The 57,265-nt window shown below is 63.8% G+C and carries 49 protein-coding genes and 4 pseudogenes (2 of these 53 cut by a window edge); 35 read left to right on the forward strand and 18 right to left on the reverse strand.

Annotated elements, in window-relative coordinates:
* From KG722_RS06890 to KG722_RS06925, 8 genes and pseudogenes are all read left to right on the forward strand, one after another.
* Positions 1-236, forward strand: the 3' portion of a protein-coding gene (locus KG722_RS06890; protein WP_213271583.1) for a UvrD-helicase domain-containing protein. It extends 2,110 nt beyond the left edge of the window; only the last 236 of its 2,346 coding nucleotides appear in the window; its start codon lies off the left edge, out of view; the stop codon is at positions 234-236.
* 297 nt (positions 237-533) lie between these two features.
* A pseudogene (locus KG722_RS06895) lies at positions 534-1,573 on the forward strand (rod shape-determining protein).
* A gap of 37 nt (positions 1,574-1,610) precedes the next feature.
* A complete protein-coding gene (mreC, locus tag KG722_RS06900; protein WP_213271004.1) occupies positions 1,611-2,933 on the forward strand; it encodes a rod shape-determining protein MreC in 1,323 nt (440 codons plus the stop codon).
* Positions 2,926-3,141, forward strand: a complete 216-nt coding sequence (locus tag KG722_RS06905) for a hypothetical protein (protein ID WP_213271006.1) — start codon at positions 2,926-2,928, stop codon at positions 3,139-3,141. The genes mreC and KG722_RS06905 overlap by 8 nt, the downstream gene beginning before the upstream one ends.
* On the forward strand, positions 3,138-5,081 hold the full coding sequence (mrdA, locus tag KG722_RS06910; RefSeq protein WP_213271008.1) for a penicillin-binding protein 2: 1,944 nt from the start codon (positions 3,138-3,140) through the stop codon (positions 5,079-5,081). The genes KG722_RS06905 and mrdA overlap by 4 nt, the downstream gene beginning before the upstream one ends.
* The gene (gene rodA / locus KG722_RS06915; RefSeq protein ID WP_300998284.1) at positions 5,078-6,313 is read left to right on the forward strand and encodes a rod shape-determining protein RodA; all 1,236 of its coding nucleotides are present in this window, start codon (positions 5,078-5,080) and stop codon (positions 6,311-6,313) included. The genes mrdA and rodA overlap by 4 nt, the downstream gene beginning before the upstream one ends.
* 83 nt (positions 6,314-6,396) lie before the next feature.
* A complete protein-coding gene (locus KG722_RS06920) occupies positions 6,397-7,818 on the forward strand; it encodes a sodium-dependent transporter (protein WP_213271010.1) in 1,422 nt (473 codons plus the stop codon).
* A gap of 284 nt (positions 7,819-8,102) precedes the next feature.
* Positions 8,103-9,308, forward strand: coding sequence for a hypothetical protein (locus tag KG722_RS06925; protein ID WP_213271012.1), 1,206 nt, complete (start codon positions 8,103-8,105; stop codon positions 9,306-9,308).
* Positions 9,309-9,556: 248 nt separating this feature from the next.
* Here the strand turns inward: KG722_RS06925 and pip are convergent, their stop codons facing one another.
* Positions 9,557-10,546: a prolyl aminopeptidase gene (pip, locus tag KG722_RS06930; RefSeq protein ID WP_213271014.1), complete on the reverse strand. Its 990-nt coding sequence runs from the start codon at positions 10,544-10,546 to the stop codon at positions 9,557-9,559.
* Between the two features lie 112 nt (positions 10,547-10,658).
* Between pip and KG722_RS06935 the strand changes: the two genes are divergently transcribed.
* Positions 10,659-11,273 (forward strand): hypothetical protein, encoded by a 615-nt coding sequence (locus tag KG722_RS06935; RefSeq protein ID WP_213271016.1) that lies wholly within the window; start codon positions 10,659-10,661, stop codon positions 11,271-11,273.
* Here the strand turns inward: KG722_RS06935 and KG722_RS06940 are convergent.
* Together KG722_RS06940 and KG722_RS06945 are read right to left on the reverse strand one after the other, a co-directional pair.
* Positions 11,243-11,638 (reverse strand): DUF423 domain-containing protein, encoded by a 396-nt coding sequence (locus KG722_RS06940; protein ID WP_213271018.1) that lies wholly within the window; start codon positions 11,636-11,638, stop codon positions 11,243-11,245. The genes KG722_RS06935 and KG722_RS06940 overlap by 31 nt on opposite strands.
* A 30-nt stretch (positions 11,639-11,668) precedes the next feature.
* Entirely contained in the window at positions 11,669-12,085 is a 417-nt protein-coding gene (locus KG722_RS06945; RefSeq protein WP_213271019.1) for a PaaI family thioesterase, read from the reverse strand.
* Positions 12,086-12,189: 104 nt separating this feature from the next.
* On the opposite strand from KG722_RS06945, the gene KG722_RS06950 reads away from it, so the two are divergent.
* On the forward strand, positions 12,190-13,302 hold the full coding sequence (locus KG722_RS06950) for a hypothetical protein (RefSeq protein ID WP_213271020.1): 1,113 nt from the start codon (positions 12,190-12,192) through the stop codon (positions 13,300-13,302).
* Here the strand turns inward: KG722_RS06950 and KG722_RS06955 are convergent.
* The gene (locus tag KG722_RS06955; protein ID WP_213271021.1) at positions 13,299-13,916 is read right to left on the reverse strand and encodes a GNAT family N-acetyltransferase; all 618 of its coding nucleotides are present in this window, start codon (positions 13,914-13,916) and stop codon (positions 13,299-13,301) included. The genes KG722_RS06950 and KG722_RS06955 overlap by 4 nt on opposite strands.
* Positions 13,917-14,037: 121 nt before the next feature.
* Here KG722_RS06955 and KG722_RS06960 point away from each other — a divergent pair, with 121 nt between their 5' ends.
* A complete protein-coding gene (locus KG722_RS06960) occupies positions 14,038-15,948 on the forward strand; it encodes an ABC-F family ATP-binding cassette domain-containing protein (RefSeq protein WP_213271022.1) in 1,911 nt (636 codons plus the stop codon).
* A 433-nt stretch (positions 15,949-16,381) separates the two neighbouring features.
* Here the strand turns inward: KG722_RS06960 and dgcA are convergent, their stop codons facing one another.
* Entirely contained in the window at positions 16,382-17,365 is a 984-nt protein-coding gene (dgcA, locus tag KG722_RS06965; protein WP_213271023.1) for an N-acetyl-D-Glu racemase DgcA, read from the reverse strand.
* Positions 17,366-17,454: 89 nt separating this feature from the next.
* Here dgcA and KG722_RS06970 point away from each other — a divergent pair, with 89 nt between their 5' ends.
* The 4 genes from KG722_RS06970 to KG722_RS06985 are packed head-to-tail and all read left to right on the forward strand — an operon-like array spanning position 17,455 to position 20,892.
* Complete coding sequence (locus tag KG722_RS06970) at positions 17,455-18,582, forward strand: ABC transporter permease (protein ID WP_213271024.1); 1,128 nt, start codon at positions 17,455-17,457, stop codon at positions 18,580-18,582.
* Positions 18,579-19,346 (forward strand): ATP-binding cassette domain-containing protein, encoded by a 768-nt coding sequence (locus tag KG722_RS06975; protein WP_213271026.1) that lies wholly within the window; start codon positions 18,579-18,581, stop codon positions 19,344-19,346. The genes KG722_RS06970 and KG722_RS06975 overlap by 4 nt, the downstream gene beginning before the upstream one ends.
* Before the next feature lie 14 nt (positions 19,347-19,360).
* Positions 19,361-20,314, forward strand: a complete 954-nt coding sequence (locus KG722_RS06980; protein WP_213271028.1) for an MlaD family protein — start codon at positions 19,361-19,363, stop codon at positions 20,312-20,314.
* A complete protein-coding gene (locus KG722_RS06985; protein WP_213271030.1) occupies positions 20,314-20,892 on the forward strand; it encodes an ABC-type transport auxiliary lipoprotein family protein in 579 nt (192 codons plus the stop codon). The genes KG722_RS06980 and KG722_RS06985 overlap by 1 nt, the downstream gene beginning before the upstream one ends.
* 68 nt (positions 20,893-20,960) lie before the next feature.
* Here the strand turns inward: KG722_RS06985 and KG722_RS06990 are convergent, their stop codons facing one another.
* The gene (locus tag KG722_RS06990) at positions 20,961-22,160 is read right to left on the reverse strand and encodes an acyl-CoA dehydrogenase family protein (RefSeq protein ID WP_213271032.1); all 1,200 of its coding nucleotides are present in this window, start codon (positions 22,158-22,160) and stop codon (positions 20,961-20,963) included.
* Between the two features lie 208 nt (positions 22,161-22,368).
* Between KG722_RS06990 and KG722_RS06995 the strand changes: the two genes are divergently transcribed.
* Complete coding sequence (locus tag KG722_RS06995) at positions 22,369-22,911, forward strand: type VI secretion system tube protein Hcp (RefSeq protein WP_213271034.1); 543 nt, start codon at positions 22,369-22,371, stop codon at positions 22,909-22,911.
* A gap of 61 nt (positions 22,912-22,972) precedes the next feature.
* On the opposite strand, the pseudogene KG722_RS15420 reads toward KG722_RS06995, so the two are convergent.
* Positions 22,973-24,089: pseudogene (locus KG722_RS15420) on the reverse strand (acyl-CoA dehydrogenase family protein).
* Positions 24,090-24,277: 188 nt separating this feature from the next.
* On the opposite strand from KG722_RS15420, the gene KG722_RS07005 reads away from it, so the two are divergent.
* A complete protein-coding gene (locus KG722_RS07005; protein WP_300998286.1) occupies positions 24,278-24,874 on the forward strand; it encodes a hypothetical protein in 597 nt (198 codons plus the stop codon).
* An 80-nt stretch (positions 24,875-24,954) separates the two neighbouring features.
* Entirely contained in the window at positions 24,955-26,907 is a 1,953-nt protein-coding gene (locus KG722_RS07010) for a hypothetical protein (RefSeq protein WP_213271038.1), read from the forward strand.
* On the opposite strand, the gene KG722_RS07015 is transcribed toward KG722_RS07010, so the two are convergent.
* Positions 26,908-27,159, reverse strand: a complete 252-nt coding sequence (locus tag KG722_RS07015; protein WP_213271585.1) for a VanZ family protein — start codon at positions 27,157-27,159, stop codon at positions 26,908-26,910.
* 219 nt (positions 27,160-27,378) lie between these two features.
* On the opposite strand from KG722_RS07015, the pseudogene pepN reads away from it, so the two are divergent.
* Positions 27,379-30,001 (forward strand): annotated as a pseudogene (gene pepN / locus KG722_RS07020) (aminopeptidase N).
* Between the two features lie 93 nt (positions 30,002-30,094).
* The gene (locus KG722_RS07025; protein WP_213271040.1) at positions 30,095-32,497 is read left to right on the forward strand and encodes an ATP-binding protein; all 2,403 of its coding nucleotides are present in this window, start codon (positions 30,095-30,097) and stop codon (positions 32,495-32,497) included.
* Between the two features lie 3 nt (positions 32,498-32,500).
* Here the strand turns inward: KG722_RS07025 and KG722_RS07030 are convergent, their stop codons facing one another.
* The 5 genes from KG722_RS07030 to KG722_RS07050 form a co-directional block, all read right to left on the reverse strand.
* On the reverse strand, positions 32,501-33,100 hold the full coding sequence (locus KG722_RS07030; protein ID WP_213271042.1) for a histidine phosphatase family protein: 600 nt from the start codon (positions 33,098-33,100) through the stop codon (positions 32,501-32,503).
* A 3-nt stretch (positions 33,101-33,103) separates the two neighbouring features.
* Complete coding sequence (locus KG722_RS07035) at positions 33,104-33,916, reverse strand: 3-deoxy-manno-octulosonate cytidylyltransferase (RefSeq protein ID WP_213271044.1); 813 nt, start codon at positions 33,914-33,916, stop codon at positions 33,104-33,106.
* Between the two features lie 19 nt (positions 33,917-33,935).
* Positions 33,936-34,382, reverse strand: coding sequence for a hypothetical protein (locus KG722_RS07040; RefSeq protein ID WP_213271046.1), 447 nt, complete (start codon positions 34,380-34,382; stop codon positions 33,936-33,938).
* A gap of 145 nt (positions 34,383-34,527) precedes the next feature.
* Complete coding sequence (locus tag KG722_RS07045; RefSeq protein WP_213271047.1) at positions 34,528-36,558, reverse strand: M56 family metallopeptidase; 2,031 nt, start codon at positions 36,556-36,558, stop codon at positions 34,528-34,530.
* Complete coding sequence (locus KG722_RS07050; RefSeq protein WP_213271048.1) at positions 36,555-36,920, reverse strand: BlaI/MecI/CopY family transcriptional regulator; 366 nt, start codon at positions 36,918-36,920, stop codon at positions 36,555-36,557. Before KG722_RS07050 ends, KG722_RS07045 begins: the two co-directional genes overlap by 4 nt.
* 357 nt (positions 36,921-37,277) lie before the next feature.
* On the opposite strand from KG722_RS07050, the gene KG722_RS07055 reads away from it, so the two are divergent.
* The gene (locus KG722_RS07055; RefSeq protein WP_300998287.1) at positions 37,278-38,255 is read left to right on the forward strand and encodes an alpha/beta hydrolase; all 978 of its coding nucleotides are present in this window, start codon (positions 37,278-37,280) and stop codon (positions 38,253-38,255) included.
* Positions 38,256-38,448: 193 nt separating this feature from the next.
* Here the strand turns inward: KG722_RS07055 and KG722_RS07060 are convergent, their stop codons facing one another.
* Positions 38,449-38,907 carry a MarR family winged helix-turn-helix transcriptional regulator gene (locus KG722_RS07060; RefSeq protein WP_213271049.1) on the reverse strand — a complete coding sequence of 153 codons (459 nt, stop codon included), beginning with the start codon at positions 38,905-38,907 and terminating at the stop codon, positions 38,449-38,451.
* Positions 38,908-39,002: 95 nt separating this feature from the next.
* Here KG722_RS07060 and hppD point away from each other — a divergent pair, with 95 nt between their 5' ends.
* The 5 genes and pseudogenes from hppD to KG722_RS07085 all read left to right on the forward strand — a co-directional run bounded on the left by hppD (position 39,003) and on the right by KG722_RS07085 (position 43,182).
* Positions 39,003-40,103, forward strand: coding sequence for a 4-hydroxyphenylpyruvate dioxygenase (hppD, locus tag KG722_RS07065; protein WP_213271050.1), 1,101 nt, complete (start codon positions 39,003-39,005; stop codon positions 40,101-40,103).
* A pseudogene (locus tag KG722_RS07070) lies at positions 40,103-40,655 on the forward strand (VOC family protein). The gene hppD and the pseudogene KG722_RS07070 overlap by 1 nt, the downstream one beginning before the upstream one ends.
* Positions 40,656-40,766: 111 nt before the next feature.
* Positions 40,767-41,777: a fumarylacetoacetate hydrolase family protein gene (locus KG722_RS07075; protein WP_213271051.1), complete on the forward strand. Its 1,011-nt coding sequence runs from the start codon at positions 40,767-40,769 to the stop codon at positions 41,775-41,777.
* A 71-nt stretch (positions 41,778-41,848) separates the two neighbouring features.
* Positions 41,849-42,556 (forward strand): CoA transferase subunit A, encoded by a 708-nt coding sequence (locus KG722_RS07080; RefSeq protein ID WP_213271052.1) that lies wholly within the window; start codon positions 41,849-41,851, stop codon positions 42,554-42,556.
* Complete coding sequence (locus tag KG722_RS07085) at positions 42,556-43,182, forward strand: CoA transferase subunit B (RefSeq protein WP_213271053.1); 627 nt, start codon at positions 42,556-42,558, stop codon at positions 43,180-43,182. The genes KG722_RS07080 and KG722_RS07085 overlap by 1 nt, the downstream gene beginning before the upstream one ends.
* A gap of 117 nt (positions 43,183-43,299) precedes the next feature.
* Here KG722_RS07085 and carA read toward each other — a convergent pair whose 3' ends face one another.
* Complete coding sequence (gene carA, locus KG722_RS07090; protein WP_366910175.1) at positions 43,300-44,478, reverse strand: glutamine-hydrolyzing carbamoyl-phosphate synthase small subunit; 1,179 nt, start codon at positions 44,476-44,478, stop codon at positions 43,300-43,302.
* A gap of 143 nt (positions 44,479-44,621) precedes the next feature.
* Between carA and KG722_RS07095 the strand changes: the two genes are divergently transcribed.
* From KG722_RS07095 to KG722_RS07120, 6 genes are all read left to right on the forward strand, one after another.
* Positions 44,622-45,116: a GatB/YqeY domain-containing protein gene (locus tag KG722_RS07095; RefSeq protein WP_300998289.1), complete on the forward strand. Its 495-nt coding sequence runs from the start codon at positions 44,622-44,624 to the stop codon at positions 45,114-45,116.
* Between the two features lie 121 nt (positions 45,117-45,237).
* Positions 45,238-46,005 carry a PRC-barrel domain-containing protein gene (locus KG722_RS07100; protein ID WP_213271055.1) on the forward strand — a complete coding sequence of 256 codons (768 nt, stop codon included), beginning with the start codon at positions 45,238-45,240 and terminating at the stop codon, positions 46,003-46,005.
* Between the two features lie 140 nt (positions 46,006-46,145).
* A complete protein-coding gene (gene dnaG / locus KG722_RS07105; RefSeq protein ID WP_300998290.1) occupies positions 46,146-47,696 on the forward strand; it encodes a DNA primase in 1,551 nt (516 codons plus the stop codon).
* 411 nt (positions 47,697-48,107) lie between these two features.
* Positions 48,108-50,108: an RNA polymerase sigma factor RpoD gene (gene rpoD, locus KG722_RS07110; RefSeq protein ID WP_213271056.1), complete on the forward strand. Its 2,001-nt coding sequence runs from the start codon at positions 48,108-48,110 to the stop codon at positions 50,106-50,108.
* A 403-nt stretch (positions 50,109-50,511) separates the two neighbouring features.
* Positions 50,512-51,411 (forward strand): class I SAM-dependent methyltransferase, encoded by a 900-nt coding sequence (locus tag KG722_RS07115; protein WP_213271057.1) that lies wholly within the window; start codon positions 50,512-50,514, stop codon positions 51,409-51,411.
* A gap of 421 nt (positions 51,412-51,832) precedes the next feature.
* A complete protein-coding gene (locus KG722_RS07120) occupies positions 51,833-52,621 on the forward strand; it encodes a transglutaminase family protein (RefSeq protein ID WP_213271058.1) in 789 nt (262 codons plus the stop codon).
* Here KG722_RS07120 and KG722_RS07125 read toward each other — a convergent pair.
* Genes KG722_RS07125 through KG722_RS07135 form a run of 3 tightly spaced genes read right to left on the reverse strand, consistent with a single transcriptional unit; the run spans position 52,618 to position 55,357 of the window.
* Positions 52,618-53,469 carry an alpha/beta hydrolase gene (locus KG722_RS07125; protein ID WP_300998291.1) on the reverse strand — a complete coding sequence of 284 codons (852 nt, stop codon included), beginning with the start codon at positions 53,467-53,469 and terminating at the stop codon, positions 52,618-52,620. The genes KG722_RS07120 and KG722_RS07125 overlap by 4 nt on opposite strands.
* 11 nt (positions 53,470-53,480) lie before the next feature.
* Positions 53,481-54,392, reverse strand: a complete 912-nt coding sequence (locus KG722_RS07130) for an ABC transporter permease subunit (protein ID WP_213271059.1) — start codon at positions 54,390-54,392, stop codon at positions 53,481-53,483.
* Positions 54,392-55,357: an ABC transporter permease subunit gene (locus KG722_RS07135; RefSeq protein ID WP_300998389.1), complete on the reverse strand. Its 966-nt coding sequence runs from the start codon at positions 55,355-55,357 to the stop codon at positions 54,392-54,394. Before KG722_RS07135 ends, KG722_RS07130 begins: the two co-directional genes overlap by 1 nt.
* Before the next feature lie 140 nt (positions 55,358-55,497).
* On the opposite strand from KG722_RS07135, the gene KG722_RS07140 reads away from it, so the two are divergent.
* The 3 genes from KG722_RS07140 to KG722_RS07150 form a co-directional block, all read left to right on the forward strand.
* Positions 55,498-55,908 carry a TIGR01244 family sulfur transferase gene (locus KG722_RS07140; RefSeq protein WP_213271061.1) on the forward strand — a complete coding sequence of 137 codons (411 nt, stop codon included), beginning with the start codon at positions 55,498-55,500 and terminating at the stop codon, positions 55,906-55,908.
* 114 nt (positions 55,909-56,022) lie between these two features.
* The gene (locus KG722_RS07145; protein ID WP_213271062.1) at positions 56,023-56,961 is read left to right on the forward strand and encodes a hypothetical protein; all 939 of its coding nucleotides are present in this window, start codon (positions 56,023-56,025) and stop codon (positions 56,959-56,961) included.
* Positions 56,962-56,995: 34 nt separating this feature from the next.
* A protein-coding gene (locus KG722_RS07150) for an MBL fold metallo-hydrolase (protein ID WP_213271063.1) crosses the window boundary here: on the forward strand, positions 56,996-57,265 show its 5' portion. The gene runs 630 nt beyond the window's last position; the window shows 270 of its 900 coding nt (coding positions 1-270); it begins with the start codon at positions 56,996-56,998; its stop codon lies beyond the right edge, outside the window.

Raw genomic sequence — 57,265 nt, forward strand, 5'->3', positions numbered from 1 at the left:
CCGGCTGGAAACGCCTCAAGGAAAACGCCGGCAAACCCACCGGCGCGCCCCCGCGTGACGCCGCCGGCCTAACCGCCACGGCGTCGGGCACGTCCGGCTTCACCACCGGCGCCCGCGTCTTCCATGACAAGTTCGGCTATGGCCGCGTGGCCTTCTCCGAGGGCAACAAGCTCACCGTCGACTTTGACAAGACCGGCCGCAAGAAAGTCATTGCGACCTTCGTCACAAAGGCCTGACAGGGTCCGCCCGCCGGGCGCTTACGGGCATCCTGAAGGTAAACAGGACGGCCTGTTTTGTTAACAAAATCCGTACGAAGCGTTCCGTGACTGACCTGCGAGCCTGTCGCAGGTCAGCTCCACCGCCTTTGGAATCAGCAGATTCGAGCTATTGGTACGAAACGTTCCGGTCATGTGATGAGCGGACCTTGCTTTAAAGCGGCGTTAACGGCACATGGTGTATGGGGCTGACATCAGGAATGCGCGCGTTGCCGGACGGAACGATCCGGACCGTTTCAGAAAGAGCTTGAGATTAGCATGATCGGTAGCCTCCTCGGCCTGTTGTCCACAGACATGGCCATCGACCTCGGGACCGCGAATACCCTTGTCTATGTCAAGGGTCAGGGCGTCCAGCTCGATGAACCCTCCGTTGTCGCTTACATGACGCAGGGCGGCCGCAAGATCGTCTATGCGGTCGGCGAGCAGGCAAAGAACATGCTCGGCAAGACGCCCGTGAACATGGAGGCCATCCGCCCCATGCGCGACGGCGTCATCGCGGACTTCGAAGTCGCCGAGGAAATGATCAAGCACTTCATCCGGAAGGTTCACAACCGCCGGGCGTTTGTTTCCCCCTCATCATCATCTGCGTGCCCAGCTCCGCCACCAGCGTCGAGCGCCGCGCCATCCACCAGTCTGCGCTCGCTGCCGGCGCGCGCCATGTCGAACTGATCGAAGAGCCCATGGCGGCAGCCATCGGCGCCGGTCTCCCGATTGATGACCCGGCCGGCTCGATGGTCGTCGATATCGGCGGGGGCACTTCGGAAGTGGCCGTCCTCTCCCTCGGCGGCATCGTCTATTCGCGCTCCGTGCGCGTGGGTGGCGACAAGATGGACCAGGCCATCGTCAACTATCTGCGCCGCGAGCAGAAAATCCTCATCGGCGAAATGTCGGCCGAGCGGATCAAGAAGGAAATCGGCACCGCCATGCCGCCGGAAAACGGCACCGGCATGGCCCTCACCGTGCGCGGCCGCGGCACGCTGGACGGCGTTCCGAAGGAAACCGAGATCACCGAAGCCATGATCGCCGAAGCGCTCAAGGAACCGGTCACTGACATCGTGGACGCTGTGAAGATCGCGCTTGAAGCCATGCCGCCGGAACTCGCCGCCGACATCGTGGATCGCGGCATCGTGCTGACCGGCGGGGGCGCGCTCCTGCGCAATCTCGACGCTGTCATCCGCAACCAGGCCCAGCTGCCGGTGATGATCGCCGATGATCCGCTCAAATGTGTGGTCAACGGGTGTGGCCATGTGCTCGAAAATTATTCAAAAATGAAAAGCGTCCTCTGCCCGGAAGTCTGAAGTTGCGGGCAGCGCGGACGGCGAGGGAGCCAGACACATGGCGCGCTTCGGACCTTCAGGTCAGAGAACTGCGGCCCGCGGGGCACGCCGGCTTGTGCTCGGCGTCTTCATGGCGGTCGCCTTTGCGCTGGTCGTGGCCCAGTCTGCACCGCAGATTTCCGAATTCTTCGTGCCCGCGCGCACCACGGTCAGCGACCGCCTGCGTGCGCCGAGCGAGATCAGCCTCTGGGCGCGCATCACCGGCCAGGCCGAGCGGGAAGGCCGGATCCGCGAACTTGAAAACGAAGTGCGTGACCTCGCCCGCTACAAGGCTGCCGCCATTTCCATGGCAGACCGGCTGGAAGCCTATGAGCGCATCCTCAACCTGATGGGCGAGCCCCCGGAGAAGGGGGTCACCGCCCGCGTCACCACCGAGGTCGACGGGCCCTTCTCGCAAACCCTCCTGGCCAATGCCGGTGAGCTGCAGGGCGTCGAGCCCGGCGCAGTGGCCGTCAATGAAGGCGGCCTGGTCGGCCGGGTCATCCATCTGGGCGAGCGTTCCTCGCGCATCCTGCTCATCAGCGATTATTCCAGCCGCCTGCCGGTTCTGGGCGAAGTCAGCGGCGTGCGCGCCATCATGTATGGCCAGGACCGGGAAGCCGCCCGCCTCGGAGACCTGCCCGAGGACGCCGGCTTTGTCGAAGGCGAGCGTATTCTCACCTCCGGTGATGGCGGGGCCTATCCGCGCGGCCTCGTGGTCGGCTCGGCCCGTCAGGACGGCGCCGGCTGGCGCGTGCGCCTCGCCATGCGCGATCATGGCGGAACCTATGTCCGGATGATCCAGCCGCCGGTCATCCCGGTTCCGCTCGCAGAGCCGCCGCCCTTGCCGGAAGGTCCTGCCGCAGAAGCCGGCGCTGCCGCGTCCGTGCCGGCACCCCCGTTGCTGCCACGCCCGCGCCGGGCGCCGCTGCCGCCGCCGCGGCCACCCCGCCACCGGCCGAGACCGCCACCGGCCAGCCGCAGGGGACCCAATAGGCATGGCCAGCGGAAAGCTCAGACGGCGGAAGAAGTCCCTGTGGAGCCAGACAGCGCCCAGTGCCCGCCTGGCATTCGGCGCTTTCTTCATTGTTCTCACCGGGGCCATCGGCATGCTGCCGCGCGAGATTTTCGGCATCGAGATCGCCTGGCCATTTGCCGCCCTCTGGGGCGCCATGGGCTGGGGCAGGGTGGGGCTCTCCATCCGCCCGATGATCCTGCTGCTCCTGTTCGGCCTGATGCAGGATATTGTTTCCAATGCGCCTTTGGGGTGTTTTGCGGTTATCAATCTGGCGGTGTACGGACTGAGCTCCGCCTTCACCCGCCAGACCGACGGCATGCGTGATGCCCTGGTGGCTGTCCTTGGCCCGGTCGTCATGCTGCTCGTCGCGCTGGTGCTCATCTGGGTCTTTGCCAGCATCACCAGCGACCATCTTGTGCGCTCGACACCGATCCTCGCCTCGATCATCACAACCGGGCTTGTCTATCTTGCAGGATACCGCATCTTTGATCTCGGGCGGCGGCCGGGAGAAGCACCAGGGCAGACGACATGAGCCGGAAAAACAGGAATGCCGACGAGATGTTCGACCGCCGCATGTTCATTGCGGCCGGGGTCGGCGGTGTTGTCTGGGCAACGCTGGCGGCGCGGTTCTTCCAGCTGCAGTTCCTCGACGCTGAGCGCTATCAGGGCCTCGCCGAAGCCAACCATGTGAAGCTGGTCATGGCCCCGCCCGAGCGCGGCCAGATCCTCGACCGGTTCGGCCGCCCGCTGGCGTCGCAGCGCCAGGCCGGCCGGATCTCCGTCATCCCCGAACAGATGAGCGATCCGGAGGCCGTCCTCAATCGCATATCCAGCCTGATCGACCTGCCCGATGCGCGCCGCATCCGCCTGATCGAGGAAATCCGGAATGCGCGCCGCCGAAACTCGGCCTTCCTGCCGGTCATCGTGGCGCAGGAGCTGACTTTCGAGGAATTTTCCCGCATGCAGGTGCATGCCGTGGAGATGGAAGGCGTTGATGTGCAGATGGCCTCGACGCGCTCCTATCCGCGAGGCCGGGACTTTGGCCATGTGCTCGGCTATGTCGCCCGCGCCAGCGGCGAAGATCTTGACCGCCTGACCACCGGTCTCGCACCCGAAGACGCGCGCACCTATCAGGAGATGTTCCGCCACCCCGACATGCGGACCGGCCGTCAGGGCATGGAGCGCTTTGCCGAAGACTGGCTGCGTGGGCGCCCGGGCCGCCGCCGCGTCGTCGCCAATGCGCATGGCCGCCCGCTCTGGGAGCTGGAGCAGGACCCCAAGCAGGCGGCTATTCCGGGTAAGGATCTTTACATCACCATCGACGCCGAGCTTCAGCGCGTCGCCATCGACCGGTTCGAGGGCGAAAGCGGCGCGGCGGTCGTCATCGACATCGAAAACGGCGATGTCCTCGCCATGGTCTCGACACCCGCCTTCGATCCCAATGGCTTCGTAAACGGCATTTCCGGCGCCGACTATGCACTGCTGCGCGATGATCCGCGCGCCCCGCTCTATCCGCGCGCCCATGGCGGGGTCTATCCGCCCGGCTCCACCTTCAAGATGGTCGTGGCGACCGCCGCCCTTGAGGCCGGTGTCATCAAGCCGGAAGAGCGTATCCGCTGCCCGGGCCATTACCGCTTCGGCAACCGCACCTGGCACTGCTGGAAACGCCCCGGACACGGCGCGATGAACATGCACGACGCCATCAAACAGTCCTGCGACGTATATTTCTACGAAATCGCCCGCCGGTCAGGGGTGGAGAAGATCGCCGAAGTCTCCCGCAAGTTCGGCTTCGGCCAATCCTGGGTGCTCGGCATGACCGGCGCGCGGGGCGGCCTCGTGCCCGATCCCGAATGGAAACAGAAAGCCCGCGGCGAGCCCTGGTTTGAAGGCGAAACCCTCAACTTCGGCATCGGCCAGGGGCAGCTCGGCACAACGCCGCTGCAGCTCGCCCTGATGACCGCGCGGATTGCCGCCACAGGCGCGCCCATCCGGCCCCGGATGATCGGTCTCGGCCCGGTGGACGAGGACGACGCCGTGCTGGACGCGCCCCTCGACCGCGAGATCATGGAACGGATGAAGGCCGGCATGTATGGGGTCACCTCCGAAGGCGGGGGCACAGCCTACCGCTCCGGCGACCTTGGCCTCGGCGGCCCGCGTCTTGCCGGCAAGACCGGCACTGCCCAGGTACGCCGCATCACGGCCGCAGAGCGCGCAACCGGCGTGGTGCGCGGCGGCGACGCGATCGCCCGCGAGCTGCGCGACCACGCCCTGTTTGTCGCCTATGCCCCGGCCGATAATCCCAAATACGCCATCTCGGTCATTGTCGAGCATGGCGAGGGCGGCTCGCGCACCGCTGCGCCGGTGGCCCGCGACATCCTCGCCGCCGCCATCAGGATGGAAAGCGGGCGCACGCCCGAATACGCCCGCCGCGCGTCAACGGCGCCAGAGCCCGAAGCCGGAGAGCCTGCATGAGCCGCGACGGTTTCACAGGCTTCACCCGCGGCGAAGCGCGCGTGCGCACGGCGACCTCCTCGCTGCAGTTTGCCGGCCTCGGCCCGCTCGGCCAGCTCGCGCGCCTGCCCTGGGGCGTCATCCTCGTGATCAGCGCCATGGCGCTGACAGGCGCGGCCATGCTGTTCTCCACCGCCTGGGACCCCGTCAACCAGATGCCCTCGCCACATGAGGCAGACCTCTGGCGCAACCACCTGATCCGCTTTGCCATCGCCTTCACCGTGATGATCGTGCTGGCACTGACCCCGCTGAAGGTCTGGGCCGCGCTCGCCTTTCCCGCCTATCTCGCAACCCTGGTCCTGCTTGTCCTGGTCGACCAGTTCGGTACGATGCGGGGAGGCGCCGAGCGCTGGCTGAGCGTGGGCGGCATGCTCGTCCAGCCCTCCGAGTTTGCCAAGCTCGCAGTTACCATGGCGCTCGCGCGCTATTACCAGACTGCCCTCAACTCGACCAATTACGTGCCCGGCTTCCAGGTCCATCTCGGCGCGCTTGCCATCATCCTGTTGCCCGCCGGGCTCGTCTTCAAACAGCCCGACCTTGGCACCACGCTCGCCCTCGTATCATCCGGTTGCCTGGTCATCTTCTTCGCCGGCCTGTCGATGCGCATCATCCTGCCGGTGATCGCCCTCGGCATCGCCGCCGTACCCGCCGCCTATCTCTTCGTGCTGGAGCCTTACCAGCGCGAGCGCGTCGACACCTTCATCGCCGGCCTCACCGGCACGGCCACCAACGGGCTGGGCGAGAGCTACCAGATCGAGCAGGCCAAGATCGCCATCGGCGCCGGCGGGCTCAGCGGCCGGGGATACCTGCAGGGCATTCAGTCCCAGCAGGACTATGTCCCCGAGCAGCATACCGACTTCGTCCTCACCGTGATCGCCGAAGAGTTCGGCTTCATCGGAGCCATTGCCCTCCTGTCGGCCTTTGCCTTCCTGCTTGTCTGGTCTTTCCTCGTGGCGATGCGCTGTCGCAGCTGGTTCGGGCGCCTGGCTTCCTGCGGGGCGGCCGCAACGGTTGCCTTCTTCGCCATTTTCAACATCAGCATGGTCATCGGCCTCCTGCCGGTGGTGGGCATGCCGCTGCCATTCATCTCCTATGGCGGCACCGCGCTGCTCACCGTGATGGCCTGTTTCGGCCTCATCCTGTCGGCCCATCTCCACCGCGACGAGAAACTGAATATCCGCGGCCTGTTCTGATCCACAGAACTGGCCATTTGCGTTGATTTCTGACCGCGTCCCGCTACGGTCCGGCCAAACATTGCCTCTGGGGAGCGGAATTCATGGCAGATATTGGCCGCAAGTCTGAAACATTCAGCTCGCGATTCGGGTTCATCATGGCCTCGGTCGGCTCGGCCGTCGGGCTGGGTAATTTCTGGCGGTTTCCCTACACCGCCGGCGAGAATGGCGGCGGCGCCTTCATCGTCATCTACATTCTCTGCGTCGTGCTGATTGCCCTGCCGCTCCTGATGGCGGAATACGCCATGGGCCGCAAATCCGGCATGTCGGCCATCGAAGGCGTCCAGTCGCTCGCCCGCGCCGAAAGCAAGAGCCAGAACTGGGGCATCGTCTCCTGGATCGGCTCGCTCACGGCCTTCTTCATCCTGACCTTCTACATGGTCATCTCCGCCTGGCTGATGGCCTATGTCATCCAGGCCATCGGCGGCAATCTCAGCGGCACGACCGCCGAAGAATCCGGCCAGAACTTCCTCAACACCATCGGGCAGGGGGAACACCCCCTGAACTCCAAATGGTATATGCTGATGCTGCTCGGCCTGTTCATCGTGGCCAATATTTTCGTTGTCGGCCGCGGCGTGAAAGGCGGTCTGGAACGGGCCGCCACCATTCTCATGCCGCTCTTCTTCGTCATGGTGATCGTGGTCGTCGGCTTCTCGATGGCCAATGGCGATGTCGCGCGCACGGTGTCCTTCATCTTTGAGCCGAAATGGGAAGATGTCGGCTTCAAGACCTTCCTCGCCGCCCTTGGCCAGGCCTTCTTCTCCATCGGCGTCGGCGTCGGCCTGATGATCACTTATGGCGCCTATCTCGACCGGGGCACCAATATTCCCAAATCCTCTGCCATCGTAGCAGGCTCTGACACGTTCGTGGCGCTCATCGCCGGCTTTGCGATCTTCCCGATCGTGTTTGCCGCCGGCCTGGATGAAGCCGCCGGCCCCAGCCTCTTCTTCGTCTCCATGCCGGTGGCGTTCGAGGCGATCCCGGGCGGGGCGATCTTCGCGGTCATCTTCTTCTCGCTGGCACTGTTTGCCGCCTTCACCTCGTCCATCTCGCTGATGGAAGTGGGCGTCTCCTGGCTTGAGGAACGTCAGGGCGTCACCCGCCTTGGCGCGGCTTCCGGCATCGGCTTTGTCCTCTTCATGGTCGGGGCGGCGTATGTCTTCTCGCTCGAATATCTCGACTTCATGGACTTCATGACCGAGGGCCTGCTGCTCCCGCTCGGCGGGTTTCTGGCGGCCATCTTCGCCGGCTGGATCCTCAGCCGCGAGATGCTCACCTCAGAGCTTGGCGAAGGCTTCATCATGAACGCCTGGCGGTTCCTGATCCGCTGGTTCGTGCCGCCCTTCATCGGGCTCGTCCTGGTCTTCGGCTTCCTGGACAAGATCCAGGACCAGTACCACGTCCAGCTGCCCGGCGCCCTCGAAGTCCTGCTCGGTCCCAACTACGACCTGGCAGGGCAGGAATAGGTCCGCTCAACCGGGCCTGTCCGCCTGCGCAGGACGGGCCCGGTGTTTAAGCAAGGGCGGGAGGCGGCTAATCGCCGGAACGCGACATTGTTGTCGCCGCTCACGCTGTTCTCAAATGAAAGCAATTGCGATCCTGGATGCATCGCCCCAGACTCCGATCACCGCGTCCTCTGCAACGCCGCGGAAAGCCAGCCGCGCGGGATAAAAAGCTGCCGAATCTGCCTACAACGGCCAGCGAGCGTGCTCTAGGCTGACCCCGCCAAAAGCCAACACGGAGATCGATCATGCGCGCTGCCCGGACCGGATCGGCTATACGTTTGGGCCTGAAACCCATGCTTGCGGCTGCTATCCTTTCATGCGCTGCGCCGACCGCTGCTGCGCAAGGCGCGGGCGCGACGTCCCCCGCCGGCAAGACCGCACCATGCCCGGCCAATTCCGAAGCCTATGCCGTGACGATCAAGACCCTGTTCCAGGACAAGGGCGCGATCAACCAGACCGCCATCGATGACGCCAACCTTCTTGAAGCCGTCTGCCCCGACGAGGTGGTCACGCTCTATGCGCTGGCGGATGCTTGGTACGAATTGCTCCGTCGCGAGGACCTGGGCCTTCGGGATCAAGGCTCGGTCGCAAACCGCGCCGTCGATCTGGTGATCAAGGCCGGAGACCTGCCACAGGTTCCCGTCAATTTCCAGGCTGTCTCCGAATTGCGCCAGCGGGTCGTCGACTCCGCTATCACGATGGCTGAAGCGGGCGGTCCGAAACCCGCCTATTTCGAGCCGGGCGGAAAATTTCCGTCATGCGACAACAGCTGGGGCAACGTCTCACAGAACCTCTGGTACAAGTACAAGCGGGAGTGGACAGGCAACATAGCGCCGATCCTGATCGAGAACATGTCGCGCTCGTGCGCCGGGACACCCTATCTTTATGTGCACGAATGGTTCGCCGAATTGCGCCGGGCGCAGGCCGAACACGAAACCGACGCGAACAAGATGCTGGCCATGATGGACGACGCGAAGGAAGCCTACAGCCAGCGCGCAGGTCCGTCACGCGATGGAAAATGGCTCAAGGACAAAGAACTGGCGGCCTTCGAGTCACAGTATGAGCTAATCCAGCTGCGGGCCTTTGCAACCCGGCCGCCATTGCCGCGCAAGGAGTGGTTCAAGCCGAAAAATCTTCAGAACGGAATGACGCGTTTGGCCATCGCTCTCGAACTCAATCGCATCTGGGGGCCGCATTACTCGCTGGCGAGCGATGTCGCGACCAAGGAGCAATTCGGAACGCAATTGCGGGCCTACAACACATTCGTCCGCGACACGTATGACGAGGCGGTCAAGGCATCGCCTGAAGCTCACCGCGTCCTCTATGAAACCCTCCGCGATCATGGTCGCGGTGGCCTGCGGACCCTCGAAGCGCAGACCTATAAAATGTCCATGGAAGCGCCGTGGAGCTGGACCGAACCCAAAGGCCCGGCGCCCGCCGTCGAAAACTAGCACCGATCCGCATGCTGCGAACGCTGCGGATCCTTGCCCCTTTACGACAGGTGCCTGACGGCCAAACCGCGTCATCTCGGGACACCACGACGAACGACAGATCCCTTTGCATCAACGGCCCGGCCGGGAAAACAGTCAGCTGCGCCCGCTAAGATCAGACGCGGGCAATCGGCTGTTTAGGGCGCGATAATTCAGGCTGGCTGAATGGCAGCAAAGGGCCAGAACCCGCCCTTCAGTCACTCCCGCCCCTAAAGCCGGACGCGCGCGCCCAGCCGGTCTGCAAAATCATCGGTCGCCTGAACAAGGCGGTCGATGATGCCAGGCTCCATCGAGGAATGGCCGGCGTCCGGCACGACATGCAGGCTGGCGGCAGGCCAGGCCTTCGTCAGCTCCCAGGCGGTGGAGAGCGGCGTCACCACATCATATCGTCCGTGGACGATCACACCGGGCACGCGGCTCAGCTTTGCCCCGGCCTGTTCCAGCAACCAGTTATCCTTCTCGAAGAAGCCGCCATTGTAGAAATAGTGGCATTCGATTCGCGCAAACGCGTCGACGAAATCATCCTCATTGAAGCGCGGCGGCGTCGTGATCGGCCCCTTGATCGAAAGCGTATGGCCCTCCCACTGCGCCCAGGCCCGTGCCGCTTCAATCCGTTCTTTCGGATTGTCGCCCGTCAGGCGTTTGTGAAACGCCGTGAGCAGATCACCGCGCTCCTCTTCCGGGATCGGGGCCACATAGGTGTCGTACGCATCGGGGAAGAGGCGACTGGCGCCGGACTGGTAGAACCAGTCGATCTCCGCCTTGCTGACAAGGAAGATGCCGCGCAGGACAAGGCCCAGCACGCGCGACGTGTGCGTCACCGCATAGGCAAGCGCAAGGGTTGAGCCCCAGGAGCCGCCAAAAACCAGCCAGTCGGAGACACCCGCATGTTTGCGAAGCGCCTCGATATCGGCCACCAGGTCCCAGGTCGTGTTCTCGCGCAGCTCCGAATGGGGCGTGGAGCGCCCGCAGCCTCGCTGGTCGAACAGGAAGATCCGGTAGCGGTCAGGATCGAAGAACCGCCGCATTTCCGGGCTGGACCCGCCGCCCGGCCCTCCATGCAAGGCAACCACGGGGATGCCCTTCGGATTTCCGGACTCTTCCCAGTAGATTTCGTGTATATCCGACACACGCAGGCGTCCGGAGGCATGTGGTTCATGCCTGTGATACAATATTCGGCGGGTCTGGCGTTTGTTCATGCGCTCTTCACTTATGGTCGGCCAAAATGCCTGACATGACTGGACTTCTGTTATCCACACCCATAGTGTTTGTGTCACTTGGGGAAGCTGGCTGCTGGCGGGTGGCAAATTGATGCGTAGCGTTCTTGTGTGTGTATCCCTAGGCGTTCTGGCGGGATGCGCAACTGTTTCAGTTGTTCCCGGCGAGACGACGGTTGAGACGGCGTTGACCAAGAGCCAGTCTGCCTTGCGCAAGACGTCTGACGCCTATTGCGACCATCTCGCCGCCAAGGGCTGGGCCGAGGCCGATAAGGGCCTTGCCGGCTTTGCAGACCTCTTGATCCGGGGGCGGAGCGCCAGCGAGCAGACCCTTCCCGCCTATGCCTCCGAGATCGGCGCTGCCTCGCGCGCGCCTGTCCTCGTGCTCGCCCGGATTTCATCTGACAGCGAATCGGCCCGCAAGGGTCTGGAAGACGTGACGCTGGAAGCGCGCGACGTCCTCGGCAACGCCAGGGGTGATGCGTCCAATCGCAATGATGTCATCGCCTTTGAGCGCGCCCTCGTCCGTGCTCAGATGGCCCACCGAAATTTCCAGGACGCGCTCGAAATCGTCTCGGCCCGCGCTGACATGGATGTCTCCCCGGTGGAAACCGAACTCGGTGATTTTGCTGCCTCGATCGACGAGGCCCGCCGCATCGCCGACGACCTTGCCGAGCGTTATACCGGCTCTTTCGGCGCCGCGTCCTGACCGCGCCGCGCTGAGGCGAACCCGCCCAGCCCGATCAGGCTCCATCCTGCCAGCAGGCTCAATCCGCCCAGCGGCGTGATCGCGCCAAACCAGCGCGGCGCGCCCAGCGCCATGGCATAGAGCGTGCCTGCAAAGATCACCGCGCCCGCCACGATCACCCAGCCGCCGATCAGGATCTTTCCGCCCCGGCCTGACAGCCCGGCTGCCAGCGCCACGCCCGCATGCGTCAGCCCGTAGAGCGTCGCTGTTTGCCACCAGCCTTCGCCTTCACCCGTCAGAACGCCCTCCAGCGCATGCGCGCCAAACGCGCCCAGTGCGACAGACAGAAAGCCCAGAAGGGCCGCAGCAGGAACAAGCCGGTTCATGAAAACCTCGGGGCGCAGAGCGGGCGGTGCTCAGCCCTTGCGGGGCAGGGCATAGGTCACGATAGCGTGGCTCGCGGGCTTGTCAGCGTGCTCAATGCGCACATCCACTTCGATGATCGCCAGCGCCTGGCCCATCTTCATGATCTTCCCCTCGGCAATCACCACCTTGCCGATGCAGGGCCTCAGGAAATTGATGTTGAGATTGCTGGTCACCGTCATCGGCTCGAGGCCGGTCAATGTCATGATCGCCATATAGGCGGCGGTGTCACACAGGCTCATCTGCGTCGGCCCGGAGATATAGCCGCCGGGGCGCAGATGCGTCTCGTCCGCCTCCAGCCGGATCACCGCCCGGCCCGGCTCCATTACCACAACCTGGTTCTGGTTGCCCCGCCCAGGGAAAGCCTTGCCCAGAAAGGCATTTGCCTCGTCGGCCGTAAATTTTGTCATCGCGCCCTCCCGTCGCGGCACCGCTTGATCGGCGCGCCGCGCCTTGCATACCTACTCTCAGAGACCCGCGCGCCAAGAGGTCACCCAGAGGAAGGATTACCCCCATGCTGACTGCCGGAGACGAATACCCCATCCACCAGACGCCGGAACCGGTCGCTTTCTCCGGCTCTGACCGCAATTTCTATGACCGCTATTTCTTCAACGGCTACAGCGCCGACGGCAAAACCTTCTTCGCCGCTGCCATGGGCGTCTACCCCCATCTCAACGTCATCGACGGCGCCGTCTCGGTCCTGCGCGACGGGAAACAGTCCTCGGTGTTCTTCTCCCGCCCGCTCAACATGGAGCGGATGGACACCTATGTCGGGGGCCTCTCGGTCACCGTGGTCGAACCGCTCAAACGCATCCGCCTGAAGCTGGAAGAAACCGAAGGCATCGCGCTGGATGTCGAGTTCACCGGCCGCGCGTTCCCCATTGAAGAGCCCCGCTTCACCCGCCGCATCGGCCCGCGCATGATGATGGACCTCACCCGCATGACGCAGAACGGCAGCTGGTCGGGCAAGCTGCGCATCGACGGCATGGAAATCGCCGTCAAGCCAGACGACTTCACCGGCACGCGTGATCGCTCCTGGGGCGTGCGCCCCATCGGCGCGCCCGATCCCCAGCCAATGTACCCGCCCGTGCCGCCGCAATTCTACTGGATCTGGGTGCCCACCAACTTCGAGAACCTCTCGATGTTCTACCATGTGAACCATGACGAACACGGAGAGCCCTGGAACACGCGCACCTCCCTCGTCATGGACGGCGCGCCCCAGGGCGCCGGCATGCATATGGGCGACGTGAACATGGACGTGCGCTATGCCAAAGGCACCCGCCGCATGGCCGCCGCGACCCTGACCGCAAAGGATCATGAAGGCCGTCCGCATACGGTAGAGTATGAGCCGATGGGCACCTTCCTGATGAAAGGCATCGGCTACAACCACGCCAAATACCGCCACGGGGTTTTCCATGGCGACCAGCTGATAACGGCGCGCGAAGACTATGACGTCGCCAAATCCCCCTGGAACGAGATCGAAAACCTGCATATCCAGGAAATCGTCCGCGCCACTCATAAAGGCCCCGATGGCAAAAGCTCGGTTGGTGTCGCCGCCTATGAACAGCTCTTCCTCGGCAAGCACGCCCCCAGCGGCTTCAAGGACATCCTCGACGGCGCGGCCTAGGCCGCCGCCGTCTTCCGGCGGGGCAGGGGATGGGCGGCCAGCGCCTCGCGCAGGTCCTCCATTGCTTCGCCCGCGCCGATTTCGCCGAGCCGCGCGGCCACCTCCCGCGCGTCAAAGGCGTAGGTCACCACATTCCCGTCGCGCCCGGCTGCCTTTGCGCCAATCGCCTTGAACAGCTTCCGCGCCGGCGCGTTCTCCGCCAGCGTTTCGGCGGAAAACCGCGTGATCCCGGCCGCCAGCGCGTCATGCACGACCGCCGCCATGAGCAGCCGCGCCAGCCCCTTGCCATGATGGCAGTCGAGCACCCCCATCGCCAGATCGGCCTCATCGCTGCGCCCCCGGCGCACGGCGCGCACCACCCCCATCAGCGGCGCCCCGGTCACATCAAGGTCCAGCGCGCCCCAGGCAATGTGGGTGTATCCGTCCACCGCCACGAGCTGGTCAATCACGGCGTCCGGCAGGGTCGGCGCCCCGGAAAAGAAGCGCAGATACCGCGAATGCTCTGAAAACCTTGAGATAATCTCCACCTCACGCGCCCGGTCCTGCGGCCCGATGGGGCGCAGGAACACCGTGTCTCCGGCGTTGAGCCGTGTGGAAAAGCCGCGTTCGCTCATGCGGGGAATTTGTGCACTGCAACATGACGAGAAAAGGGCCAGCGTGCAGCCTGCGTCATTATGAGCGGTCTTTTGCGCAAACCGGGCTGTTTTTTGGCGCTGGCCGGGTTAAAGCCCCGCCATGTTGGAAATCAAGAACCTCGATTACCGGGTCGAAGCGCGCCCGCTCTTTGATGCGGCCTCTGCGCGCGTGGCGGCCGGCTGGAAAGTCGGCCTCATCGGCCGCAATGGCACGGGCAAGTCCACGCTCCTGCGCCTCATCCGCGAGGAAATCGCTTCCCCCGGCAAGGACAGCCCCATCCGCCTGCAGAACGGCGCCCGCCTCGGCTGGGTCGCCCAGGAAGTCGCCCCCACGGACCAGACCATCCTCGATGTCGTGCTGGAGGCTGACGCAGAACGCCATGCCCTGATGCTGGAGTCCGAAACCGCGACCGACCCCGACCGGATTGGCGACATCCACGCCCGCCTTCTGGACATTGACGCCTGGACGGCTGAAGCCCGCGCTTCGGAAATCCTCATGGGCCTCGGCTTCCAGGTCGCAGACCTCGCCCGCGCCACGCGCGAGTTTTCCGGTGGCTGGCGCATGCGCGCCGCCATCGCCGGCGCCCTCTTTGCCCAGCCAGACCTGCTGCTGCTCGACGAGCCGACCAACTATCTTGACCTTGAAGGCGCCGCCTGGCTTGAGGGGTATCTCCGGCGCTATCCCAACACCGTCCTCATCGTCTCCCACGACCGCGAAATGCTCAACCGCTCGGTCACCCACACCATGGCTCTGGAACACCGCAAGCTGACGATCACGCCCGGCGGCTATGATGACTGGCTGAAACTTCGCGCGGCCAAGCTCGCCCAGCTCGAAAGCCAGAAATCCAAGCAGGACAAGGACCGCGCCCACCTCCAGTCTTTCGTGGACCGGTTCCGCGCCAAGGCCTCCAAGGCGCGCCAGGCCCAGTCCCGCATCAAGATGCTCGAGAAGATGCAGGAAATCTCGATTCCTCTGGAAGAGCGCACCTCACCCTTCAATTTCCCCGCGCCAGAGACTTTGCTCGCCCCGCCGCTCTTGGAAATCGAAGACGCCGCCATGGGTTATGGTCCGCAGGCGGTCATTCTCAAGGGCGTGAAACTGCGCATTGATCCGGACGACCGCATCGCCATCATCGGCACGAACGGGCAGGGCAAGACCACGCTGGTCAAATCCATCGCCGAGCGTCTCCCGCTGCTCGGCGGCAAGCGCCGCATGCCGAAGAAAGTCGAAATCGGCTATTTCTCGCAGGATCAGCTCGACGAACTCAGCATCGGCGACACGGTCCTCGAACACGTCATGCGTGCGCTCCCGAAAGATACCCCCGTCGCCAAACAGCGCTCGGTCGCCGCGCAACTCGGCTTCTCCCATGAGAAGGTCGAAACCAAGGTCGAGAAACTCTCGGGCGGCGAAAAAGTCCGCCTCATCCTTGGCCTCATCGGGCTTTCCCGTCCGCAAGTTCTCATCCTCGACGAACCGACCTCCCACCTGGATATCGACAGCCGCGAAGCGCTGATCTATGCACTCAACGACTTTGCCGGCGCCGTTCTCCTGATCACGCACGATGTCTATCTGGCCGAGGCAACCGCCGACCAGCTCTGGCTCGTCAAGGACGGCAAGGTCGCGCCCTATGCCGGTGACCTTTCCGACTACCGCGCGCTCGTCATGAGTTCAGACCGCGACAAAGGCGGCGCAGCCAAGTCTGCCCCCGCCGCCTTGGTTGCCGAAGACCCCGTCGACAAGGCCGAACAACGCCGCCGCGCCTCGCTGGCGCGCGAGTCCGCGGCCCCGCTGAAAAAGAAGGCCGACGCCGCCGAAAAGGCCTTCGAAAAGGCCAACGCCCGTATCAGGACGATTGATCTGGAACTTTCCAGATCCGGCCTCTCGCCTCAGAAGATCACCGAGCTTTCGGTCGAACGCGGCAAGCTCGAAGCCGAAGCGGCCAAAGCCGAAACCGAATGGCTGAGCGCCCTGGACGCCTATGAGAGCGCGGTGAAGGAAGCGGTAAACTGACACCCTTGCCTCCCGCACCGGGCGTATCCTCCGCCCCATGATCCACCTCGCCGCCCTGCACTATGTCTGAAAACACCCCGTCTTCACGGAGTATTTCGATGCTGTGCCGGCGATCTGACGGACGCGCGCAGACGCAAGGAGGCCTTCTTCCTCGTCCACTGGCGGGGTGGCACAGACATCACCTCCTGCGGCGACCGGGCCCCCAGCCCGTCAGCTTGCAGACCCCTCACCCCAACGCGCAAAACCTGGGATGATCGGGCTTTGGCGAGTGACCTTCCGGCAGACCTTCTCCCCGAAGCACACCCTCTTTTCTTCCCTGCGCGAGCGGGGGCTCAGAGGGGCAAGCGTTTACCCCATCCCGAGATCACCCAAATCCTCCGCCCGGCCCGGGCTGCGTCCGGCCAAAACGGCGGCCTGAAACCCAGACGCGCGCTCACCCCCACAGCCCGCGCCCCGGCGGGGTAACCATTCCGTCCGTATAGGTCAGCCCGTCCTCGATATCGTGCGCCAGCCAGAGCGGTCCGTCGAGGTCTGCCGCGTCGGCAAGCTGCGCCAGCAGCGCCGCCGGCGCCATCGACAGCGACCCGGCCACCATACAGCCCACCATCACGCTCATCCCCGCCGTCCGCGCCGCGCGCACCATGGCCAGCGCCTCGGTAAAGCCGCCCGCCTTGTCGAGCTTCACATTCACCGCGTCATAATTCCGGGCCAGCTTCTGGATGTCGGCGCTCGTATGTGCGCTCTCGTCGGCGCAGATGGCGATGGCGCCCGGCCGGCGCATCAGGGCCGCGTCCTTCCCGGCCGGGAAGGGCTGCTCGATCAGCACCACGCCGAGCCTTGTCGCGGCCTTTAAGAGGCCGGCGAAGTCGCCCTCGGTCAGGCCTTCATTGGCGTCGGCAATCAGCCGCGCGTCTGGCCGCGCGCCGTGCACCGCCCTGATCCGGTCAAGGTCGCCGGCCCCGCCGAGTTTCAGCTTCAGGAGCGTGCCCGGGGCCGCTTTTGCTGCCGCCGCCATTGCCTCTGGCGCATCGAGGCTGATTGTCACCGCCGTCTCGACGGGCTTTGGTTCCGGCAACCCTGCCAGCTGCCAGACGGGCTGGCCTGTCTTCTTGGCCTCAAGGTCCCACAGCGCGCAGTCCACCGCGCAGCGCGCCGCGCCCGGCTTCATCAGGGCCTGCAGCGCGGCAAGGCTGATCCCGGCTTCGATCTCTCCCCGCGCCGCCTCGATCTCTGCCAGCACGCTGTCGACTGTTTCGCCATAGCGCCCATAAGGCACAGCCTCGCCCCGGCCGGCATGGCCCTCGCCGGTGAGGGTCACCCGCACGGTCTCCGCGCTGGTCCTGGCCCCCCGTGATATCGCAAACGCCGCGTTCAGCGGGGAGGAGATGTGAGCGGTTTCAAGCCGGAAATGACCCATCGGTTAATCCTGAGAGATGAATTGTCTTGGAATGGAACAGGCCGTCCTTAAGCATGTTTTGCTAATGAGGTCAGTCAGGACCGCAAAGAATGCACAGTCTTACCGCCCCCGGCTTCGCGCTTGAAGAGAGCGACGAAGGACACGTCCTCCGCCTTAGCGGAGACTGGACGGTGGCGACGATCAACCAGCTCGATGCACAGCTGCGCGCGGTGTCCGGAATTGTCCCCGATTGTCTCGATGTGGCCGGACTTGGCCGCCTGGATACTTCCGGGGCGTATCTGATTGACCGCACCTGGCGCCAGACGGGCGCGCCCTGGCCGCCACAGATTGTCGGCGAACATGCCTCTGCCGCCAGCCTTCTGGACCAGGTCCATGCCCATTCCGAGCCGGCTCTCCCCGCGCCGCCGCCAGATACCGGCCTCCTCGCCATGCTCGAGCGGACCGGGAAGGGAAGCGTTGATTTCTATAAGGAAACCCGCGCCAGCCTCGCTTTTCTGGGCGAAACCCTGGTCACCATCGCCCGCCTGATCGCCCAGCCCTGGAAGCTGCGCTGGACCTCGATCGTCGCGGTCATGGAAGAGGCTGGCCTCAACGCCATGCCGATCATCGCCTTCCTCTCCTTCTTCGTCGGCATGGTCGTCGCCTTCATCGGGGCAACCACGCTGCGGGATTTCGATCTTGAGATCTACACGATTGAACTCATTGGCTTTTCCATGCTGCGCGAGTTCGGCGTCGTGCTCACTGGCATCGTCCTGGCCGGCCGCACGAACTCCTCCTTCACCGCCCAGATCGGCACCATGAAGATGCGCCAGGAGATCGACGCGATGCAGACCCTTGGCCTCAAGGCCATGGATGTGATCGTCGCCCCCCGGATTATCGCGATGGTGGTGATGACCCCGATCCTCACTTTCGTTGCCACCCTTGCCGGGGTCGCCGGCGGCATGGCCGTGGCCTGGGCCTCGCTCGACATCAACCCGGCCGTTTTCCTGGAGCGGATGCGCACCTCCGTCCCCATCGACCAGTTCTGGGTCGGTATGTCCAAATCGCCCGTTTTCGGTCTGGTTGTCGCCCTGATCGCCTGCCGTCAGGGCCTTCAGGTCGGCGGCAGTGTCCAATCCCTCGGCAAGGCCACAACCACATCGGTCGTGCAGGGGATCTTCGCCATCATCGTCCTCGATGCGATTTTCGCGATCTTCTACATGGAGCTCGGTATATGACCGCCGCGCCCGTCATCCAGGTCCGCGACATGAAAGTCGCCTATGGCCGCAATGTCGTCCTCGACGGGTTCAGCCTCGACATCCCGCGCGGCGAAGTCATCGGCATCATCGGGCCGTCTGGTGGCGGCAAATCGGTAACGCTGCGGGCCATCGTCGGGCTCAAACAGCCCGAATCCGGGCATGTCGAAGTCTTCGGCGAGCAGCTCGACCTTCTCAGCAGCGAGGACCGCACCGCCCTTGAGCGCCGCTGGGGCATCATGTTCCAGGACGGCGCCCTGTTCTCGAACCTCACCGTGCGCGAGAACGTCATGGTGCCGATGCGCGAACATACCGATCTCAATCCCGCCCTGCGCCATGCCCTTGCCGATATGAAGATCCACATGGCGGGGCTTTCTCCAAGTGCTGGCGACAAATACCCCTCCGACCTTTCCGGCGGCATGCGCAAGCGCGCGGCGCTGGCCCGCGCCCTGGCGCTCGATCCGGAACTCCTCTTCCTCGACGAGCCGACTGCAGGTCTTGACCCCATCACGGCGGCGGCCTTTGACAAGCTGATCCGCGACCTGCAGCAGGCCCTTGGCCTCACGGTCTTTCTCGTCACCCATGATCTCGATACCCTGCATGCCGTGTGTGACCGGATTGCCGTGATCGGCGAGAAACGCGTTCTGGCGGTGGGCACGATGGATGAGCTGCGGCAGATCGATCATCCCTGGATTCAGGAATATTTTGGCGGTCCGCGCGGACGCGCGGCCTCGGCCGGTTATTAGGAGGACTGGGCATCATGGAAACCCGGGCAAACTATGCATTGATAGGCGGTCTCGTCATCCTCGCGGCCGCGCTGATAGCGGGCTTCGTGCTCTGGCTTGGCCAGTCTGAGTTCAGCCGCGACTACAAGGCCTATGACATCGTGTTTGAAGGGCCTGTCTCCCTCGAAGAGGGCGGGGCGGTGCGCTATATCGGCATCAAGGTCGGCGAAGTCGCCACGGTCCGGATCGACCGGGCAGACCCGTCCAAGGTGCGCGCCCGCATTCGCGTCTCCCGCGAAACGCCGATCCGTGAAGATTCCAGCGCTTCCATCCAGCTGGCCGGCATCACTGGCGCAACCTTCATCCAGATCAGTGCCGGCACCGGCCGCCCGCTCGAAGCGCGCCCCGGCGAGCCGGTTCCCGTGATCAAATCCGAACGCACTCTCGTCGACCAGATCGTCGCCGGCGGCGCCCAGGCGCTTGGCCGGGCCAACCTCACCTTCGACAATGTGAACAAGATCCTCACCGACGAAAACATCGCGTCGGTCAGCACCACCCTGAAGAACCTTGAAATAGCGACCGCCAAACTCGCCGCCGAGGATGGTCTGATCGATCAGGCCACGGTCACGCTGGCCAAGGTCTCGCGCGCCGCAGACTCGGTGGACAAGGCCGCCATTGAATTTGAGGAGTTCGGCAATTCGGCAGATACGAACCTTGCTGAAGCCGCTGCAGACCTCAAGCTCATCGTCGCCGACATACGCTTGGTTGCGCAATCTGCCAGCGGCACACTTGACCGCAGCGCGGAGGCCGTCGCGGCCGCAACGGCCATCATCGAAGGCCCGGCTTCTGAAACCTTCGAGAATGCCGGCCTTGCCAGCAAGGAGCTGCGCATCATGCTGAGCCGGTTTGACCGGTTCCTGAGAGAGCTGGAAAGCAATCCCCAGTCGCTGCTGGTTGGCGAAGCCGTACCCTATGAGGAGAAACGCTGATGTTCCGTGCCCTGATCCTTGCCGCTGCCACCTTGTCGCTCGGCGCCTGCGCCGGTGTTATCCCCCAGCGTGATCCGGCCAATGCGCTCTATCGGCTGGGCCCGATGGACCCTGCCTACACGCTTTCGGCATCGGTCACTGTCCGAGAACCGGAGGCCTCCCGGCTGCTGGCGGGACGGTTCATGTCGGCCGAGGACGAGACCGGCGCCATCCGCTATGTTCGCTCGATCCAGTGGACGGACCGGTCGACCAGCCTGTTGCAGGAAGCCGTCCTCGATCTCCTGCGCGGGCAGGGCGGCAATGTCGCCCTGCCGTCTCAGGCAGGCGCGCTCACCGATTATGAATTCTCCTGGCGCATTTCCGATCTCACCCTGAAGGGCGACACCGCCCGGTGCCGGCTTGAAGGCACCCTGCTCAAGGGCCGCGCCCGCAGCGTCTACCGGCAGGCCTCCATCTCGACTTCCGCCACAGCCGCCGGCCGCACCGACGCCGCCCGCGCCCAGGCCCTTGTCGAGGCTGGCCAGGCCTGCGCCCGGGATGTGGCCGCCTTCATCGCCGCAGCGGCGCAGCCGGACTAGCGCAGAACAAAACGCCGGCCCTGCGATAACAGGGCCGGCGCTTCTTTTCAGGGCAATCGGTCGCCCGATCAGCCCGACTTCATCTCGTCAAAAGCAAGATCCTTGTCGACGCGCACATCCTGGGGCAGGCCCAGAACGCGCTCGGCGATGATGTTCTTCAGGATCTCGTCGGTGCCGCCCGCAATGCGCAGGCCCGGCGCCCACATGAAGCTCTGCTGGAAGATGGCATCGCCCGGCATCCGGTCGGCATCGGTCATGATGCCGTAATGGTCCTGCATCTCGATCGCCGAGTTGCAGATGTCCTGCAGATGGTTGGCGGTGATGATCTTGCCGATCGAGTTTTCCGGGCCGGGTGTCTGGCCGCGCGACAGCGCCGTCTGGGTGCGGAACTTCGTCAGCTTGTAGCCCTGGGCCGCGACATACCAGTCGGCAAGCTTCTCGCGGAAGGCCTGATCGTCCATCGAGCCGGCGGTCTTGGCATAGGCCATGATCTCGCCCCAGTCGGGACCGGGCGAGCCGCCAACGGCAAGGCGCTCGTTCATCAGGGTGACGAGAGCCACTTTCCAGCCTGCGCCAACCTCGCCGAGACGGTCGGAGTCCGGGATGCGCACATCGGTGAAGTAAACCTCGTTGAACTCGCGGCCACCGGACGCCTGGTGGATCGGGCGGACTTCAACCCCGGCCTGTTTCATGTTCACGATGAACATGGTGAGGCCCTTGTGCTTTGGCACTTTGGGGTCTGTGCGCACGAGCAGGATTCCGTAGTCGGAATAGTGTGCGCCCGAGGTCCAGACTTTCTGGCCGTTGATGACCCAGGCGTCACCGTCTTTCACGGCGCGGGTCTTGAGGCCAGCCACGTCCGAACCGGCCGAGGGCTCGGAAAAGAGCTGGCACCAGATTTCCTCGCCAAAGAGGGCTTTCTGGACATACTTCTTCTTGTGCTCGTCAGAGCCGAACGCAATCACGGTCGGGATGCACATGCCAAGGCCGATGGCGAACGGGCCGGTCGGCGCGTCATACTTGGCTTCTTCCTGGCCCCAGATGACGGCTTCCATCGACGTGCCGCCACGTCCGCCCCATTCTTTGGGCCAGGTGATCTGGGCGAACTTGTTTTCGGCCTTGGTCTTTTGCCAGGCTTTCGCGCGGGCAAGGGCAGACTCGTTGGCCTGACGGGGCCTGGCGCCCGCTTTCAGTTCCAGGTGCTTGGAGAGGAAGGCGTTGGCCTCCTTGCGGAAGGCGGCTTCTTCGGGGGTATCATTGAAGTCCATGGGGTACTCCGTTCGTGGTCGTCAGTGGTTCTTATCAGTTGATCTGGTTGGTTAGGGGCTTTGGGGAAGGGACGTCCCTCTGGAAATTTTTTTCCGTGTTCGGATGCGGCCGGGGTCCTGCCTTATTCCATCCTGAATCGCGGTGTTCTATGGCACACAGGCGCCGGGGCGATTCCGCCGACGGGGCTATAAAAAGGGACACTTCATCATGTCGCATGTCATTACGAAATCTCGCCGCCTTATCGGAGCAACGGCCGCTTCCCTGTTGATCGCAGGCCTTGCCCATGCCGGCATCGAGATTGACGTCAGCGGCGCCAAAATTCCAGCTTCCAGCCTGACCTTCAGCGTTTCGCAGCAGCCTGTCTATGACCCGGAAACCTACATGCCGGTCGAGCCCAAGCGCTCGGAACTCTACACCGGCTCGCTCTATGTCACGCGCAGCTTCGACTCTTCCTCCGTCAAGGTGCTCAAGCACGTCATCGACGGAACGAAGGTTCCGACGGTTCAGATCACCATGACCAAGGACGGCTCGGTTGACCGCCAGGTCTGGAGCCTGACCAACGCCACGCTCAACAACTACTCGACCTATACGGGCGAGGGCACTGACCTGGTCGAGAACTTCGACATCAGCTACGAAACCGCGACGCTGAACGTCTATACCGGGCCGGGCAATACGCCCGCCGACACGCTGACCTGGACGGCGGCTGTTCCGGCCGTAAACCCGGGCATCGCCGCCGAGGCGTCGGAATAATCCGGCTTCCGGGCGGCGGGGCATACCCTGCCGCCCGGCAATTCCGCAGGAGGCAAATACCTCAGGCCGCATTCTTGGACTCAAGGGCGCGCACCAGTTTTTCCTTCCAGACTTTCGGCGAGCCGGCCTGCACGTTCAGCAGCTTGGCGCGGCGGTAGAAGAGGTGGCAGTCGACTTCCCAGGTGAAGCCCATGCCGCCATGGGTCTGAATATTTTCCTTTGATGCAAACCAGTAGGCTTCTGACGCGGCGACGCGTGCCGCCGCCGCCGCTTCGGGCAACTCGGCCGCACCGGTTGAGAGCGCCCAGGCGCCGTAATAGCAGTTGGAGCGGGCAACCTCGTTCTTCACATACATGTCGGCGAGCTTGTGCTTGATCGCCTGGTTGCCACCGATCGGGCGGCCGAAGGCGTAGCGGTTCTTGGCATAGTCGTTGGCCATGTCGAGGCAGACCGATGCGCCGCCCAGCTGTTCGAAGGCAAGCAGGACCGCGACGCGGTTGAGCAGATCGTCGTTGAGCAGTTTCGCCTTCGCCCTTGCCGCCGAGCCGTTCGGCCGGCGTGCCGGAGAAGGTGATCTCGGCATGGCTGCGTGTGGGATCGAGGGTCTGCACAACCTTGCGCGTGACACCGGCGCCGGAAAGGTCGACCAGCACCAGCGAGGCGCCAGACCCTTCCCTGGCCAGAACAACCGCGTGGGTTGCGATGTCACCATCGGCGACCGGGATCTTGGTGCCCGAGAGCGTCTTGCCGTCAAAGACCGTGGTGAGGTTGGACGCGTCCGGATGGCCCGGGCCTTCGCTGGCGGCATAGGCGCCGATCACTTCACCGGCGGCGATCTTCGGCAGGATGGCGGCTTTCTGGCCGTCGCTGCCGGCAAGCTTCACCGCTTCGGTGAGGTAGTAGGCGGTGGAGGAGAAGGGGACCGGGGCAATCGCGCGGCCCATCTCTTCTGCCAGAACGCACATCTCCAGCATGCCGAGGCCAAGGCCGCCATGCTCTTCCGGGATCGCGGCGCCAAGCCACCCCATCTCGACGACCTTGCCCCACAATTCCTTGTGATAGGCGATCTTGTCATCGTTGAGGACCTTGCGGACTTCCCCCGTCGTGCAGGCCTGCGAGAGGAATTTGCGGGCCTCGTTGGCGAGGAATTTTTGGTCTTCGGAAAAATCGAAATTCATGGCGCGTCAGGCTCCCAGTCGCCCTTCGGGGCGTGTCTTGTTTATCGCTGATGCAGGACCATAGCGCGCTTTACGCGCACGGAAAGGCGTGACCCAAGGGAAACAAATTGCCCGTGACTTCGGGGAAATTTGATCGATTGCGATTACCGGAGAGACATAATCCTCTGGCATCCTGCAGCGTTGATCGAATGGGGTCGTCCGTCATGGCCAAGGCGCTGTTTCACAAGTCGCAGCGGGTTTATGTGAAGCCTGTCGGCACCTGGGTGCCGATCGAGCGCGTTGTGCCCCATTGGGTCAAGGGCGTCGATGAACCTTTGCGGATCACCTATGATTGCGGTCTTGGCCGCCTGTTTCACGCGCACGAACTCGCTTCGGAAGAAACCATGCACCGCATGGACCGCTGCCAGGAGGACGATGACGACGACATGCTGATCGAGCAGTGGCGGGTTGTCCGGCGCTTGATGAAATGGCGGTCCGGCGACGGGCAGGTGGTGCTGGGCGTGACGCCCGGCACCTATCCTGCGGTCGCCACCGATGACGGCCCCAACAGCGGCTGGCGCGTTCCGGCAACTGATTATGACCGCGATCCGGCCCGGATCGAGCATCAGGCCCGCATGATTGCGCACACGCCCGACCTCTTCCGGCTCGCCCGCAAGGTGTCGGAATTTGCCTCGGCTCATCCTGACGATGTGCCCGCCGAGCTGCGCCCGGTCGTCCAGCGCTGCGCCAAGATCCTTCGCGCCGTTTACCGTCTGGAAGAAGACACCGCCGCCGCGGCTGAATAAACATCCTGTCCCCCTGAAGCGGGGGGTATACCGCCCGGCTTCAGGCCGTATGCTGGCGCCGATTGGGATGGGAGTTCGCCATGATCCGCGCTTTCCTGGCTGTTTTGGCCGTCGCTTTTGCCTTTTCGCAGCCCGCCCATGCCTGGCGCACCGGCTGGTCGACGTTCAGCGAAATGAACTGCACGGGAAAATTCTCGGACAAGGAATGCCTGACCAAGCAGGCCAAATGGGTCCGCTCCGGCGACGGCGCGATCGAGCTGCGCATCAAGGAGTTCCGGGGCCAGTCCAAAAGCAAGGTCGCGGCAATCTTCAAGGCTCAGGGCGTCCCCTGGTCGGTGTTCGACAAGGACACCATCCAGTACGGCGGTAAGGAAGACTACAACAAGGAGAAAGCGCGCCTCGCCCGCTACACCTTGCGCGGCCTCTACACGGCAGACGGCAAGACCGAACTGATGCCGCCGCACTTCCTCGCCATCTATCCGTTCTCGGATAAGTTGGCGCTGGTGAAGACGGTGGATAGCAAATTCCGCATCGCCACCATCGGCAAGCAACCCGTTCTTTCCGATATCCCGTTTCCCTGGGCGGCCTTCAACTTCCTCTATGGCGGCTCGCGGGCCACGCCCCTGACAATCCAGTTCGAGACGTCCGCCAGCGGCGGCACAGCATCGTACCATCTGATGTCGCCGGATGGCACCATCGCCACCACCATCGATAATGTCCTTGTGCCGATCAAACGCGACACAACCGTGCCCGAATGGCGCGACCCGGCCTATTTCGGTTTCAACAGCGGCCTGATCGGTTTCCCGGTCCGCACCGCGGGCGGCACCGAAGCCTCGATCTTCGTCGATTCCCGCACCGGCACCATCGACCGGATCGACGATCCGCTGACGTTCCTGCGTGTCAACAATGGCATGACCGAGCAGTATATTTGCGGCGAGAGCCGAGGGAAACCGGAGTGGGGCGGTCCCAAAAGCTATTGGACGGCGATGGTCAAGGTCGGCATGCTGCCGGAAAGCACCGGCCTTCCGGATCGTAGCATCTACATGCCGCTTGATGATCGCGGCCGCCCATTGGCACAGACCACAGGCAATCCTTTTGTCGGCATGGCGCGCATCAGCGGAGAAGACTCCACGATCAAGGCCGAGACCAGAGGCTGGCTCTTTGTTTATTCCGAGAAGGGAGAGCTTTCTTATTCTGTGGCCGGAGCGGCGACCAATGATGTGGTCTCGAGCCCGCGCTTCCAGATGATGCCCGAAAATGTCGCCCGGATGGCGCCGCGCCTGCAGCGCATTGGCGACATCTGGTTCGGCCGGCCCGACAAGGACATCCTCGAAACGGTCATCGGTGAGCCGGTCTATCACACCTATCCCATGGAACTGGCGGTGCGCCTGTTCAACGATCCGGCTAAGGGGGCGGGCGGCGGACTGACCAACTGGACCCATGTGCCTGTGTGCGAGCCCGTGAGCCTGACCTCCAAGTTCCTTGATCTGACGAACCTCTATGCCTCCAAAGATACCGGCACCAATCCTCTGGCCGTGGTCAGCGTTGTCGTCGGGCAGAAGAAGGCCAAGTTTCTGGCCGCTCTCAAGTATTGGTCAGAGGCCGACGAGCGCGCCGCTGAAAAGGAGCGCGCCTATCTGCAGACCGCCATCGAAAACGCGCAGAAAACCATGGCCGCCGGCACTAATGTCAAGGGCAGCCATACTTTCTTCCGCGCCGCCCGGAATGTCGGGGGCGGCATGCTAAACTATTACTGGCGCGACAATGGCCGGCTGCCCCTGATCGAGGACGCCAGTGAAATTTGCGGAAGGTTTGGCAGCAACAGCGCGGAATGCCGGCTCGTCTGGCCCTGGGCGCAGGGCATCTACAATCAGGAAGAGGCAGCCCGCCAGGCTGAAGCCGAACGCTACGCGGCCAAGCAAGCCGCCAACCGCGCCGACTATCAGCGGGCGATCTCCAAACCTGCCTACGTCTCGTCGAAGCCGCCGGAAATCCGGTATTGCTGGCGTGAGAGCGGTTTCTGGAACTGCTGATCAGCCGCGCACGCCGGCGCTTAAGCGGATGAGGGCAGCTCCGAGCAGGGCCCCCAGCAGGTTGGCGAAGGCATCCAGAAAGGAGGCTTCCCGGCCAGCATCGCCCAGCAGCTGCGCGATCTCCAGACCGGCCCCATAGACCGTCGCCACCAGGGCTGCCATCAGCCAGCGCCTTGGATGCAGCGCCAGGGTCAGCGGCGCGGCAAGGCCGGCATAGGCCGCGAAATGGTTGAACTTGTCCCATAATTGCAGGCGCCGAGGACTGCGTCACCGGCATCACTGACAGATAGGCAACGGCAATCGCCACGCAGAGCGAGGCAAACGCCGCCAGTCTGCGGATCAACAAAAACTGTCTCTGAGGCGTCATGTCTTTCCTTTGCCAGAGGCTTTCCGCATGGGCAACAGGCCTCGACGCGGCAGGCCTCGTCCGGTATCTCATCCTCTCGTCACCCCTCCCGGAGACCCGAATTGATGCGCACTGAAACACCCGTCGCCGTCAGGCTTTCTGACTACACGCCCTATCCTTTCTCGATTGATGATGTCCGCCTGGAATTCCGGCTGGACCCCGGCGCCACGCAGGTGCGCGCCATCCTGAAAGTGACCCCGGCGGGCAGCGGGCCGATGCGCCTCGACGGGGAGGCTCTGACGCTCAAATCCATCCGGCTCGCAACCGGCGGCGGCGAGCTGGCAGCGCTCTCTGCCCAGGCTTACCAACTGGACGAGCAGGGACTGACCCTGACTGCCCCGCCGGCAGGCCCGTTCACCGCTGGAAACCGTTGTCGAGATTTCGCCGGAGAAGAACACCGCCCTTTCCGGGCTCTACATGTCGGGCGGCCGCTTCTGCAGCCAGTGCGAGGCCATCGGCTTCCGCCGCATCACCTTCTATCCCGACCGCCCCGATGTGATGAGCAGCTTCCGAGTGCGGATCGAGGCTGAGAAAGAGAAATATCCCTATCTCCTCTCCAATGGCACGCCGGGGGAAACCGGTGACCTGGACGGGGGCCGGCATTTTGCTGAATGGGACGACCCCCACAAGAAACCCGCCTATCTTTTTGCCCTCTGCGCGGGCGACTATGATGTCCTGCGCGACGCATTCACCACCGCCAGCGGCAAGCCTGTCGATCTTGGCATCTATGTCGACAAGGGCGAAGCGCCCCGCGCGGCCTGGGCCATGGACAGCCTCAAACGCTCCATGCGCTGGGACGAGGAAGCCTATGGACGGGAATACGATCTTGGCGTGTTCAACATCGTGGCCGTGCGTGACTTCAATTTCGGCGCCATGGAGAACAAGGGCCTCAACATCTTCAACTCCGCCTATGTGCTCGCCGACGAGTCCACGGCGACCGATGCTGATTTCGAGGCGATTGAATCCATCGTGGCCCACGAATACTTCCACAACTGGACCGGAAACCGCATCACCTGCCGGGACTGGTTCCAGCTCTGCCTGAAGGAAGGCCTCACGGTCTTCCGGGATCAGAACTTCTCGGCCGACATGCGCTCGCGCCCGGTGCAGCGCATCAAGGACGTGATCAAGCTGCGCGCCCGCCAGTTTGCCGAAGATGCCGGCCCGCTCGCTCATTCGGTCCGCCCGGACAATTACGCCGCCATCGATAATCTCTACACCGCGACGGTCTACGAGAAAGGCTCTGAGCTGATCGGCATGCTCCGCCGTCAGATCGGCGCGCAGGCCTTCCGGAAGGGCATGGACCTCTATTTCGAGCGCCATGACGGGCAGGCGGTCACGATTGAAGATTTCTATGCCTGTTTCGAGGCGGCGACGGGGGAAGACTTCTCCCAGTTCCGCCGCTGGTACGCGCAGGCAGGCACGCCCGAGATCACGGTTGAGGAAAGCTGGGACGCGGCAAGTTCAACGCTGAGCGTGAAGCTCTCCCAGTCGACCCGCCCGACCAATGGTCAGCCGGTGAAGAAGCCCGTGCCGGTGCCACTGCTGGCGGCGCTGCTGGACGGGAAGGGCGGGCATGTCGCTGCGACCGACCGCGCCGCCGAGCCTTTCCTCTACATGCTCGACAGCGAAACCGCGGAAATGACCTTCCGCCTGCCTGCCGGCAGCGCGCGTCCGCTTGTCTCCCTCAACCGCGATTTCTCAGCGCCCGTGCGCCTCAAGCGCGCCCTCAGCCGGGATGAGCGCCTTGCGCTCGTCCGTGCCGAGACAGATCCCTTCAACACCTGGGACGGGCTGCAGACGCTGATCAAGGAAGAAATCCTGATCCTGGCAGACGGCTCCCAGACCGCGCCGGACCCGGCGCTGACCGGCGCTATCGGCGAAGCGGTGCGCGGGGCAATGGGCGACCCTGCCTTTGCCGCGCTGCTCACCCGCCTGCCGGATGTGGGCGAGCTGTTCCTGGAGCGTGAGCCCGCTGACCCGGTTGCCCTTGCCGCCGCCCGGCGCAAGCTTCAGGCAGGCATCGCGGCCGAGCTCTCGGCAGAAATCACGGCTACGCTGTCGGCAGCTTCGCCTGCGCCCTATAATCCGGGGGCAGAGCAAGCCTCCATCCGGGCGCTGCGGTCAGCCTTCATCCTTTTGCTGGGCGGACGGGGCGACGCGGCCAGCATGCTGCACGATCTCTACCGGAATGCCCCCAACATGACCGAGCAGCTGTCGGCCCTGCGCGCGCTGACGCTGTCCACCGGCCCCGGCCGGGAAGAGGCGCTCGCCGATTTCGAGGCGCAATGGCGGGAGAACCCGCTGGTCATGGACAAATGGTTCTCGGTCCAGGCCGCTCTTGGTACAGCCGAAGACGTCACCCGCCTGATCAAGCATCCCGACTTTGACCTGCGCAACCCCAACCGGGTCCGCTCGGTCGTTGCGGCCTTCGCCATGCAGAACCTTGCCGCCTTCCATGCGCCCGATGGCTCGGGCTACCGGGCGGTGGAGGACACCATCCTTGCCGCCGACAAGGCAAACCCGGCTCTGGGCGCCCGCCTGCTGACGGCGTTCGAGCAGTGGCGCCTTCTGGAACCCAGGGCCGGGGCGCAGGCAGAGGCCTGCCTGAAGCGTCTGATCGCCGCCGGATTGTCGCCCAATGCGATGGATATTGCCCATCGGGCGCTTGACGGGGACGCCAAAGGTTAATTCCACAGCTAACTTTGTTAACGACCGGTCAATGTTTCGCAGGGAAAAGGTAGGCTGCCCCATTCCCGGAAGTTGCAGGCGTCAGGCGTCACATTGGCAGGTTCGCAGGCCCGATCTCATCTCAAACCAGCGGCTGCCGCAGACGATGCGGCGGCGAAGGCTGAGGCACGCCGCCTGCGCGTTCTGGTGCCGCTGATCCTCGGGCTTCTGGCCCTCGCCCTTGGCCTCAAGGCCTGGGACGAGCGCCAGCGGGCCGAAGATACCCGCCTGGGCCAGATCGAGAGCGAAGCCCGCCATCTGGCAAGCCGCATCGAGGCGGCCTCGAATGTCGCCATCACCGCCATCTCCATCGCCGAGGGCGGCAGCGTGCCCCGCGCCGAAACAGCGAGCCTCACCCCCGGTATCGACGCCATCATCACGATGAGCGACGCTTCGCAGTCTCCCGATGGCTCCCGCCTCGCCGCGGCCGCCACTGCGGCCGCTGAGATGATGGAGGAGGGATCCCTGATCGGCCTCTCCAGCCAGGGCGACCTTGTTTTCCTGACGGCGCTGGACGCCCGCAATCCCGTAATCGCTCTCACCCAGTCCCGGAAGGTGATGGCAGAACCTGGCCTGGGCGCGCGGATCACAGTGAGCGGAGAGGGCAGTGTCTTCGGCTTTGGCGATCACGCCCTTGGCGCCGCCGCAGCGGCTGCAGACATCCAAACGCCCCGCGTGACCACAACGGGCGGCGTGCGCGCCGCGTCCGCCTGCGCGCCCGTCGGTGAGAGCGCGGTATCTGTCTGCGTGAGCGTGGCCCAGCCCCTGATCACCCGGGCCGACCTTCTGAGTTTTGCGATCTTCGCGTTGCTGGTTGCGGCGCCGACCTTCACCCTGCTCGGCCTTTCCCGCCGCCTTTCCCAGCGCCAGCGCGAAATCGCCATCCAGGAAACGCGCAATGAAGAGTCCGACCGCATCCTCGGCCTCGTCATGCGGGGCGCCCGCGCGGGCTATTGGGAATGGTATCAGGATGCCAATGCCCTGTTCCTCAGCGAGGGCGCGGCTGAACTTGTCGGCATGATCGATCCTGGCCGCGTATCGCTGGACGAACTCCTCCAGCGCTGCCCGGTGGAGAGCCGGGGCTATGTGAAGGAAGGCTTCACCAAGGCCCGCAGCATCGGCTGGGTGCACCTCACCTTCATCGCCCAGACGAGCCCGCTGCGCTGGATCGAGATGCGCGGAAGCCTGTCGAGCGACCCGGTCACCGGCACCACGGTCTTTGGCGGCATTATGATGGACGCGACCGAACGCAAGCAGGCCGAAGACCGCGTCAAGACCGCCGAGCGGCGCCTGCGCAACGCCATCGAGGGGTTCAACGGACCCTTCGCCCTCTGGGACACCCGCAAACGGCTGCTCTACTGGAACCGCGCCTTCGCCATCGATTTCGGCCTTCAGGATACGCTCCGCCCCGGGATGAGCCATGACACCGTCGTCATCGCCCGGGCCGGCGCCGTCGCCCAGGAACGCCAGTCCGAGCAGGACGCGCGCACCACCCTGATCGCCCTGCGCAATGGGCGCTGGCTGAAGATGGTCGAACGCGCCACGCCCGATGGCGGGCTGATCACGGTCGGCATCGATGTGTCGGAAAATGTCCGCAACGAGGAAGAGCTCAGAAAGCAGAAGGAAAAGCTGCGCCGCGCCGCCCTCGACCTGGAGCGCTCCGAAGGCCATTCCAGCGAGCTCAGCCGGAAGTATTCGGATGAGAAGGAAAAGGCCGAACGCGCCGCCCTCGCCAAGTCCGCCTTCCTCGCCAATATGAGCCATGAACTGCGCACGCCGCTCAATGCCGTCATCGGCTTTTCCGAGATCATGACCAATGAGCTTGCCGGCCCGCTGGGTGATCCGTCGTACAAGGAATATGCCAAGGACATCCTGATGTCCGGCCAGCACCTTCTCGACATGATCAACGACATCCTCGACATGGCGAAGATCGAAGCGGGCAAGATGACAATCAGTCCCCAGCCGATCGATCCGGTTGATCCGGTCGATGCGGCGATGCGGATGATCCGGCGCAAGGCGGAAGAGAAGGCGATCAATCTGGTGCTGGACGCCCAGCAGAACCTGCCCGACATTGACGCAGATCACCGCGCCATCCGGCAGATGATGCTGAACCTCCTGTCCAACGCCATCAAGTTCACCGATGCCGCCGGCACGATCACCGTACAGGTGGAGCAGCGCGGGACCGACATCTATTTCGGTGTCACCGATACCGGCATCGGCATTCCGCCCGAAGATCTGCCGCGCCTGGCGCAGCCCTTCGAGCAGGTGAGCAAGACCAAGGACCGCAACCATGAAGGCACCGGTCTTGGCCTTGCGCTGACCAAGTCCTTTGCCGAGATGCATGGCGGCCGCATGATGCTCTCCTCGATCTATGGCGAGGGCACGACCGTTGCCTTCGTTCTGCCCATCGGCGGCCCTGCGGCGATCCGTTTTGATATCCGGCGCGACGTCGCCTGATCCCTAGGGCCGCTGGTTCCAGCTGAGCAGCTGGCTGCCCGAGCCTGTGACCAGCAATTCGCCCCAGGCGCCGGTCTTGAGCTTCCGGTCGATGCCCTCGGGCACCTTGTCGACCATATCGGGAAGGAAGCGCGCAATGCCGTTGGACGTCACGACCAGCGCGTTGGCCGTTTCGGGCAGGGATGCCGTGCGTGCCAGCAGGGCGCGCCAGCCGGCCCGGATAAGACCGGGATCAACCAGCCAGCCCGGCGGCGGCGTTCCGTCCCGGTCCCAGGCTTCCAGCGCAGGGCCAAGGCGGGCAGCGACGATGTCCTCCGGCTGGTTTTCGTCCGGGCCATAGTCGATCTCGGTCAGGAAGGGGGCAATCAGCAGGGCTGGGCTATCGGTCCGCTCACCAAGGATTTCCCGGGCGGTCTGGCGCGTACGCGTCAGGGTCGAACAGAGCGCGGCAGAAAAAGGGGTCCCGGAAAAATGCGCCGCAAGTTTTTGCGCCTGTTCCTGCCCTGAGACAGAAAGCGTCAGATCGGTGCGCGCGCCGACGCGCGTGACGGTGTCGCCCTTGTCGAAGGTGTTGCCATGGCGGACGACATAGAGCCGGGCCATCGCTCAGGCCAGGTCCGGTTCGCCAAGCTCCAGCACGAGGCGTTCGGCAAGGGCAATGTCTTCGGCGGTATCAATTCCGGGAATGGCGATCCGGCCGGGCGTCACTTCCACCGCCTGCACGCTGAAACCGTTCTCGATCAGGCGCAGCTGCTCAAGGCCCTCGAGCCGCTCATAATAGCTTTCCGGGATGGCACAGTAGCGCCGCAAAGTATCCAGCCGAAAGCCGTAGAGGCCGACATGCTGGCACACCGGCGAGAGGTCATTGAGCTTGCGCAGCTCCGGTTCCTTGCGGATGGCCGGCAGGATGTTCTTTGAAAACCAGATGGCGCGGCCCTTGGGATCCTTGACCAGTGTGGTGCCGGAAAAGGGCGTCTGCGCCTTGTGGCCGCGCAGCTGGTCGAGCGCGGCCCAGCTCAGCCGGATATAGGGCGTGGCCGCGTCCGCGCCGGAGGTTTCCAGTGCCCTGACGACGGCGACCACATGCCCGACCGGGGTAAACGGCGCGTCGCCCTGCAGGTTGACGACAAAGTCGGGGCTCATGCCGAGCCCGTCGACGGCGGCCAGCGCGCGGTCTGATCCCGATGGCAGGGCCGGGTCTGTCATCACCACATTGATCTTCTGGTCCCGGCAATATTCCAGGATACGGGTATCGTCGGTGGCGACGACAAACTCGGCGCCTTTGCCAAGGGTGTCGGCCGCGCGGCGGGCAAGGCCTGCCACCCGGCTGACCATGGTCTTGCCGGCGATCTTGGCGAGCGGCTTGCCCGGCAGTCGGGTCGAGCCGTAGCGGGCGGGAACAACGATCAGGGTCTGCATGTCGGTCAGGCTCCGCAGGTCAGGGACGCTGGCCGGACTGAAGGCCGTCTTCAGCCTGCATGACCTGCACCAGCGCCAGGATCGGGGCGACCCATTGCAGCGAGGAGTCCGGAACGCCTTGCCTGCGGAGGAATTCGGTGAAGGCAGGCACGAAGTTCTCATGCCGGCCGCATTGCCCGATCGCCGCGTTGAGCTCCGGAACGACCCCCGTTTCAAAGCTGCGGGCAAAGCGCTGGATGTCTTCGGCCCTGGCGGCGAGCAGGATGCTCTGCACGGGGTCGACCTTGCCGTCCTCGCGGGTCAGCCGGCGCAGATCGTTGACGAGGCCGCGGTTCTCCAGGGCGAACTGGCCGAGAATCCGGTCGGTCCGGTACTGCACCCATTCGGTCGTGCAGGGTTCAGGCTGGGTGGCGCAGGCGCCGAGCGAGGCGAGGGCCATCGCCGCAAGGGCAGAGCGGATGAACATTCAGAAGGCCTCCCGGGAACTTTGATGACCGGGACACTAGCCCTATCCGCAAGGTGAGGCAAAGCAGTGGTTCAGACAGGTTGCAGCCCGGCGAGGGGGAGACGCCGGGCTGCGCAAGAGGAGGGTGTTTCGGGTTCTGGCTCCTCTATTCGTCGGCGCCCTGCAGTTCCTTCGCTGCGCCCGGCGCTTCTGGCGCTTCCGGGGCGGCGGGGGTTTCGGGGGGAGGTGTCCCTTCAAGGGTGAAACTGTGCGTCCGCCTGGTCCCGTTGGAGAAGATGAAGGTGCGCTTGCCCTGGGCAGACTGAGCGAGGAATTTGGCTTTCTCCTCATCGCTCAGCCCGGGATTGGAATTGATGAAGGTCACAGTCTTTGCCTCCCGCAGGACTTCCGGGCCGCCGGCGACACAGGCGAGCTTGACGCTTTCCCCCTCTGCGACCTGGCGTTCCACGATACGGGTTTCCCCGTCTGCGAGGGTCAGCCCGGCGCACTCCTCGACCATCTCCGGGATGGCCCGGGTGCGCCCGGCGATCTTTGCCTCGAACGCGTCGCCATAGAGGCGCTCGACTTCGGTTTCGATCCGCTCGGCATTGGCCTCGATGCGGCGTTCGATCGCGAGGATGCGGGCTTCATCGGCGGCTTCCCAATGCGCTTCCAGGGTCTCGGCGCGGCGTTCGATTTCCGCTTCCATCGCTGCGGCCCGCGCTTCGATGTCGGCAGCCTTGGCTTCCATGCGGGCTTCAAAGCTTTCGGCCCAGGCCTCGATCTCTGCGTCCGACATGCCGGCGAAGTTCATGCTGAGGCTCTCAAAGGCCGCTTCGGTGCCGAGGCCGGCGCCCATCAGGGCAAGCTCGGTGCTGAGGCGGGTGATCTCTTCAAGGTCCTGGCCTTTGCCCATTCTGAGCACCTTCACCCGGACGTCCTTGTCGGCGAGGTCTGCGGCATCAGCAGCGATGTCGAGCGTCATCTGATGCACGTCAGGCGGCAGGGGCGGATTGGGAATGAGGCCCCTGACCGGATCAGAGAGCAGCACGACCTGGCGGTTCTCGATCTTTTCCCCGTCCAGCCACAACGCGCCGTTCTGTATTTTCAGGTCCTTCTTCGCGGTCTCGCCAGCGGCGGCAACAGAGGCGGTGCCAACAAGGGCGGTTGTTCCCAGAAGGAGCGCGGCGCCAAATCCGATCCAGCGGCGGCGGGTGTCAGGAGCAGGATAGGACATCAGTTTCAGTCTTTCTTTCAGGGCATGGGTCAGGGGCAGGCTGGTCGTCAGGGCGATGCGGGCCGGCATCTGCATGCGGACGGCCTTGACCAGCGTGGCGCCATAGGCGTGCGGGCTGGCATGGCCCCGGCGCAGGACATCGGCGTCGCAAGCCGCTTCCTGATCGGTGCGGAACGCCTGCCGGGCGATGTAGGCGAGGGGATTAAACCACATCAGGGCAACGAAGATCTCCGAGGCCTGAAGCGCCCAGAGGTCGCCGCGCTTCACATGGGTGAGTTCATGGGCAAGGGCGGCGCGGGCTTCGGCGCGGGTGTAGTCCTGCTCAAACCAGGCCGGCAGGACGACCGCCGGGCGCAAGAGGCCGGTAACAAAGGGGCCGCTGGAGATCAGGCTGGTGACAACCCGCGGCATGCGTTTGAGACCGGCTTCGCGGGCAATCTCGAGCGAGAGGCTGGCAAGGTCGCCGGTGACAGGCGCGCCTTCCCGCTCGACGATCGCCATGAACTGCATGTGCGTGCGCAGGCTGCGCAGGAGCACCCAGGCGGCGCCGGTGAGCCAGATGGCGAGCGCGGCGAGACCGGCGATGAGCAGGAGGTCTGGCGGGCTGGCGGCATGGAGTTCCGGGGCGGTCGGGGAAACCATTGCGGGCGCCTCAAACGCAGAGGGCGGCGCGGCGATGCCTGTTTCTGCCGGCAGGGAGGCGGCGTGACCGTCTGTCCAGGCGGCCGCTTCGGGCTCGGCGGCGGGCATCTTCAGCCAGCTGAAGAGTGAGACCTGATGCGGCAGCGGCGGCAGCAGCAGGCGCGCGACCGGCAGCAGCCAGAGGGCATAGGCGATGCCGGCGCCGAAATGGCGGGCAACCGGCTTGCGGATCGCCAGAACCAGAAGGATGAGAAGCGTCGCGGCGAGGACGGCTTCCAGGGCATGGGCCAGATAGGTGTCAGGAAGCTCGGCAATCATTTCTTCAGCTCCCCCAGAAGCTTTTCGAGTTCGGCGATATCGTCAGCGGTGAGGCCCCGCGTGTCGGCCAGGTGGGCAACCAGCGGCGCGGCGCGGCCGGAGAACACCCGGTCCACGAACTGGCCGGCGGCCGTGCCCTTGTATTCAGCCTCGTCAATGGCCGGGAAATAGAGATAGCGGCGGCCGTCCTCACGGGTGGTGAGGGCGCCTTTCTCGACGAGGCGGGCGAGGAAGGTCTTTACCGTGCGGACGTTCCAGTCCTTTCCGTCGCCCAGTTTCTCATGGACATCGGACGCGGCGAGGCCCGGCTCGGCCCAGAGAATGGCCATCACTTCGAGTTCGGCGGCTGAAATCTGCATCATCGCTCCTTCCCATAGACTACATGCGTGGTCATTACGGATGACTACAAGCGTGGTCAATAGGGCGAAGATGAATTCGGCGTAAGCTGCCTGTCAGGCGCCCATTGCGGCGCCGCGTCCCTTCTATTCCGCAGAACGCTCTTGTAGGGTTTACCAAAGACCGGGCTGTTAACCGGCCAGATGCGTGTGGAGTAGGTTCGTGATGAAACCCGGCCAGTTGATTGCGCGATCCGCCAATATGCGGAATGTGGACAGGGAAGGGGCCGGGCGATGCGGTCTGACCAGCAGAGACGGCGACCGGGAGGCTGACGGGATGGCATCTTTTGAGGCAGCGACAGCCTGTGGCGGGGACACCTGCTGATGCGCCGTTTCCGGGAAGAGATGAAATCGGGCGGCGAGATGACCGGGATCGAGTTCGGCGATCCGATCAAGCCGTTTGCCGCCATCTGGCTGCACGCGACCGGGTTCAACGCCATGACCTATCAATCGCTGCTGGCGCCATTGGGCCTGCGGGCGCGGATCGGCGCGCTGGACATGCGCGGCCATGGGCGCACGACGATCCCGACCAAGGGCGGGCTTTCCAGCTGGAACCGCTACCGCGATGACGTGATCGAGTTCCTGGAGAAGGAAGCCCCGCAGGGCGTTGTGCTGGGCGGGCATTCGATGGGCGGCTGCGTGGCGCTGCTGGTGGCGGGCAAGCGGCCCGACCTTGTAAAGGGGCTCGTGCTGGCCGATCCGGTGATCCTTGCCCGGAAGACCTATTTCTGGAACCATGTGTTTCCCCCTTACAACTGGCTGTTTGCGCGCAACAGGATGGCGTCGCGTGCGAAGAAACGCCGGGCCGAGTTTGGCTCCTTTCCCGAAGCGCTGACCTCCTATAATGGCCGCGGGGCGTTCCAGACCTGGCGGGAGCCGTTCCTGGCAGATTATCTGCTGGACGGGATCGACCGGGTGGACACCGGCCCGCAGGACGCCGAGACCCAGCGCTGGGCCCTGACCTGCACGCCCAAATGGGAAGCCAGAACCTTCGGCGCGCAGCGCCACAAGCCCTGGGCGGCGCTGAAGAAGGTGCGCAAGAAGAAGATCCCGATCGTCATCATGCGGCCGAGCCGCGACTCGGTGATTTCCGACAAGGTGCGTGCCCAGATCATCCAGCAGAACCCGTCGCTGATGATGCGCGGCATTCGCGGCACGTCGCACTTCCTGCCGATGGAAGCGCCGTATGAAATCCGCGACCAGCTCTCAGCCTTCATTGCGCGGCTGGTGGAGCGGTTCACGCTGGAGGAAGACGCGCCGGTCGAGCGCGGCCTGCGCCAGCGCCGGCGCCGGGCAGGCTAGGCGCGCTTGCGCCAGCACGGCAGCGGGAATTTTGTTGGATAGGGCTGCGCCGTTGGAGGTTGTTGCCGAAAGATCCGAAAGAACTCCAACGGCCATCCCGAACCAAAAGAGTGCCACCTCCGGTCATTTCCGGACCGGCGAGGTCCATTCCCGACATTCCCGGTCGAACCCGGCCACTTCCGGCCAGAAGCGGTCACCAGAGGTCGCGGTCGGGGCAGGCGGCCCTGGCGAGTTTGATCATCAGGCGGGTGAGCTCCGCCTGTTCGGTCTCGGAGAGGGCGGAGACGAGCTGGGCTTCTTCGGCTTTGGCGAGGGGGACGATGAGCTTGTAGACATCGGCGCCGGCGGGGGTGAGGTAAAGGTTGGCGCGGCGGGCGTCGTCTTCGGAGGGGCGGCGTTCGAGATAGCCGACTTCGATCAGGCCGGCGACGGCGCGGCTGACGGCGACCTTGTCCATCTGGGTGCGCTGGCCGATTTCTGTGGCGCTGATGCCGGGCGTGTCGGCGGTGACCGCCATGACGCGCCATTGCCAGATGGAGAGGCCAAACTCCCGGTCATAAAGCGCGGCGATCCTCTGCGAGATGGCGTTGGAGAGGACCGAGAGACGGAAGGGCAGGAAAGTGGACAGGCGCAGGGGCGGCATATCGGACATGGGCAAACCGGTTTGAACCTTCTCTTGCAGGGGCGCATGGAATTAGTTACATATGAAACTATATATGTCCCACGTGCAATATGGAGCCTTTTGCCATGGCTGATCTGTTCGACAATCCCGCCGGCCTTGATGGATTCGAGTTCATCGAGTTTTCTGCCCCGGAAAAAGGCATTCTGGAGCCGGTTTTCCAGACAATGGGCTTTACGAAGATTGCCCGGCACCGCTCCAAGGATGTCGAGCTGTGGCGCCAGGGCGGGATCAACCTGATCACCAATTATGAGCCTAAATCGGCGGCCTGGTATTTCGCGCGCGAGCATGGCCCGTCGGCCTGCGGCATGGGCTTCCGCGTGACGGACGCCCGCAAGGCCTATGACCATCTGCTGGCGCAGGGCGCAGAGCCTGTGCATGTGGAGACCGGGCCGATGGAGCTGCACATTCCTGGCATTCGCGGCATCGGCAATTCGATCATCTATCTGATCGACCGCTATGACACCGGAGCCAATGAGCTCTCGATCTATGACATCGACTTTGAATATCTGCCGGGCGTGGACAGGCACCCGAAAGGCGCGGGTTTCAAGCTGATCGACCACCTGACGCACAATGTGTATGGCGGGCGGATGAAATATTGGGCGGACTTCTATGAGAAGCTCTTCAATTTCCAGGAAATCCGCTATTTCGACATCAAGGGCGAATATACCGGGCTGACCTCCAAGGCGCTGACGGCGCCGGACGGGAAGATCCGCATACCGCTCAACGAAGAGGGCAAGGGCGGCGGGGGCCAGATCGAGGAGTTCCTGCGCGAGTTCAATGGCGAGGGCATCCAGCATATCGCGCTGATCTGCGATGATCTCTATGCCTGCCATGACAGGCTCAAGACGATGGGCGTGCCCTTCATGACGGCGCCGCCGGCCACCTATTACGAAATGCTCGACGGGCGCCTGCCCGGGCATGGCGAGGATGTGAAAGGGCTGCAATCGCGCGGGCTTCTCATGGACGGGACGACCGAGGGCGGCAGCCCGCGTCTCCTCCTGCAGATCTTTGCGCAGGCGCAGGTCGGCCCGGTATTCTTCGAGTTCATCCAGCGCAAGGGCGACTATAAGGACGGCTTCGGCGAGGGGAACTTCAAGGCCTTGTTTGAATCAATGGAACGGGACCAGATCCAGCGCGGTGTTCTGAAGACTGAGGAGACGGTCTGATGGCCACACCAAAGCTTAGAGGCGTTCACCATGTCGCCTATCGCTGCAAGGATGCGAAGGAGACGGTGGAGTTTTATCGCAAGACGCTGGGCATGGATTTCCAGCTCGCCATCGCGGAAGACCATGTGCCTTCCACCGGGGCGTATGATCCGTACATGCACATTTTCCTCGATGCCGGGAATGGCAACGTGCTGGCCTTCTTCGAGCTGCCCGAGCAGCCGGAAATGGGGCGCGATCCGAACACGCCGGTCTGGGTGCAGCATATTGCGCTGCGGCTGGGCAGCCTTGAGGAGCTGAATGCGGCCAAGGCGCATCTGGAGAGCCTCGGCATCGACGTGCTCGGGCCGACGCATCACGGCATCTTCAAATCGATCTATTTCTTTGATCCGAACGGGCACCGGCTGGAACTGGCCGCCGACATCGGCACGCCCGACCAGATGGCACAGCTGAAATCGCGTCGCCGAGCCGATGATCGAGGAATGGAGCGCGACCAAGAAAGCGCCCCGGCATGCCGCGTGGCTGCATGAGAAGATTGCGGAAGAAACGAAGTAAAAGCTTCCAACTCACCGCTTGCAAAGAATTCAGAGGGCGCGCACCTTCGCGCCAATACCTTCTCAACAGGGACGTTGGGGGGCACAAAAGATTTGAGAGGAAACCTTCCAGATGAAGCTCGCCACCCTGAAGAACGGCACCCGTGATGGACGACTTGTCGTCGTCTCGAAAGATCTGACGCGGGCAACGGACGCGGCGCGGATTGCGCCGACATTGCAGGCGGCGCTGGATAAGTGGGAGATTTATGCGCCCCAGCTGGCCATGCTGGCCGAGCAGGTGGAGCTGGGCTCTGTGCCGACCTTCCGCTTTCACGAGCATGACGCGATGAGCCCGCTGCCGCGTGCCTATCAGTGGGCGGACGGGTCGGCCTATATCAACCATGTGGAGCTTGTGCGGGCGGCGCGGGGCGACAAGGTGCCTGAGAGCTTCTATTCCGATCCGCTGATGTATCAGGGCGGCTCGGACGGGTTTCTGGGCCCGCGCGACGCGATCCCCCTGAAAGACGTGGCCTGGGGCTGCGACATGGAAGGGGAGGTGGCGGTGATCACCGATGATGTGCCGATGGGCGCGAGCGAGGCGGAGGCCGCTGGGCTCATCCGTCTGGTGATGATCTGCAATGATGTGTCCTTGCGCGGGCTGATCCCCGGGGAACTGGCCAAGGGGTTCGGATTTTTCCAGGCAAAGCCTGCAAGCGCGTTTTCGCCCGTGGCGGTGACGCCGGATGAACTGGGCGAGGCCTGGAAGGATGGCCTGGTGCATCTGCCGCTGCGGGTGGATTTCAATGGCAAGCCGTTTGGCCGCGCGAATGCAGGCGTGGACGCGACGTTCAGCCTGCCGCGCCTGGTGGCGCATGCGGCCAGGACGCGGGCGCTTGTAGCAGGGTCGATCATCGGGTCGGGCACGGTCTCCAACAAGGATGAAGGCGGCGGGGCGGGCAAGCCGGTCGCCGAGGGCGGGCTGGGATATTCCTGCATCGCGGAGATACGCATGATCGAGACGATCCGGGACGGGGCGGCGAAAACGCCGTTCATGAAGCCGGGCGACACCGTGCGCATCGAGATGTGCGACGCGAGCGGGCATTCGATCTTCGGGGCGATCGAGCAGACGGTTGAAGCGGTCTGATATTCAACAGGTGTTGAATTTTGGCGGCGCCTGAGGCATTCAGGGCGCCGGAACAAGGAGAGACGGGCCCGATGGCAAGCAAGGTCTACAAATCTGCGAAGGAAGCCCTTGAGGGGCTGACCTTTGATGGCATGACAGTGATGGCGGGCGGCTTTGGCCTGTGCGGTATTCCGGAGAACCTGATCCTGGCGCTGCGCGATTCCGGCGCGAAGGATCTCACGGTGATTTCCAACAATGCCGGGGTGGATGATTTCGGTCTCGGCCTGCTGCTGAAGACGCGGCAGATCAAGAAGATGATCTCGTCCTATGTCGGCGAGAACAAGGAGTTCGAGCGTCAGTATCTCTCCGGGGAGCTGGAGCTGGAGTTCAACCCGCAGGGTACGCTGGCCGAGCGGTGCCGGGCCGGAGGCGCGGGCATCCCCGGCTTCTACACCAAGACCGGTGTCGGCACGATTGTCGCCGAGGGCAAGGAACACCGCGCGTTCAATGGCGAGACCTATATCCTCGAGACGGGGCTTGTGGCTGATCTTTCGATCGTGAAGGCGGAGAAGGCCGATACGCAGGGCAACCTCGTCTTCAACAAGACGGCGCGCAACTTCAATCCGCCCATGGCGATGGCGGGCAAGGTGACGATTGCCGAGGTCGAGGAGATTGTCCCGACCGGCGACATAGACCCCGACCATATCCATCTGCCGGGCATCTTCGTGCAGCGGATCGTCAAGGGCAGTTTCGAGAAACGGATTGAACAGCGCACCGTGCGCAAGCGGGGGAGCTTCTGATGCCCTGGACACGTGATGAAATGGCGGCGCGCGCCGCCAAGGAACTCCACGACGGTTATTATGTGAACCTCGGCATCGGCATCCCGACGATGGTGGCCAACCACATTCCCGAGGGCATGGATGTGACGCTGCAAAGCGAGAACGGCATGCTCGGCATGGGTCCGTTCCCCTATGAGGGTGAGGAAGACCCTGACCTCATCAATGCCGGCAAGCAGACGATTACCACGCTGGAGCGGACGAGCTTCTTCGACTCGGCGACAAGCTTCGCGATGATCCGGGGAGGGCATATCAACATTGCCATCCTCGGCGCGATGGAAGTGGCCGAGAACGGCGATCTCGCCAACTGGATGATCCCCGGCAAGCTCGTGAAGGGCATGGGCGGCGCGATGGATCTTGTGGCCGGCGTGAAGCGGATCGTGGTCGTGATGGATCACGCCAACAAGGCGGGCGAGAGCAAGGTGCTCAAGGCGTGCACGCTGCCGCTGACCGGCAAGGGCGTGGTCGACCGGATCATTACCGATCTTTGCGTGATGGATGTGGTTGAGGGCGGGCTGAAGCTGGTGGAGCTGGCGCCGGGCGTGACTGAGGACGAGGTTCGGGCGAAGACTGAGGCGAAGCTGGTTTAACGGCTCAGTACTGTTAGTCGAGCTGGAGCTCGCGGCACTTGTGCCTGCGTGGTGCCTGCGGGGCGCCGTACCTGGATGTCCGTATAAAGAAAAAGGCCGCCCTCGGGCGGCCTTTTGTTAGTTTCCGCGATAATCCCGCATCAGGTCGGCAAAGCGCTGGAAGAGATAAAAGCTGTCCTGGGGGCCAGGTGAGGCTTCGGGGTGGTGCTGGACCGAGATGATCGGTTTGCCTTTGACCGCGAGGCCGGAATTTGTGCCGTCAAACAGCGAGCGGTGGCTTTCTTCCACGCCCGGCGGAAGCGTGTCCGGATCAACGGTGAAACCGTGGTTCATCGAGACGATCTCGACCTTGCCGGTGGACAGGTCCTTGACCGGATGGTTGGCGCCGTGGTGGCCCTGCGCCATCTTTCTGGTCTTGGCACCAAGGGCGAGACCGAGCAGCTGGTGGCCAAGGCAGATGCCGAGGATCGGCCGGCCGGAGGCGACGAGGGTTTTGATCATCTCGCCGGAACGCTCGAAGGTGGCGGCCGGGTCGCCGGGGCCGTTGGCGAAGACGATGCCATCGGGTTTCAGGGCGAGGACTTCCTCAGCGCTGACATTGCCGTTGACGACCGTGGTGCGGGCGCCGGCGCTGGCGAGATTGCGCAGGATGTTCTTCTTCACGCCGAAATCGATGACGGCAACGTGGAATTCAGCATAGGGGAGGGCGACCTGATGGCCGGTGGCGGCCTGCCAGAGGCCTTCGGTATGCTCGAAAGGGGCTTCCTGATCGACGACATCGGCAAGGTCTGCCCCGTCCAGGCCTTCCCAGCTCTTCGCCAGCTCGACGAGGGCGGCAAAGTCGATCTTGCCGTCCGGCTTGTGGCAGATGGCAGCCTTGGGCATGCCCTTTTCGCGGATGCGCCTGGTCAGCGCGCGTGTGTCGACGCCGGAGAGGCCGATGATGCCGCGCTTTGCGAGCCAGGCGCCGAAATCTTGCGTCGAGCGCCAGTTGGAGGGGGGGGTGATGGGTTCGCGGAAGATGGCGCCGCGGGCGGCATTGGCCGCTTCAGGGGTCGATTCTTCCTGATCTTCCGGATTGGCGCCGACATTTCCGATGTGCGGGAAGGTAAACAGCACCAGCTGGGAGGCATAGGAGGGATCGGTCAGGATTTCCTGATAACCGGTTATGGCCGTGTTGAAGCAGAGCTCCCCCACCTTTATCCCTGTTGCACCGGCCCCGAAACCCGCGAAAATCGTACCATCTTCAAGGGCCAAGGCACCGGTGGCTGAGTCCATATCTTGATTCCTGCTCATGGAAGATATACCTCTCGCCGCTGGCCAGTCTGGTTGACGCCGTTTTAACCGGTCTGGCTAAAACTCGGCCGCTTATTGGGGCTGTCTCTGCGCACCGTCAAGCAAGGCGAGTATCGCGGAGTGTAGAAAGGCACAGGACCGGCATGGGCCGCGAAGATTTGACTGCCTGTATGGGTCTCAAGACCCGTATCCTTCAAGCTCTCAGGGACGAATCTGCCCGGACGCAGAACGAGACGCGGCTGAACACGCTGCGCCTCGTCGAATGTGCGATCCGGGACCGGGATGTCTGCGCGCGCGGGCGGGGCGAGGGCGAAGGTTGCCCGGACACCGACGTGCAGCGCGTGCTCCAGACGATGGTGGCCCAGCGCGAGGAAGCCGCCCGCGAGCATGAAGAAGAAGGCCGGATCGAAGAAGCTCTGCGCGAGCGCGACGAGATTGCGATCATCCAGGCTTTCCTGCCCCAGCCGCTGGCCGGCAAGGCGCTCGATATTGCCGTCAAGCAGGTGGTCGATGACCTCGGCGCGTCCAAGCTCAAGGATCTTGGCCGGTGCGTGACCGAACTGAAGACGCGCTATCCCGGCCAGATCGAAGCGGCCAGCGCCGGCAAGGCCGTGCGCACCGCGCTAAGTCAAGGCTGACAACCCGACTGAACAAAGCTGCCACTCTTCTTGCCGGGAGTCTGAAAAGACGGAAAGGTATCGGAACAAGTGGGGCCCGGGTCCGTTGATGAGGCATGTAACCTCTGAAAAGGACACAGCCATGAAAACACTTCTCGCTACTGCCAGTGCGTCCATCCTGCTGCTCGCTGCCGGCGCATGCTCGGATGCTGACGCGCCAAATGAGAGAGCCGGCTACGACAATAATGGCCAGGTTCAGACGGAAGCTGTCATCAACGGCGACACGGTCACAGTTGACACCGCCAATTCGGGCTATGACGCCGATCTTGACGTAAACGCGTCAACACGGACCGAATACACACTTGCTCAGGGTGAAATGGAAGCGTCCGATCTTATCGGCGCCCCCGTTCGCAACGGAACGGGTAAGGATATTGCCACGGTTTCGGACATATTCTTCGGCCGCGACGGCAGCGACCCGCAAATTCTGGTCCGTGACGGCGGTATCGGCGGTCTCGGCGGCGATCAACGCGTCGTGGAATTCGATACAACGAGGATCACCAATCTGGAAGGCGATGAACCCGAAGTCTTCATCCAGATTACGCAAGCCAGCCTTGAGATGCTGCCAGAGTATGAGCAGGAAGAACTGAACGACTATCGTCTGGCTTCCGAGCTGATTGGCACCATGTCATCGGTCAGCTTCAGCGATGATCAGGCGCGGTTGAACGATCTCATCATCACCCAGACCGGTGAACTGCGCTATGCGCTCATTTCGCCGGGCATGTTGCCCACCGAAAACATCGTGATGGACGCCGATACGATCACTGTTGCCCAGGGTGACGGCGACGGCGAGGTTGTCATCAATACAGATCAGGCCGCCTTCGACGCCGCGCCGATCTATCGCAGCGAGTAATCCCCTGTCGCCAGACCATCGAGGGTCCTGCCGGGAGGCGGGGCCCTTTTTTCGGGCGCGCATATCGGGCCTGATCGTATTTTCGGGGGAAATGCCAATCTCCGTTCCCCGGGCGGGATCAAAGGTGGTATCCTCAAGGCATGACGACTTCCCCAATTCGCATTCCCGATGGCTTCGTTGACGAGCTGAAGGCCCGCATCCGGCCTTCGGACGTGATAGGGCGCAAGGTGAAGCTGACGAAGAAGGGTAAGGAATGGGTCGGCCTCTCCCCGTTCACGGCCGAGAAGACGCCAAGCTTCTATGTCAACGACCAGAAACGCATCTTCAAATGCTTCTCCTCCGGCATGGGCGGGGATGTGATCAATTTCGTGATGGAGACCGAGCGGCTTTCCTTCATGGAAGCGGTCGAGAAGCTGGCCGAAGAAGCCGGCATGGCGCTGCCCAAGGCGAGCCCTGCGGCGGTAGAGGCGTATGATCACAGGAAGCGCCTGCAGGCGGCGTGTGAGGCGGCGGCGGCGTTCTTCGAGGAGCGGCTGCGTTCGACCGAAGGGGCCGGCGCGCGCGCCTATCTGGAGGGCAGGGGCCTGGCCGCGCCCGGCTGGCGGAATTACCGGCTGGGCTACGCGCCGGACGACTGGCGGCGCACGCGGGCGCATCTGCACGGCCTTGGCTTTACCGATGGCGAGCTCCTGGAAGCGGGCATCATCAAGGAAAACGACAAGGGCGGGGAGCCCTATGACGCCTTTCGCGGGCGGCTGATGTTTCCCATTCCTGATTCGCGGGGCGGGATCATCGCCTTCGGTGGCCGGGCACTGCAGCCCGACGCCAAGCCTAAATATCTCAACTCCGGCGACACCCCGCTCTTCCACAAATCCGATGTGCTCTATCGCTACAAGGCGGCGCGCGAGGCGCTGGGGCATGGCGAGGGCGGCGGGCTGATCGTCTGCGAAGGCTATATGGACGTGATCGCGCTGTGCGAGGCGGGGTTTGGCAATGCCGTTGCCCCGCTTGGCACGGCGCTGACCGAGGAACAGCTGCAGCTGATCTGGCGGGCGGGGCCTGAGCCGGTCATGTGTTTCGATGGCGACCGGGCGGGGCTGGGCGCGGCCTATCGCGCGCTGGACCGGGCGCTGCCTTTTGCCGAGCCGGGGCGGTCGGTGTTTTTCGTGCTGCTGCCCGACGGGATGGACCCGGATGACCTGATCCGCGCGCGGGGGCCCGGCGCAATGAGCGAGCAGCTGGCGGGGCGGCTCCCGATGTCGGAGCTGCTCTGGCGGCGCGAGCGGGACGCCGAGCCACTGGATACGCCCGAGCGGCAGGCCGGGCTGGAAGCGCGCCTGATGGCGGCGTGCGGGCACATCCGCCATTCCGGCGTGAAATCAGCCTATGAGCGGGATTTGAAGTCGCGCCTTCGCGATCATCTCTGGCAGTTGCGCGAGGCAAAGCGGGCGGCGAGCTATCAGAACCGCCCGGCGCGGGGCGGGGGACGGCCCGGTTCGGCACAGATTCCCTCAGGCGGCGAACCGGCCCAGGAGGCGCTGCAAGCAGGGGGCGCGCGAGAAGATTGGCGGGCTGAGCCTGGTCCTGCGCGCGATCGACAATCCGGGCCTTCTTTCCATCGGGGCGGAGATGCTGGCGCAATGTGCCCTTGCGGACGCGGATGTCGCTCGCCTGCGCGATGCAGTTCTTGACCTGGCAAATGACGGAATCCCCATTGACCGCGGGACAATCACCGCCCATCTAGCGACTTCTGGGAATATACGTGCTGCCGGCTTGCTCAAAGATTATCCCGCTACGCCTCAGATAGTGACCAATGGGTCCGAGGCTCGGGAATGGCTAATCGCTCTGGAGCAATATGTGGCGATGCGGCGTTCCAGTGACCAGGAGACGGGCTCTGGCACGGATAGTGCGAGCGCGGACCCTACGTTGTCTCCGCAGGAATGGCGGAGGCGGCATCAAATGGTCGCGGAACGTAGGGCCCTGAAGGCCCGTATGAACGAGGCATCCAGCAAACACAGCGATAGCTGAGCTGAACGGTAAAGCGACAGGCACTGGCACGGCAGCTTGCGAGGCTGCTGGTCCGGACGGGAGATAGCTGAGACATGGCGACAGCCACCAAGAAGAAAAAGAATACAGCTGGTGACGGCGAGGGCGAAGACGACAAGGACAACGAAAGTGGTCTGGTCGATTTCAACGCCACAGACGTCAAAAAGGTTCTGAAACGCGCCCAGAAGCGCGGGTTCATCACCCATGACGAGATCAACCAGCTTCTGCCCGACACGGACATGAGCTCTGACCAGATCGAGGACATCATGTCCCAGATTTCGGAAATGGGCATCGCCGTGGTCGAGACGGAAGAAGAAGCCGAAGAACAGGGCAAGGCCCTGACCAAGATCGAGGACAAGAAAGTCGTCGCCAAGAAGGGCAATGCCCGCGGCAGCGACCGGACCGACGATCCGGTGCGGATGTATCTGCGCGAGATGGGCGCGGTGGAGCTCCTCTCCCGTGAGGGCGAGATCGCGATTGCCAAGCGCATCGAGGCCGGCCGGGACGCGATGATCCGCGGCCTGTGCGAAAGCCCGCTGACCTTCGAGGCCATGATGGTGTGGCGCGATGAGCTCATGAACGAGCGCATCCTGCTGCGGGACCTGATTGACCTGGAAGCGACCTATGGCGCGGAAAACCCGCCGCCCGAGCCCAAGCCCGTTGAAGAGCGCCCGCCCGAACCGGCGACGCCTGTCAAAGGCAAGAAACGCTCGGCTGAAGAGGTCGACGAGGTTGAGGCTGAGCGCATGCGCCAGCAGCAGCAGGAAGAGGAAGAAGAAGACGACGCGGTGGCGATGTCGATGTCGGCGATGGAAGGGGAGCTGCGCGAAGGCGTGCTCGCCAAGCTCGACGAGATCGCCGAAGCCTTCAGCCGTTTCCGCAAGCTTCAGGACCGCCTGCTGACCCGCCGGATCGAGGGCAAGGACCTCACTCCCAAGGCACAGGGCGAGTATGACGAGCTGTCGCTGCTGATCGTGGAAAATCTCAAGACGATCCACATCAACAACAACCGCATCGAGGCGCTGGTCGAGCAGCTCTACGCGATCAACAAGAAGCTTATGGGCCTTGAAGGCAAGCTGATGCGTCTGGCCGACGCTCATGGCGTGCCGCGCAAGGAGTTCCTGCAGAACTATATCGGCAGCGAGATGGAGCCCGACTGGGCCGAGCGCGTCCGCGAGATTTCCGCAAAATGGAAGCGGATGGTCGATGGCAAGGGCGAGGAAGTCCAGGTCGTCCGCGACGAGATTTCCGAGATTGCCCAGGAGATCGGCATTCCGATCGACGACTTCCGCCGGATCGTCCAGACCGTGCAGAAGGGCGAGCGGGAAGCGCGCATCGCGAAGAAGGAGATGGTGGAAGCCAACCTCCGCCTCGTGATCTCGATAGCCAAGAAATACACCAACCGCGGCCTGCAATTCCTGGATCTCATCCAGGAGGGCAATATCGGCCTGATGAAAGCGGTTGATAAGTTCGAGTACCGCCGCGGTTACAAATTCTCGACCTATGCCACCTGGTGGATCCGTCAGGCCATCACCCGCTCCATCGCGGACCAGGCCCGGACGATCCGTATCCCGGTGCACATGATCGAGACGATCAACAAGATCATCCGCACCCAGCGCCAGATGTTGCACGAGATCGGCCGCGAGCCGACCCCGGAAGAACTGGCTGAAAAGCTGGGTCTGCCGCTCGAGAAGATCCGCAAGGTTCTGAAGATCGCGAAAGAGCCGATCTCGCTGGAAACCCCGATCGGGGACGATGAGGATTCAAACCTCGGCGATTTCATCGAGGACAAGATGGCGCTGCTTCCGGTGGACGCGGCCATCCAGTCGAACCTGCGCGAGACGACGACCCGCGTGCTTGCCTCTCTCACCCCGCGTGAGGAACGCGTCCTGCGGATGCGCTTCGGCATCGGCATGAACACCGACCACACGCTGGAAGAAGTCGGCCAGCAGTTCTCGGTGACCCGCGAGCGTATCCGCCAGATCGAGGCCAAGGCGCTGCGGAAGCTCAAGCATCCGAGCCGGAGCCGGAAGCTGCGAAGCTTCCTGGATACCTGATCCAGACAAGAAGGGCGGCCTGAGGGCCGCCCTTTTCAGCGGCGGGTTTACATGGGCGGAAGGATTATTCCTTGCCACCGAACTTGGCCGCCGAACCTGAAGGCCAGCGAGAGCGACAGGCTCGTCAGACTGCCATCTGGCGAAAAGTTTTTGTCCGGTGACGCGCCGCGGGCGGTCGACCGTCGAGCGCGCCGGGATCAGCAGCTTAATCAGCAACCATTCCTCATCGGTGCGCTCGCTTGCACAGCCCAGCCAACGTCTGTCATGATGGCCATCGGTATTGTCAGTCCATGGTGTTGTGCTTTTTCGCAGTCCCGACAACCCAAGGGATTTGAAAGTCGCTGAAATCACTCAGCTTAGTTTTCGGTTGGGTTCTGAGAAATTCGAAGGGCAAGAGGCAGGCATGCAGAAAGTTGGCGACGCAGGGGCGCTTGCCTGGTCCAGCTACTGGGCGTCCGGGCAACAGGACAGTTTCTTCCGGCGCGGCAAGCCGCTGGAGACCAGTGTCTACTGGACGCCGTTCTTCGATATGGTTCCGGAAAAGGCTCGCCTGATTGACCTTGGGTGCGGCGCGGGCGCGCTGACCCGGCTGGCGGTTGCCCATCCGCGGTCTTTCAGCGTCGTCGGGGCCGATTATGCGGCAAGCCTGCCGGACGTCCCTGGAGCGCGTCTCGACCCGGGTGTCCGGATGGAAGCGCTCCCCTATGAAGCCGGCAGCTTTGACGTTGCCGTTTCGCAGTTCGGCATCGAATACTCTGACATGGCGCAAAGTCTCAGCGAGGTGGCGCGTGTGCTTGTGCGCGGTGGCTGGTGCGCATTCCTGATCCATGCGCGCGAAGGGGCGGCTGTGGCGGCCGCGCAAGCCAAGGCAGTCGCGCTCGCAAAGCTGCTTGAGGAGGACGGCCTGGTTAGGGCGGTTGAGCTGTACGGCGCCGCTCTGAGGCAAGCGAAAACGGCGCCGCCGAGCCCTGAGCCGGTCGCGGCGGTATTTCGCAGGACAGCGCCTGTCGCGACTGATGAGGCGTCCGCCTGGGCCGTTCAGTTCCTCTCAGAGGTCATGCGGAATGCACTGCGCTTTGAGCCAGCCTATGTCATCAACAATGCCGGAATCGTGCGAAATGAGCTCTCCGGGCAATTGCAGCGGCTGGAGCTCATGATCGCGGCGGCGCGCAGCGAGACCAGGATGCAGGAACTGGTCGCGCAATCAAACACTGTCGGCCTGGAGCAGGCGCAGATAAAGCCGGTTGTGGATATCGGCGGCGACCATATCGCCTGGTGGTTCAGGGGCGTGCGCGGCGCTTGAGCTGGTTCTCCGGGGCCACACGTGTCCGGGACCGGATCCCTGCAGCCATCTGCTGAAGGCCGCCTCAGGCGCGAGGGTTGCTGTAAATTCAGTGATGTTTCGGTCAAAGGGCGCTGCAACGGGCCCCCGGTCATTCAGAACACAGACCATGTGCCAGGTGGCGTTGGGCCGGCGACAGAAGGGCTGGAGCAACGGGCGCTTGCTGTGCAACATAGTTGGCGGCGTTAAAGAAGTTCCAGCAGGCGTCCGTCGGGGTCAAGCGCGCCTGTAGGCAACCCATGGCGTTTCCGGCAATCACAGGGCGGGCCTTTTCTTTCGGCGCCATTTCAGCCACTTAGCTATGCATCGAGGGGGACGCGCCAGATGGCCGGGCGCGCGCTTTTCGGCGCTCACCCCATCCAGTCAGTCAGGACGCCCTTCCATGCGCGTGAAGATCGATGCTCTGCTTGCTTATCATTTTGCCCGGCGCGCCGATGTGCTGCTCTCGCTCGAGGCGATCCGGACGAGCGATCAGCAGGTTGTTTGCGACCTTCTCTCGGCCCGTCCGGAGAGTGGGCTGACCCTTGCCGAAGGCCCCGAGACGCTCGGCGAGACGCTCGGGCGCCGGCGATGGCTGGAGGCAGAGGGAGATGTAACGATTTCCTATTCGGCGCTGGTGGATGTCTCGCGCGGGCCGGTCAATCTCGCGGGCCTGCGCGTGCCGGCGCGGCGGGACCTGCCTTATGATGTGATCAGCTATCTTATGCCGAGCCGGTATTGCGACGCCGAGAAGCTGACCTCGTTTGCCGAGGAGGCATTCTCCGGGCAGGAGGGCGGGGACCTCGTTCTGGCCATGTCGGACTGGATCTTCTCGAACTTTGAATATGCGCCCGGCGCCAGCAATGAGACCACGACGGCCACCGATACCTTCCTGATGCGGCGGGGCGTCTGCCGGGACTTTGCTCATACGCTGATCAGTTTCTGCCGCGCGATGGGCGTGCCCGCGCGGATGGTGTCGGCCTATGCCCCGGCCATTGAGCCGCCTGATTTCCATGCGGTGGTGGAGGTGTGGCTCGATCATGCCTGGCACCTGATCGATCCGACGCGGCTGTCGCGCGAGGAGGAGCTGGTCCGCATCGCCATCGGGCGGGACGCGACTGATATCAGCTTCATGACGATCTTTGGCACAGCTGAGCTGCGCGACCAGCGGGTGGCGGTGTCGGTGGTCTAGCGACCCGAGTTGAGGAAAGCGATGACTGCCTCGGGCAGGGCAGGGTCGCCGACGGCGGTGAGGTGGTTGCCGGTGAGTTCGGTATACTCTGCCCCCGGAATGATTTCGGCGAGCCTCGGACCCGAGCCATTGTCGAGGTCGTCCTTGCCGGTGAGGACGAGGACGGGGAGGTCGAAAGTCTCCAGCAGGTCGCGGCCGGTATAGAGGCGCGAGGAGAGAGCGCCGCGATAGCCCTCCAGCGATCCGCCGGTGGCTCTGGCGCGGGCCAGCATGGCCCTGGCGGCGGGCGTGTCGTCACCTCTGACGGCCGCGTCGAGAGCGGCGCGAAAGGCGGTGTTGCGGTCGGTGTTGGTCTCGTCGGCCGCCGAGTCCCCGATGCCGCCGAGGACAAGCCGGCCGGCGCCGCGCGAGAGCAGGTGGTAACGCAGCGCGCTGAGCGAGCCCATGGAATAGCCGACCACCGCATAGGGCTTTTGCGCGAGATGTTTCATCAGGGCGATCTGGTCCCGGGCGATCGCGTCCCGGGGCCAGCCGGCCTCCGGGGCAATGTAAGACGAGGCGCCGTGGCCGCGCAGGTCCGGCGCAATGACCTGGTAGCCGGCGGCGGCAATCTTCTGCGCGATGCCGGGGCCAAACCAGTTGATTTCCGCATTGCCGCTGAAGCCGTGGAGCAGCAGGACCGGCGGGCCTTCGCCGAGGGTCTGGTAGCTGATCGGTGTGCCATCAAAGGAATTGAAGGCGTGCGTGGCGGGCGCGGTCATGGCAGGCTCCGTCAGGGGCAGCGTTGCGCAGGCTGGGGGCGCCATCATCGCCGTCAAGGCGAGGAAGAGGGCGGCGAGGCGGCGCATGGGCGGGTGCTTCAGCGCTCTTTGGGATCAAGTGCGTCGCGCAGGCCGTCGCCGATGAAGTTGAGGCACAGGAGCGCGACCGACATGACGCCCGCCGGAATGAGCAGCATCCAGGGTTTGTCTTCCATCATCCTGGCGCCGTCGGAAATCAGCACGCCGAGCGAAGTCAGCGGCTCGTTCACGCCGAGGCCGAGGAAGGAGAGGAAGCTTTCAGCCAGGATCACCACCGGGATGGTGAGGGTGACATAGACAGCAACCGGGCCGATGACGTTGGGCAGGATGTGGCGGAAGATGATGCCGCGCCGGGAGACACCGGCCGCGCGGGCGGCCTCGATGAATTCCTTGCCCTTGATGGCGAGCGTCTGTCCCCGGACGATGCGGCTCATCGTCAGCCATTCGATGGCCCCGATGGCGGCAAAGATCAGCACGATGTTGCGCTCGAACACGGTGAGCAGAAGAATGACGAAGAAGATGAAGGGCAGGGCATAGAGCACGTCGACGAAGCGCATCATGAAATTGTCGACCCGGCCGCCAAGATAGCCGGCCGTTGCGCCCCATGTGACGCCGATGACGAGGGAGACGGCCGTGGCGACGACGCCGACGAGGAGCGAGATGCGCAGGCCGATCATGGTGCGGGCGAAGAGGTCGCGGCCCTGAAGGTCAGTGCCGAAGATGTGCCAGTTCTCGAAAGTCGGATTGACGGTGCGCAGGTCCGAGATGGTGCGGTAATCGTGGACCCAGACCATCGGGCCGAAGATGGCGACGAGGACAAGGAAGCCGATGATCCACATCGAGACGACGGCGGCGCGGTTGCGCAGGAGGCGGGCGCGGGCATCGTCCCAGAGGGAGCGCCCGCCGGTGATGGCGGTCTTGACCGCTTCGACGCGGCCGGTTGGGTCAAGGATGGGGTCGATGTGCGCCATCAGTCGTATTTCACTTTGGGATCAAGCATCGCGTAGAGGATGTCTGCGACGAGATTGAGGAGAATGATGAGGCCGGCATAGACGATGATCGCGCCCATCACGAGTGTGTAGTCCCGGTTGAGGGCGCCATCGACGAAATAGCTGCCGAGGCCGGGCAGGCCGAAGATCTTCTCGATCACCACCGAGCCGGTCATGACGCCGGCCATCGCCGGGCCGGCATAGGAGACGAGCGGCAGGAGGGCGGAGGGCAGTGCGTGGCGCACGATCACGTCGCGCTCGGCAAGGCCCTTGGCGCGGGCGGTGCGGATATGGTTGGCGCGCATCGTCTCGATCATCGAGGCGCGCATCAGGCGCGAGATGATGGCGATCTGGGGCAAGGCGAGGGTGAGCACCGGCAGGGTCATATTGTGCCAGCTCATGCCGATGTTGGGCCATGTGCCAAGGCCGCCGACGGCGAAGATGCCTGCGCCCAGCGACAGGAGGAGGATCAGGATCGGGCCGGTGACAAAGGTGGGCACGGAGATGCCGAACATCGCAAAGCCCATGACGCCGTAATCAGCCGCCGTGTTTTGCCTCAGCCCCGCGAAGATGCCGAGCGAGGTGCCGACGGTGAGGGCGACCAGCATGGTCAGGGCGCCGATGGTCATCGAGATGGGCAGGCCGTCGGCGATGAGATCGTTCACGCTCTTGCCGAGGGTCTTGTAGGAGGGCCCGAAATCGCCCTGGAGGACGCCGCCGACATAATTGAAATATTGCTCGTGGAGGGGTTTATCGAGGCCGAATTTTGCGGCGATGGCCGCTTCGGTGGCGGGCGGGAGGCGGCGTTCGCCGTCGAAGGGGCCGCCCGGGGCGGCCCGCATCATGAGGAAGGCTACCGTGATGATCGCAAGCATCGTGGGGATTGCGATCAGCAGGCGCCGGAGCGTATAGCCCCAAGGAATACGTCCGAATGCGCGCTGAAACATTGTCACGAGTAAAAAAGCCTCTTGTCACAGCAGGTTGATCAGGCCACGGCCCTCCGCCAGCTTGGCAGGGCCCCCAACACTCCTTAGCTTGTCGGGCAGACCGATCAAGCGATGGCTGCAGGAGCAGGAGAATTTTGAGTATGGCTGACATCCGCCGGGTCACCCCCGATTTCGCCGTAGCGCCGCAGATTTCCGAAGCGGACGTGGAAAAAATTGCCGCCGCCGGTTTCAAGACGATCATCGTCAACCGGCCCGATGGCGAGGGCGGGGTCGACCAGCCGCGCATGGGGCCAATTCGCGTCAAAGCCGAATCCCTTGGTCTGACATTCGCCGCGCTGCCGTTTTCCGGGGCGCCGACGCCGGAAATCGTCGAGCGGATGGGGCATATCCTGAACGAGGCGCCCCAGCCTGTGCTGGCCTATTGCCGGACGGGTACACGCAGCATCACGGCCTGGGCGCTGGTCCATTCGGGGCAGGGCGCGGGCGATGACATCGTTGAGGCCGCAGCCAACGCAGGGTATGATCTTTCCAGCCTGCGCGAACTGCTCTGAAGCCCGGCAGGATCACACTTGCGCCGCAAACCGGGTGTTGATGCAGGCGCTGAGCCGTGCAAGGGCTCTGACCCATCAGATTCCGCCCCGCAGCGGGCGACAGGAGTAGAGCGTATGTCAGGCCGGTTCTGGACCGACGATTTCAAGCTCGATGCAGGCACCATCCTCGTCAAGAAGACGGGGCACCGGATCGTTCCCGACCTGGCGCTGGCGCACAGCATCTTCACCTGGTTCTGCTTCTATTTCTTTGTCCAGACCTGGCGCACGTCGCGGCTGCTGACCGGCCACACGCGCCCGACGATTGCCTTCTATCCCGACAAGCCCCGGCCCTGGTATTTCATCTGGTCGGTGATGCATGTTTCCGGCGCCAGGCTGGTGGACGACATCTCCACTGCCGACATCGTGATGCATTTCGACGATTCGACCGAGTCGAGCCCGTACGTGCCAACGGTCAAGCCGGGCGCGCATGTCCTGAACTTTGACTGCAACGACATTTCCAAGTCGCGCGTGGCGGTGGCCTATGAGACGGCCAGCGGCCAGACGCTGGCCGTTGATCCCACCACTTATGCCGGGCGGATGGTCGAGAAGTCGGAAATGAACGCTGCTCATGACGGGCGCATCCTTGAAGGGCCGCTGGACGCGCCGGTCGAAGGCAAGACCTATCAGCGCCTGATCGACAACGAGATCAATGGCGGGCTGGTGGAAGACCTGCGCTGCTGTCTCGTCGGCGGCAGCCCCGTGGTTGTGTTCCGCAAGCGCCGCCCGCTGGAGCGCCGCTTTCTCAACGAGAATGTCCAGGTTCTGCTCGACGAACCCCGCAATTGTTACTCCCAGGATGAAATCCGCGTGATCGAGGCCTTTGCCGCCGATATTGGGCTCGACTGGGGCGGGGTGGATGTTCTACGGGATCGGGCGACGGGGAAGATCTTCATCGTCGATGCGAACAAGACCGATATGGGACCGCCGGTGGCGCTCAAGCTCGGTGCCAAGCTCAGGGCCACCCGCCGCATGGCGCGGGCCTTTGCCGAAAAGTTCGCGTCGAAGAAGCGTTGATCCGCCCACAACCTTTCGCTTCGAGAGCGCCTTAATGCCGATCCCTTTTGTCCGGGAAATTGAGTTCGAGTACGGACGGGTTGACCGCGTCTCTCCCCTGATCCGCCGCGTCATTGCCAACAATCCCGGACCCTTCACCTATACTGGAACCGGCGTGTTCATTGTCGGGCAGGGCGAGGTTGCCGTGATTGATCCGGGGCCCGATCTTGCCGAGCATTTCGAGGCGCTCAAAGCCGCCCTCGCGGGGGAAAAGATCACCCACATCCTGGTGACGCACGGGCATTCCGATCATTCGCCGCTGGCA

It is taken from the genome of Hyphomonas sp. (assembly GCF_018402285.1).
GTDB lineage: Bacteria > Pseudomonadota > Alphaproteobacteria > Caulobacterales > Hyphomonadaceae > Hyphomonas.

Coding starts and splice junctions, on each gene's coding strand:
- mreC (WP_213271004.1), top strand. CDS start 1,611: ATGGCGCGCTTCGGACCTTCAGGTCAGAGAACTGCGGCCCGCGGGGCA.
- KG722_RS06905 (WP_213271006.1), top strand. CDS start 2,926: ATGCGTGATGCCCTGGTGGCTGTCCTTGGCCCGGTCGTCATGCTGCTC.
- mrdA (WP_213271008.1), top strand. CDS start 3,138: ATGAGCCGGAAAAACAGGAATGCCGACGAGATGTTCGACCGCCGCATG.
- rodA (WP_300998284.1), top strand. CDS start 5,078: ATGAGCCGCGACGGTTTCACAGGCTTCACCCGCGGCGAAGCGCGCGTG.
- KG722_RS06920 (WP_213271010.1), top strand. CDS start 6,397: ATGGCAGATATTGGCCGCAAGTCTGAAACATTCAGCTCGCGATTCGGG.
- KG722_RS06925 (WP_213271012.1), top strand. CDS start 8,103: ATGCGCGCTGCCCGGACCGGATCGGCTATACGTTTGGGCCTGAAACCC.
- pip (WP_213271014.1), bottom strand. CDS start 10,546: ATGAACAAACGCCAGACCCGCCGAATATTGTATCACAGGCATGAACCA.
- KG722_RS06935 (WP_213271016.1), top strand. CDS start 10,659: ATGCGTAGCGTTCTTGTGTGTGTATCCCTAGGCGTTCTGGCGGGATGC.
- KG722_RS06940 (WP_213271018.1), bottom strand. CDS start 11,638: ATGAACCGGCTTGTTCCTGCTGCGGCCCTTCTGGGCTTTCTGTCTGTC.
- KG722_RS06945 (WP_213271019.1), bottom strand. CDS start 12,085: ATGACAAAATTTACGGCCGACGAGGCAAATGCCTTTCTGGGCAAGGCT.
- KG722_RS06950 (WP_213271020.1), top strand. CDS start 12,190: ATGCTGACTGCCGGAGACGAATACCCCATCCACCAGACGCCGGAACCG.
- KG722_RS06955 (WP_213271021.1), bottom strand. CDS start 13,916: ATGAGCGAACGCGGCTTTTCCACACGGCTCAACGCCGGAGACACGGTG.
- KG722_RS06960 (WP_213271022.1), top strand. CDS start 14,038: ATGTTGGAAATCAAGAACCTCGATTACCGGGTCGAAGCGCGCCCGCTC.
- dgcA (WP_213271023.1), bottom strand. CDS start 17,365: ATGGGTCATTTCCGGCTTGAAACCGCTCACATCTCCTCCCCGCTGAAC.
- KG722_RS06970 (WP_213271024.1), top strand. CDS start 17,455: ATGCACAGTCTTACCGCCCCCGGCTTCGCGCTTGAAGAGAGCGACGAA.
- KG722_RS06975 (WP_213271026.1), top strand. CDS start 18,579: ATGACCGCCGCGCCCGTCATCCAGGTCCGCGACATGAAAGTCGCCTAT.
- KG722_RS06980 (WP_213271028.1), top strand. CDS start 19,361: ATGGAAACCCGGGCAAACTATGCATTGATAGGCGGTCTCGTCATCCTC.
- KG722_RS06985 (WP_213271030.1), top strand. CDS start 20,314: ATGTTCCGTGCCCTGATCCTTGCCGCTGCCACCTTGTCGCTCGGCGCC.
- KG722_RS06990 (WP_213271032.1), bottom strand. CDS start 22,160: ATGGACTTCAATGATACCCCCGAAGAAGCCGCCTTCCGCAAGGAGGCC.
- KG722_RS06995 (WP_213271034.1), top strand. CDS start 22,369: ATGTCGCATGTCATTACGAAATCTCGCCGCCTTATCGGAGCAACGGCC.
- KG722_RS07005 (WP_300998286.1), top strand. CDS start 24,278: ATGGGGTCGTCCGTCATGGCCAAGGCGCTGTTTCACAAGTCGCAGCGG.
- KG722_RS07010 (WP_213271038.1), top strand. CDS start 24,955: ATGATCCGCGCTTTCCTGGCTGTTTTGGCCGTCGCTTTTGCCTTTTCG.
- KG722_RS07030 (WP_213271042.1), bottom strand. CDS start 33,100: ATGGCCCGGCTCTATGTCGTCCGCCATGGCAACACCTTCGACAAGGGC.
- KG722_RS07035 (WP_213271044.1), bottom strand. CDS start 33,916: ATGCAGACCCTGATCGTTGTTCCCGCCCGCTACGGCTCGACCCGACTG.
- KG722_RS07040 (WP_213271046.1), bottom strand. CDS start 34,382: ATGTTCATCCGCTCTGCCCTTGCGGCGATGGCCCTCGCCTCGCTCGGC.
- KG722_RS07045 (WP_213271047.1), bottom strand. CDS start 36,558: ATGATTGCCGAGCTTCCTGACACCTATCTGGCCCATGCCCTGGAAGCC.
- KG722_RS07050 (WP_213271048.1), bottom strand. CDS start 36,920: ATGATGCAGATTTCAGCCGCCGAACTCGAAGTGATGGCCATTCTCTGG.
- KG722_RS07055 (WP_300998287.1), top strand. CDS start 37,278: ATGCGCCGTTTCCGGGAAGAGATGAAATCGGGCGGCGAGATGACCGGG.
- KG722_RS07060 (WP_213271049.1), bottom strand. CDS start 38,907: ATGTCCGATATGCCGCCCCTGCGCCTGTCCACTTTCCTGCCCTTCCGT.
- hppD (WP_213271050.1), top strand. CDS start 39,003: ATGGCTGATCTGTTCGACAATCCCGCCGGCCTTGATGGATTCGAGTTC.
- KG722_RS07075 (WP_213271051.1), top strand. CDS start 40,767: ATGAAGCTCGCCACCCTGAAGAACGGCACCCGTGATGGACGACTTGTC.
- KG722_RS07080 (WP_213271052.1), top strand. CDS start 41,849: ATGGCAAGCAAGGTCTACAAATCTGCGAAGGAAGCCCTTGAGGGGCTG.
- KG722_RS07085 (WP_213271053.1), top strand. CDS start 42,556: ATGCCCTGGACACGTGATGAAATGGCGGCGCGCGCCGCCAAGGAACTC.
- carA (WP_366910175.1), bottom strand. CDS start 44,478: ATGAGCAGGAATCAAGATATGGACTCAGCCACCGGTGCCTTGGCCCTT.
- KG722_RS07095 (WP_300998289.1), top strand. CDS start 44,622: ATGGGCCGCGAAGATTTGACTGCCTGTATGGGTCTCAAGACCCGTATC.
- KG722_RS07100 (WP_213271055.1), top strand. CDS start 45,238: ATGAAAACACTTCTCGCTACTGCCAGTGCGTCCATCCTGCTGCTCGCT.
- dnaG (WP_300998290.1), top strand. CDS start 46,146: ATGACGACTTCCCCAATTCGCATTCCCGATGGCTTCGTTGACGAGCTG.
- rpoD (WP_213271056.1), top strand. CDS start 48,108: ATGGCGACAGCCACCAAGAAGAAAAAGAATACAGCTGGTGACGGCGAG.
- KG722_RS07115 (WP_213271057.1), top strand. CDS start 50,512: ATGCAGAAAGTTGGCGACGCAGGGGCGCTTGCCTGGTCCAGCTACTGG.
- KG722_RS07120 (WP_213271058.1), top strand. CDS start 51,833: ATGCGCGTGAAGATCGATGCTCTGCTTGCTTATCATTTTGCCCGGCGC.
- KG722_RS07125 (WP_300998291.1), bottom strand. CDS start 53,469: ATGCGCCGCCTCGCCGCCCTCTTCCTCGCCTTGACGGCGATGATGGCG.
- KG722_RS07130 (WP_213271059.1), bottom strand. CDS start 54,392: ATGGCGCACATCGACCCCATCCTTGACCCAACCGGCCGCGTCGAAGCG.
- KG722_RS07135 (WP_300998389.1), bottom strand. CDS start 55,357: ATGTTTCAGCGCGCATTCGGACGTATTCCTTGGGGCTATACGCTCCGG.
- KG722_RS07140 (WP_213271061.1), top strand. CDS start 55,498: ATGGCTGACATCCGCCGGGTCACCCCCGATTTCGCCGTAGCGCCGCAG.
- KG722_RS07145 (WP_213271062.1), top strand. CDS start 56,023: ATGTCAGGCCGGTTCTGGACCGACGATTTCAAGCTCGATGCAGGCACC.